Source organism: Streptomyces sp. NPDC001851, from assembly GCF_040297165.1.
In the GTDB taxonomy this organism is placed as follows: Bacteria; Actinomycetota; Actinomycetes; order Streptomycetales; family Streptomycetaceae; genus Streptomyces.
The window spans coordinates 1-57,671 of the sequence record NZ_JBEOYR010000041.1; the positions used below are offsets into that span (position 1 = coordinate 1).

The 57,671-nt window shown below is 71.0% G+C and carries 41 protein-coding genes (1 of these 41 running past the window's edge); 26 read left to right on the forward strand and 15 right to left on the reverse strand.

Annotation, left to right across the window (positions count from 1 at the left end):
* Positions 1 to 115: 115 nt before the first annotated feature.
* The gene (locus tag ABT171_RS38400; RefSeq protein WP_351251109.1) at positions 116 to 691 is read right to left on the reverse strand and encodes a flavoprotein; all 576 of its coding nucleotides are present in this window, start codon (positions 689 to 691) and stop codon (positions 116 to 118) included.
* 195 nt (positions 692 to 886) lie between these two features.
* On the opposite strand from ABT171_RS38400, the gene ABT171_RS38405 reads away from it, so the two are divergent.
* The 5 genes from ABT171_RS38405 to ABT171_RS38425 all read left to right on the forward strand — a co-directional run bounded on the left by ABT171_RS38405 (position 887) and on the right by ABT171_RS38425 (position 8,391).
* On the forward strand, positions 887 to 4,186 hold the full coding sequence (locus ABT171_RS38405; protein ID WP_351251111.1) for a non-ribosomal peptide synthetase: 3,300 nt from the start codon (positions 887 to 889) through the stop codon (positions 4,184 to 4,186).
* Entirely contained in the window at positions 4,183 to 5,823 is a 1,641-nt protein-coding gene (locus ABT171_RS38410) for a GMC family oxidoreductase (protein WP_351251113.1), read from the forward strand. Before ABT171_RS38405 ends, ABT171_RS38410 begins: the two co-directional genes overlap by 4 nt.
* Before the next feature lie 2 nt (positions 5,824 to 5,825).
* Entirely contained in the window at positions 5,826 to 6,575 is a 750-nt protein-coding gene (locus ABT171_RS38415) for a thioesterase II family protein (RefSeq protein WP_351251115.1), read from the forward strand.
* 4 nt (positions 6,576 to 6,579) lie between these two features.
* Positions 6,580 to 7,722, forward strand: coding sequence for an acyl-CoA dehydrogenase family protein (locus ABT171_RS38420; RefSeq protein ID WP_351251117.1), 1,143 nt, complete (start codon positions 6,580 to 6,582; stop codon positions 7,720 to 7,722).
* A 75-nt stretch (positions 7,723 to 7,797) separates the two neighbouring features.
* Positions 7,798 to 8,391, forward strand: coding sequence for a helix-turn-helix domain-containing protein (locus tag ABT171_RS38425; RefSeq protein WP_351251119.1), 594 nt, complete (start codon positions 7,798 to 7,800; stop codon positions 8,389 to 8,391).
* Between the two features lie 104 nt (positions 8,392 to 8,495).
* Here the strand turns inward: ABT171_RS38425 and ABT171_RS38430 are convergent, their stop codons facing one another.
* Both ABT171_RS38430 and ABT171_RS38435 read right to left on the reverse strand, forming a co-directional pair.
* Positions 8,496 to 9,476 (reverse strand): NAD(P)/FAD-dependent oxidoreductase, encoded by a 981-nt coding sequence (locus ABT171_RS38430; RefSeq protein ID WP_351251121.1) that lies wholly within the window; start codon positions 9,474 to 9,476, stop codon positions 8,496 to 8,498.
* 143 nt (positions 9,477 to 9,619) lie between these two features.
* Positions 9,620 to 11,149 carry a helix-turn-helix domain-containing protein gene (locus ABT171_RS38435; RefSeq protein ID WP_351251123.1) on the reverse strand — a complete coding sequence of 510 codons (1,530 nt, stop codon included), beginning with the start codon at positions 11,147 to 11,149 and terminating at the stop codon, positions 9,620 to 9,622.
* A gap of 207 nt (positions 11,150 to 11,356) precedes the next feature.
* Here ABT171_RS38435 and ABT171_RS38440 point away from each other — a divergent pair, with 207 nt between their 5' ends.
* Together ABT171_RS38440 and acnA are read left to right on the forward strand one after the other, a co-directional pair.
* Positions 11,357 to 12,052, forward strand: a complete 696-nt coding sequence (locus ABT171_RS38440) for a hypothetical protein (RefSeq protein WP_351251125.1) — start codon at positions 11,357 to 11,359, stop codon at positions 12,050 to 12,052.
* Positions 12,053 to 12,273: 221 nt separating this feature from the next.
* Positions 12,274 to 14,991: an aconitate hydratase AcnA gene (acnA, locus tag ABT171_RS38445; RefSeq protein ID WP_351251127.1), complete on the forward strand. Its 2,718-nt coding sequence runs from the start codon at positions 12,274 to 12,276 to the stop codon at positions 14,989 to 14,991.
* A gap of 66 nt (positions 14,992 to 15,057) precedes the next feature.
* Here acnA and ABT171_RS38450 read toward each other — a convergent pair whose 3' ends face one another.
* Positions 15,058 to 17,721 (reverse strand): SpoIIE family protein phosphatase, encoded by a 2,664-nt coding sequence (locus ABT171_RS38450; protein WP_351251129.1) that lies wholly within the window; start codon positions 17,719 to 17,721, stop codon positions 15,058 to 15,060.
* Between the two features lie 158 nt (positions 17,722 to 17,879).
* The gene (locus ABT171_RS38455) at positions 17,880 to 21,683 is read right to left on the reverse strand and encodes a GH92 family glycosyl hydrolase (protein ID WP_351251131.1); all 3,804 of its coding nucleotides are present in this window, start codon (positions 21,681 to 21,683) and stop codon (positions 17,880 to 17,882) included.
* A 352-nt stretch (positions 21,684 to 22,035) separates the two neighbouring features.
* On the opposite strand from ABT171_RS38455, the gene ngcE reads away from it, so the two are divergent.
* The 9 genes from ngcE (at position 22,036) to ABT171_RS38500 (ending at position 34,035) form a co-directional block, all read left to right on the forward strand.
* Positions 22,036 to 23,481, forward strand: coding sequence for an N-acetylglucosamine/diacetylchitobiose ABC transporter substrate-binding protein (gene ngcE, locus ABT171_RS38460; RefSeq protein ID WP_351251133.1), 1,446 nt, complete (start codon positions 22,036 to 22,038; stop codon positions 23,479 to 23,481).
* Positions 23,482 to 23,511: 30 nt separating this feature from the next.
* Positions 23,512 to 24,438, forward strand: coding sequence for a carbohydrate ABC transporter permease (locus ABT171_RS38465; RefSeq protein WP_351251135.1), 927 nt, complete (start codon positions 23,512 to 23,514; stop codon positions 24,436 to 24,438).
* 5 nt (positions 24,439 to 24,443) lie between these two features.
* Entirely contained in the window at positions 24,444 to 25,367 is a 924-nt protein-coding gene (locus tag ABT171_RS38470) for a carbohydrate ABC transporter permease (protein ID WP_351251137.1), read from the forward strand.
* 206 nt (positions 25,368 to 25,573) lie between these two features.
* Complete coding sequence (locus tag ABT171_RS38475; RefSeq protein WP_351251139.1) at positions 25,574 to 26,785, forward strand: ROK family transcriptional regulator; 1,212 nt, start codon at positions 25,574 to 25,576, stop codon at positions 26,783 to 26,785.
* A gap of 133 nt (positions 26,786 to 26,918) precedes the next feature.
* Positions 26,919 to 28,019 (forward strand): sugar ABC transporter substrate-binding protein, encoded by a 1,101-nt coding sequence (locus tag ABT171_RS38480; protein WP_351251191.1) that lies wholly within the window; start codon positions 26,919 to 26,921, stop codon positions 28,017 to 28,019.
* A 189-nt stretch (positions 28,020 to 28,208) separates the two neighbouring features.
* Complete coding sequence (locus tag ABT171_RS38485) at positions 28,209 to 29,009, forward strand: ATP-binding cassette domain-containing protein (protein ID WP_351251141.1); 801 nt, start codon at positions 28,209 to 28,211, stop codon at positions 29,007 to 29,009.
* A complete protein-coding gene (locus ABT171_RS38490; protein WP_351251143.1) occupies positions 29,006 to 30,316 on the forward strand; it encodes a sugar ABC transporter permease in 1,311 nt (436 codons plus the stop codon). Before ABT171_RS38485 ends, ABT171_RS38490 begins: the two co-directional genes overlap by 4 nt.
* Before the next feature lie 129 nt (positions 30,317 to 30,445).
* Positions 30,446 to 32,374: a 1-deoxy-D-xylulose-5-phosphate synthase gene (dxs, locus tag ABT171_RS38495; protein ID WP_351251145.1), complete on the forward strand. Its 1,929-nt coding sequence runs from the start codon at positions 30,446 to 30,448 to the stop codon at positions 32,372 to 32,374.
* Between the two features lie 152 nt (positions 32,375 to 32,526).
* Positions 32,527 to 34,035 (forward strand): amino acid permease, encoded by a 1,509-nt coding sequence (locus ABT171_RS38500; RefSeq protein WP_351251147.1) that lies wholly within the window; start codon positions 32,527 to 32,529, stop codon positions 34,033 to 34,035.
* A gap of 388 nt (positions 34,036 to 34,423) precedes the next feature.
* Here the strand turns inward: ABT171_RS38500 and ABT171_RS38505 are convergent, their stop codons facing one another.
* Together ABT171_RS38505 and ABT171_RS38510 are read right to left on the reverse strand one after the other, a co-directional pair.
* Positions 34,424 to 34,846 (reverse strand): PIN domain-containing protein, encoded by a 423-nt coding sequence (locus ABT171_RS38505; protein ID WP_351251193.1) that lies wholly within the window; start codon positions 34,844 to 34,846, stop codon positions 34,424 to 34,426.
* 38 nt (positions 34,847 to 34,884) lie between these two features.
* Entirely contained in the window at positions 34,885 to 35,859 is a 975-nt protein-coding gene (locus ABT171_RS38510) for a hypothetical protein (protein ID WP_351251149.1), read from the reverse strand.
* Between the two features lie 17 nt (positions 35,860 to 35,876).
* On the opposite strand from ABT171_RS38510, the gene ABT171_RS38515 reads away from it, so the two are divergent.
* The 6 genes from ABT171_RS38515 (at position 35,877) to ABT171_RS38540 (ending at position 43,994) form a co-directional block, all read left to right on the forward strand.
* A complete protein-coding gene (locus ABT171_RS38515) occupies positions 35,877 to 37,097 on the forward strand; it encodes a CapA family protein (RefSeq protein ID WP_503078596.1) in 1,221 nt (406 codons plus the stop codon).
* 203 nt (positions 37,098 to 37,300) lie between these two features.
* Positions 37,301 to 39,739: a HAMP domain-containing protein gene (locus tag ABT171_RS38520; protein ID WP_351251153.1), complete on the forward strand. Its 2,439-nt coding sequence runs from the start codon at positions 37,301 to 37,303 to the stop codon at positions 39,737 to 39,739.
* A gap of 6 nt (positions 39,740 to 39,745) precedes the next feature.
* Positions 39,746 to 41,362 carry a poly-gamma-glutamate synthase PgsB gene (gene pgsB / locus ABT171_RS38525; RefSeq protein WP_351251155.1) on the forward strand — a complete coding sequence of 539 codons (1,617 nt, stop codon included), beginning with the start codon at positions 39,746 to 39,748 and terminating at the stop codon, positions 41,360 to 41,362.
* Entirely contained in the window at positions 41,359 to 41,841 is a 483-nt protein-coding gene (locus tag ABT171_RS38530; RefSeq protein WP_351251157.1) for a poly-gamma-glutamate biosynthesis protein PgsC/CapC, read from the forward strand. The genes pgsB and ABT171_RS38530 overlap by 4 nt, the downstream gene beginning before the upstream one ends.
* A 37-nt stretch (positions 41,842 to 41,878) precedes the next feature.
* Positions 41,879 to 42,931: an NlpC/P60 family protein gene (locus ABT171_RS38535; RefSeq protein WP_351251159.1), complete on the forward strand. Its 1,053-nt coding sequence runs from the start codon at positions 41,879 to 41,881 to the stop codon at positions 42,929 to 42,931.
* Positions 42,932 to 42,977: 46 nt separating this feature from the next.
* Positions 42,978 to 43,994, forward strand: coding sequence for a DUF8189 domain-containing protein (locus ABT171_RS38540; RefSeq protein WP_351251161.1), 1,017 nt, complete (start codon positions 42,978 to 42,980; stop codon positions 43,992 to 43,994).
* A 53-nt stretch (positions 43,995 to 44,047) separates the two neighbouring features.
* Here ABT171_RS38540 and ABT171_RS38545 read toward each other — a convergent pair whose 3' ends face one another.
* The 5 genes from ABT171_RS38545 to ABT171_RS38565 all read right to left on the reverse strand — a co-directional run bounded on the left by ABT171_RS38545 (position 44,048) and on the right by ABT171_RS38565 (position 50,645).
* Entirely contained in the window at positions 44,048 to 46,177 is a 2,130-nt protein-coding gene (locus tag ABT171_RS38545; protein WP_351251163.1) for a 3-hydroxyacyl-CoA dehydrogenase NAD-binding domain-containing protein, read from the reverse strand.
* Positions 46,174 to 47,391, reverse strand: a complete 1,218-nt coding sequence (locus ABT171_RS38550) for a thiolase family protein (protein WP_055706319.1) — start codon at positions 47,389 to 47,391, stop codon at positions 46,174 to 46,176. The genes ABT171_RS38545 and ABT171_RS38550 overlap by 4 nt, the downstream gene beginning before the upstream one ends.
* 207 nt (positions 47,392 to 47,598) lie before the next feature.
* Positions 47,599 to 48,888, reverse strand: a complete 1,290-nt coding sequence (locus ABT171_RS38555; protein WP_351251165.1) for a ribonuclease D — start codon at positions 48,886 to 48,888, stop codon at positions 47,599 to 47,601.
* A 133-nt stretch (positions 48,889 to 49,021) separates the two neighbouring features.
* Entirely contained in the window at positions 49,022 to 49,678 is a 657-nt protein-coding gene (locus tag ABT171_RS38560; protein WP_351015673.1) for a LuxR C-terminal-related transcriptional regulator, read from the reverse strand.
* A 289-nt stretch (positions 49,679 to 49,967) separates the two neighbouring features.
* Positions 49,968 to 50,645, reverse strand: a complete 678-nt coding sequence (locus ABT171_RS38565; RefSeq protein ID WP_351251167.1) for a DUF3000 domain-containing protein — start codon at positions 50,643 to 50,645, stop codon at positions 49,968 to 49,970.
* Positions 50,646 to 50,749: 104 nt separating this feature from the next.
* On the opposite strand from ABT171_RS38565, the gene hemE reads away from it, so the two are divergent.
* Positions 50,750 to 51,790 carry a uroporphyrinogen decarboxylase gene (gene hemE, locus ABT171_RS38570; protein ID WP_503078597.1) on the forward strand — a complete coding sequence of 347 codons (1,041 nt, stop codon included), beginning with the start codon at positions 50,750 to 50,752 and terminating at the stop codon, positions 51,788 to 51,790.
* Between the two features lies 1 nt (position 51,791).
* Here the strand turns inward: hemE and ABT171_RS38575 are convergent, their stop codons facing one another.
* A complete protein-coding gene (locus ABT171_RS38575) occupies positions 51,792 to 52,616 on the reverse strand; it encodes a rhomboid family intramembrane serine protease (RefSeq protein WP_351251171.1) in 825 nt (274 codons plus the stop codon).
* A gap of 91 nt (positions 52,617 to 52,707) precedes the next feature.
* Here ABT171_RS38575 and ABT171_RS38580 point away from each other — a divergent pair, with 91 nt between their 5' ends.
* A complete protein-coding gene (locus ABT171_RS38580) occupies positions 52,708 to 52,971 on the forward strand; it encodes a hypothetical protein (protein ID WP_351251173.1) in 264 nt (87 codons plus the stop codon).
* A 19-nt stretch (positions 52,972 to 52,990) separates the two neighbouring features.
* Here ABT171_RS38580 and ABT171_RS38585 read toward each other — a convergent pair whose 3' ends face one another.
* On the reverse strand, positions 52,991 to 54,409 hold the full coding sequence (locus ABT171_RS38585; RefSeq protein WP_351251175.1) for an FAD-dependent oxidoreductase: 1,419 nt from the start codon (positions 54,407 to 54,409) through the stop codon (positions 52,991 to 52,993).
* Positions 54,410 to 54,504: 95 nt separating this feature from the next.
* On the opposite strand from ABT171_RS38585, the gene hemG reads away from it, so the two are divergent.
* Positions 54,505 to 55,980, forward strand: coding sequence for a protoporphyrinogen oxidase (hemG, locus tag ABT171_RS38590; protein WP_351251177.1), 1,476 nt, complete (start codon positions 54,505 to 54,507; stop codon positions 55,978 to 55,980).
* Between the two features lie 5 nt (positions 55,981 to 55,985).
* A complete protein-coding gene (gene hemQ / locus ABT171_RS38595; RefSeq protein WP_351251179.1) occupies positions 55,986 to 56,717 on the forward strand; it encodes a hydrogen peroxide-dependent heme synthase in 732 nt (243 codons plus the stop codon).
* 134 nt (positions 56,718 to 56,851) lie between these two features.
* On the opposite strand, the gene ABT171_RS38600 is transcribed toward hemQ, so the two are convergent.
* Positions 56,852 to 57,671: the 3' portion of an alpha/beta hydrolase gene (locus ABT171_RS38600; protein ID WP_351251181.1), read on the reverse strand. It continues 827 nt past the right edge of the window; 820 of the gene's 1,647 nt are visible here — the last part of the coding sequence; the start codon falls outside the window, past its right edge; the stop codon is at positions 56,852 to 56,854.

Consider the following 57,671-nt stretch of genomic DNA (forward strand, 5'->3'; position numbering starts at 1 on the left):
GCCCTCGGGCCAGGTGTGCCAGTCGGAGCCGTGGGCCTCGGCGAGGGCGTACCAGGTGGCCCCGCACCCCCGGAAGGGGTGCGGGGCACCGCGCACATCGGCCGGTCCGGCCGGGTCAGACGAGGAGATCACCGATCACCTTGGCCACCGACTCCGGCGACGGCAGCCCCGGGTGGTGGCTCGTGGTGCCCGTGCCCGGGTCGTAACCGTCGTGCCACTCCGGCTCGTTGACGAGGGCGCCGTCCTCCCGCAGCTGCGCGACGTTGCGCTGCACCGCGGGCTTGCGCCACATCTTGGCGCCCATCACCGGGAAGTAGACGACGGGACAGTCCACCGACAGCGCCACCGTCAGCAGACGGTTCGGCGCGGCGCCGGCCGCGGCCGCGGCCAGGGTGTGGGCGGTGGCCGGCAGCACGGCGAGCAGATCGTGGTCCGCCGCGAGCCGGGACGGCTTGTCGGTCGGCCAGTCGGCCGGGGACTCACCGCTCACCACCCGCTCGGCGAACAGGGCGAGGCTCTCGGGAGAAATGAACGAGGCCGCGGTGTGCGTCAGCAGAACCGTGAACGTACTGCCCTCGATGTGCCGCCGCAGCCCCTGGATATATGCCGGAAGTCCGGTCACCGCAATCGAACCGGTGGCCCCGATGAGTATGCGTTTCCCCGTTGTCCCCGGGGAGTTCTGAATTCCCATGCCCCGATGATGTCGCCGCCGTCCCGCCTTCGGTCAACGGCATGAACGGCAATGACAGACAGAATCCGGCGCGGGTCCAGCGGTGGTCCAGCACCGGCCAAATCCTTCGGCCGTCCCTACGGTCGGACCGTATTGAGACCGAATGCGGCCGCTGCCTAACGTCCCTTACGCACCACGCATGAGAAGGCCAACCAGTTGTCTGACGAAAAGGGGCGGACGTCGATGGAGGACCTCTTCGCGGAACTGAGCGCCCGGGCCGGCCACCGTGGCCCGGACCATGACCTGCCGGAACTCAAGCCGCAGCCCGAGCGGCGCCACGAACCCTTCCCGCTCACCGACATCCAGCAGGCGTATCTGATCGGCCGGCTGGGCGGCCTGGAACTCGGCGGCATCTCCAGCCAGTACTACCTGGAGTTCGACTGCCCCGCTCTCGACGTGGACCGGCTGACCGAGGCCCTGCGGAAGGTCGTCGCCCGGCACGACGCGCTGCGCACGGTCGCCGGGACCGGCCAGACGCAGCGGATCCTCGCCGCGGACGAGCCGGCGCCGTACCTCGTCCGCACCACGGACCTGCGCGGCCGGCCGGCCGGGGAACAGAGCGCCGCACTGGAGCGGATCCGCGCCGAACTGACCGAGCAGGTGCTGCCCGCCGACCGGGCTCCGCAGCTCGACGTCCGGGCCACCCTCCTCGACGACGGCCGGGTGCGGCTGCACCTCGCCGTCGACCTGCTCTTCCTCGACATGCGCAGCCTCTTCACGCTGATGCAGGAGTGGCGCCGCCACTATGACGACCCCGGCCTGCCCGTCCAGCCGCTGGAGCTGTCGTTCCGCGACTACGTGCTGGCACAGGAGGAACTGCGCGAGGACAGCGCGGGCCGGGCCGCCGCCGCGTACTGGGCCGAGCGCCTGGACACCTTTCCCCCGGCGCCCGAACTGCCGCTGGCCACGGCCCCCGAACAGCTCGGCACCCCGCGGTTCGTACGGCACCGCGCCGTGCTCGCCCCGCAGCGCTGGGAGGAGCTGCGGGCGGCGGCCCGCCGGCACGGGCTCACCCCCTCCGGCGTGCTGCTCGCCGCGTACGCGGAGGTGCTGCGGACCTGGTCGCGGCGGCAGGAGTTCACCCTGACCGTCACCCAGTTCCACCGGCTCCCCCTGCACCCGCAGACCGAGGAGATCATGGGCGACTTCCTCTCCCCGGGGCTGCTCGCCGTCGGCGGACGGCCCGAGGAGACGTTCGCGCAGCGGGCCGCGGACCTCCAGGAGCGGCTCCTAGCGGACCTGGCGCACGCCACGCACGGCGGCATCCGGGTGCTGCGCGACCTGGCCCGGCGCCGGGACGACGGCCGGGCGTCGATGCCGGTGGTCTTCTCCAGCACCCTCGGCGGCGAGGGCGTCCCCGGGGCGGGGGCCCTGGAGTCCTTCGGCGAGCTGGTGCACGACCACAGCCGGACCCCGCAGGTGTGGCTGGAGAACCAGATCCTGGAGCTCGACGGCCGGCTCAGCGTCAACTTCAACGCCGTCGAGGGCCTGTTCCCCGAGGGGACCCTGGAGGACATGTTCGAGGCGTACGTGACGCTGCTGCACCGGCTCGCGGACGACCCGTCGGTCTGGGACACCACCCGCGGGCTCGTACCGCTGCCGGCCGAGCAGGCCGAGGAGCGGGCGCTGGCCAACGCCACCGCCGCGGACATCCCGCCGGCCCTGCTGCACGAACTGGTCGCCGACGCGGCCCGGCGCAGCCCCGACGCGGTCGCGGTCCTCACCCCCGGCACGGAGACCACGTACCGCAAACTCACCGAGGACGCCCACCGGATCGCCCACCGGCTGCTGACCGGCCCCGCCACCGCACCGGGCGAGATCGTCGCCGTGTCCATGCGCCCGGGCGCCGCCCAGTACTCCGCGCTGCTCGGCGTGCTGCACGCAGGCGCCGCCTACGTGGCCATCGACCCGGAACTGCCCGAGGAACGGCGGCTGCGGCTGCTGGCGCGATGTTCGGTGCGCGCCGTGGTCACCGAGCCGGACCTGCGCGAGTCGCTGCGCTGGCCCGAGGGCGTGACGCTGGTGACTCCGCAGGACGCGGCCACCCTGGAGTGCTCCGCCGAGCGGCCCGCGCGCCGGAGGAGCCCCGACGACCTGGCGTACGTGATCTTCACCTCGGGATCCACCGGCGAACCCAAGGGCGTGATGATCACCCACCGGAGTGCCGCCAACACCGTGCAGGACATCAACCACCGCTTCGGCGTCGGCCCCGACGACCGGGTGCTGGCCCTCGCCCCGACCGGATTCGACCTGTCGGTGTACGACGTCTTCGGCGTCCTGGGCGCCGGCGGCACCGTCGTCGTCCCCGCCCCGGCCCGCGGCAACGACATCGCGCACTGGACCCAGCTGCTCGGCCGCTACGGCGTGACCATCTGGAACAGCGTGCCCGCCCCGATGCGCATGTGGATCGACTCGCTCGGCGACGGCGGCGCCCCGCGCGGATGCCGGCTGCGCCTCGCCCTGCTCAGCGGCGACTGGATACCCGTGGACCTGCCGGACCGGATCCGGGAGAAGATCCCCGCGATGCGGGTGATCAGCCTGGGTGGCGCCACCGAGGGCTCGATCTGGTCGATCCACCACCCGATCGAGACCGTACGGCCGGAGTGGTCGAGCATCCCCTACGGCAAGCCGCTCGCCAACCAGACCATGCATGTCCTCAACCAGTGGCTGGAGCCGTCGCCCGTCGGGGTCACCGGCGAGATCCACATCGGCGGCACCGGCGTGGCCCAGGGGTACCTGGGCGACCCCGAGCGCACCGCCGAACGCTTCCTCGTCCACCCCGTCACGGGGGAGCGCCTCTACCGCACCGGCGACCTCGGCCGCTACCTGCCCGGCGGCGACATCGAGATCCTGGGCCGCGAGGACTTCCAGGTGAAGATCAACGGCTACCGGGTCGAGCTGGGCGAGATCGAGGCCGCACTCGTCCGCCAGCCGGGCGTGCGCACCGCGCTGGTCACCGCGCCCGCCCACGCCCGCACCGGCCAGCGGCAGATCGCCGCCTACGTGGTGCCCGAGGCCGGCGCCGACCCGGACCCGGCCGCGCTGCGCGAGGCGCTGGCGGCCCTGCTGCCCGGCTACATGGTGCCCAGCCGCTTCCTGACGCTCGACTCCCTGCCGCTGACCGCCAACGGCAAGATCGACCACAAGGCGCTGCCCACGCCGTGGAACGACGACTCCGAGGCCGGCGACCGCAGGACCGCACCCCGCGGCCGGCTGGAGGAGCGGCTGTTCGAGCTGTGGTCGCAGCAGCTCGGCCACCGCGACTTCGGGGTGGAGGAGGGCTTCTTCGACATCGGCGGCGACTCCCTGCACGCCGTCGGCCTGCTCGCGCTGCTGCGCACCGAGTTCGGCATCGGCGCCGAGGCGGAGCAGGAGATGGTCGAGGGACTGTTCATGAACGCGTCGATCGCGTCCTTCGCCGAACTCATGGGATCCGTCGAGGAGCAGGCCGCGTGAGTGCCACCCGAGAACCCGCCGCGCAGGTCCGCGAGTGGGAGTACGTGATCGTCGGAGCGGGCTCGGCCGGTGCCGTCACCGCCGCCCGGCTCGCCGCCCGGGACTCCGGGAACGTCCTGCTGCTGGAGGCGGGCGCCGACCAGCCCCGTCCCCGGGACCGGTCCCATCCGCTGGCCGACGCCGGCCGGCTCGTGCTCGCCGGCTACAACTGGGACTACCGGGCCAACCTGCGCACCAGCAGCCGCCTGGAGGACCTGGTCCGGGGCGCCGGCACGCCGGCCGGCGCGCCCCCCGGCCGGGCCGGCGCCCGCGCACTGTGGGAACGCTTCCCCTACCAGCTCGGCAAGGTCGTCGGCGGCGGCTCCGCCGTCAACGGCGCCATCGCCCTGCGCGGCCTGCCCCGCGACTTCGCCGCCTGGGCGGCGCACGGCAACCCCGACTGGTCCTGGGAGCAGGTGCTCCCCTTCTACAAGGACATCGAGAACGACGCCGACTTCCCCGGCCCGCTGCACGGCGACAGCGGCCCGCTGCCCGTCCGCCGCACCCCGCGCGAGCAGGTGCACGAACTGGACGCGGCGTTCTGGGAGGAGTGCAACCGGCAGGGCGTCGCCACGCTGCCGGACCTCAACGCGGGCGCCGAGGCCGGGGTCGGCCCGATCCCCGGCAACGCGGTCGACGGCGAACGCGTGGACGCCGCCACCGCGTTCCTCTCCGCCGCGCGCAACCTGCCCCACCTGCGCCTGCGTACCGGGGTCCGGGTCACCCGGGTGCTGTTCGAGAAGAACCGGGCCGTCGGCGTGGAGACCGAGACGGACGGCCGGCCCGGCACCATCCGCGCCCGGCACGTCGTGCTGTGCGCCGGCGCCGTCGGCACCCCCGCCATCCTCCAGCGCTCCGGCGTCGGCGACGCGGCGCTGCTCCGCGCGCTCGGCATCACCCCGGTCGCCGACCTGCCCGGCGTGGGCAGGAACCTGGTGGACCACCCCTCGGTCGTCATCTGGTCCCGGCCGGCCGACGGGGTGTGCACGCCGGGCCTGCCCTGGCGGCAGGTCGCGGCCCGCATGAGCAGCGGCTTCGACGACGACGTGGACATCCAGGTCGGGCTGCTCAACAACGTGGAGAGCCACACCATCCCCGGCTTCGTGGACCGCCTCGGCTGGCCGCTGGTCGTGGGCGCCTCGGTGATGCTGATGCGCCCGCGCTCCCGCGGCCGGGTCTTCCTCGACAGCGCCGACCCCACCGCCGCGCCCGTCATCGAACTGGGCCTCGGCACCGACCCGGAGGACGTGGAACGCCTCTGCCACGGCGTGCGCCGGGCCTGGGGCTTCCTGCGTTCACCGGGCCTGGCCGGCCGGCTGGTGCAGACCCAGTTCTGGAGCGACCGGATGATCGCCAGCGACGGCGTCGTGCGCAGCGGCGTGCGCCACATCATGAACCCCGGCTGGCACGCGGCCGGTTCCTGCCGGATGGGGCCCGCCACCGACCCGTGGGCGGTCGCCGGCCAGGACGGCCGGGTGCACGGCACCGAACACCTGCGCATCGCCGACGCCTCGCTCTTCCCGGCGATCCCCGGCGTGCCCACCAACCTGACCACCCTGATGCTGGCCGAGAAGCTGGCCCGGAGCACGAAGGAGTGACCGTGCAGCCTCGATCCGGTTCCCCGGTACTGCTCTACTGCTTTCCGCACGCCGGGGCGACCTCCCTGGTCTACCGGGGCTGGCAGCCGCTGACGGGTCCGCACCTGTCGGTCCGGGGCGTGGACGCCCCGGGCCGCGGGACGCGCCGCCGCGAGCGCCGGGCCGCGGGCTTCCACGCCCTGGTGCGCGCCATGGCCGAGCAGGTGCTCGCCGACCTGCTGGCCGAGCGGGCCCGCACCCCCGGCGTGCGCTGGGCGACCTTCGGGCACAGCTTCGGCGCCACGACGAGCCTGGCGGTCGCCGCCGCCGTGGCCCGCCAGGCGGGCACAGCACCCGAACGCGCCGTGCTGTCCGGGGCCGTACCGCCCGCCCTCCAGCGGCCCGGGGAACTGCTCGCCGGCGTACCCGACGAGGAACTGCTCGCCCGGACCGCCGCCGACGGCGGCACCCCGCCCGCGGTGCTCGCCGACCCCACGATGAGCCGCATCCTGCTGCGGATGCTGCGCGAGGACGACGCCGTACGGGCCGAGTTCGCGCGGGAGGCCGCCGGGCTGCGGGTGGACTTCCCGCTCACCCTGATCGCCGCCCGCGAGGACGTGCACGCCCCGCCGGAGAAGGTCTGGCCGTGGTCCGCGCACAGCACGGCCCCGGTCCGCCGGGTGGAGATCGACGGCGGTCACTTCGCGGCCGTACAGAACCCCAAGGAAACCCTGACGACCGTCGCCGACCACACCGGCGCCGGGGAGAGGTGACCGCATGGCACGCAGGCGCTACGAGGCGGAGCACGAGCAGTTCCGCGACGCATGCCAGGAGTTCCTGACCCGGGAGGTCGTGCCGTACCACGACCGGTGGGAGCGCGACGGCATCGTCGACCGGGAGGTGTGGCGCAAGGCCGGGAAGGCGGGCCTGCTCGGCATCGGCGTGGCACCCGAGTACGGCGGGGGCGGCGAGCCCGACTTCCGCTACCCGGCCGTCTTCGCCCAGGAGATCATGTGGGCGCGGGCGACGGCACCGGGGTTCGTCGCGCACAACGACGTCATCGCCGGATACCTGGCCGAGCGCACCACCGAGGAGCAGCGCGCCCGGTGGCTGCCCGGACTCTGCGCCGGCGAGCTGATCGCGGCGATCGCGATGAGCGAGCCCGACGCCGGCTCCAACGTCGCCGACATCCGCACGACCGCCGTGCGCGACGGGGACGGCTATGTCCTGAACGGGCAGAAGACCTTCATCACCAACGGCGAGAACGCCGACGTCGTCGTGGTCGCCGCCAAGACCGCGCCCGAGCGCGGCGCCCAGGGCATCAGCCTGCTGGTGGTCGAACGCGGCACCCCCGGGTTCACCCGCGGCCGGCGCATGGAGAAACTCGGCTGGCACGCCAGCGACACCTGCGAGCTGTTCTTCGACGACTGCCGGGTGCCGGCCGAGAACCTCATCGGCAAGGAGAACGCCGGGCTCGCCTATCTGATGGCCGGGCTGCCCCGGGAGCGGCTGAGCATCGCGACCGTCGCGGTGGGCGCGGCCGAGCGGATGCTCGCCGACACCCTGGAGTACGCCCGCACCCGGGAGGCGTTCGGGCAGATCATCGGCGGCTTCCAGCACAACCGGTTCCAGCTCGCCACGATGGACACCGAACTCACCATCGCCCAGGTCTTCCTGGACCACTGCATCGGCGAACTCAACGCGGGACGGCTGTCGGTGACGGACGCGGCGAAGGCGAAGTGGTGGACGACCGAGCTGCAGGTGGACATGGCCAACCGGTGCCTGCAACTGCACGGCGGCTACGGCTACCTGAAGGAGAGCGCGATCTCCCGGGAGTGGGCCAACGCCCGGGTGCAGACGATCTACGGCGGAACCACGGAAGTGATGAAGGAGCTGATCGGGCGGTCCCTCGGCCTGTGACCAGCACGAGCGACGGGCGTCCGAAAACAGCACATCGCGTTGCGAGTTCGGGGACGTGGTCGATGTAATGACACCGTGGACCAGTCCCCGACCATCGCCCAGGCCCTGTCCGAGGTCGGCCCCCGGCTCAAGCGGCTGCGCACCGCCCGCGGTGTCACGCTGGCCGCGCTGTCGGAGGCCACCGGCATCTCCAAGAGCACGCTGTCACGGCTGGAGTCGGGCCAGCGCCGCCCCAGCCTGGAACTGCTGCTGCCCATCGCCCAGGCGCACCAGGTTCCGCTCGACGAACTGGTCGGCGCCCCGGAGGTGGGCGATCCGCGGGTCCGGCTCAAGCCGCACCGGGTGCACGGCAACACCGTGCTGCCGCTGACCCGCCAGCCCGGCCCGATCCAGAGCTACAAGATGGTCCTGCCGGCCGGCCGCACCACGCCGGAGCTGTGCACCCACGAGGGATACGAGTGGCTGTACGTGCTCTCCGGCCGGCTGCGGCTCGTCCTCGCCGACCACGACCTGGTCCTCGGCCCCGGCGAGGTGGCCGAGTTCGAGACCCGGCTGCCGCACTGGTTCGGCAGCACCGGCGAGGGCCCCGTCGAGGTCCTGAGCCTCTTCGGCCGCCAGGGCGAGCGGATGCATGTACGGGCCCGCCCGACCCACCGGGCGCACGCCTGAACGCCGCGCCGGCCGGGACGCCGACACGCCGACGCCGGGGGCACCCGCGGGCTCCCGCGGGTGCCCCCGGCGGTGAAGGGACGCCGGACGCCTGACGACAGGACCTAGTGGGCCGCGGCCGTGGTCGCGGACGTCGCGCGGTGTGCGGTGACGGCCCGCTCGATCTCCTCGTCCACCAGGTCGTGGTTGAGCGCGAACGCGGCGGCAGCCCCCATACCGGCCGCGGTGACGGCCTGGGCGCGACTGTCCACCACGTTGCCGACCGCCCACAGGCCCGGCCGGCTGGTCCGCCCGGTCCGGTCGGTGACGAGCCAGCCGGCCTCGTCCCGCGCACAGCCGAGACCGTCGAAGACCGCGTCGTTCGGGGTCATCTTCGGGAAGACGAACACCGCGGAGCACTCCAGGGTCCGCCCGTCGGCGAGCTCCACCCCGTACAGCCGCCCGTCCTTGGTGAGCACACCCGACACCGGCCCCTCGGCCACCCTGACCCCGCGCGCGTCCATGCGCTCCCGGTCCTCCTCGGTGACCGGCTGGGTGTGCGGGACGTACACGACGTCGTGCGACCACTGGCGCAGCAGCAGCGCCTGCCCGGCGGAGGCCGGGTGAACGCCCAGTACCACCAGCGGCTGGTCACGGACCTCGTAGCCGTGGCAGTACGGGCAGAAGATCACGTCCTTGCCCCACCGCGCGCGCAGCCCCGGGATGGCGGGCAGTTCGTCGCGCAGGCCCGTGGCGAGGACGACATGGCGGGCGTCCAGCGTCGCGCCGCCGGCCAGCCGGACCACGTACCCGCCCGGCTCGCCGGGCTCCACCTGGTCCACCTGGCCCTCCACCAGGACGGCGCCGTAGCGGGCTATCTCCGCGCGTCCGGTCTCCAGCACGCTGAGCGGGGGGACCCCGTCACGGGACAGGAAGCCGTGCATATGGGCCGAGGGTGCGTTGCGGGGCTCCCCGGAGTCGATGACGGCGACGGAGCGACGGGCCCGCGCGAGCACGAGCGCGGCGTTCAGCCCGCCCGCCCCGCCGCCTATCACGATGACGTCGTACGAGGTCCGGTTGGTCGTGTCGTTGAATGCGCCGGTCATGGCGACCACCTCCGCCGCAAGGGTGCGGCGGAGGCTCGGCCCGAGCAATTTTTGTTGCCGTTTCCGGAACGCCGCCAGGACGCGTTCCGTGGCCGGTGTCCCGGTCGACCGGCCGTCCGTGACGGCGCCTTTCCCGAAGGCCGTCAGATGTCCCGGAAGATCTCGATCTGGGCGCCGATCGAGTTCAGGCGCTCGGCGAGGTCCTCGTAGCCCCGGTTGATGACGTACACGTTGCGCAGCACCGAGGTGCCCTCGGCCGCCATCATCGCCAGCAGGACGACCACGGCGGGGCGCAGGGCGGGCGGGCACATCATCTCGGCCGCGCGCCAGCGGGTCGGCCCCTCCACCAGCACCCGGTGCGGGTCGAGGAGTTGCAGCCGGCCGCCGAGGCGGTTGAGGTCCGTGAGGTAGATGGCGCGGTTGTCGTAGACCCAGTCGTGGATGAGCGTCTGGCCCTGCGCGACCGCCGCGATGGCCGCGAAGAACGGGACGTTGTCGATGTTCAGGCCCGGGAACGGCATGGGGTGGATCTTGTCGATCGGCGCCTCCAGCTTGGAGGGCCGGACGGTCAGGTCCACCAGGCGGGTACGGCCGTTGTCCGCGACGTACTCGGGGCTGCGGTCGTGGTCGAGGCCCATCTCCTCCAGGACCGCCAGCTCGATCTCCAGGAACTCGATCGGCACCCGGCGCACCGTCAGCTCCGACTCGGTCACCACGGCTGCGGCCAGCAGGCTCATCGCCTCGACCGGGTCCTCGGAGGGGGAGTAGTCGACGTCGACGTCGATGTTCGGCACGCCGTGCACGGTGAGCGTGGTGGTGCCGATGCCCTCGACCTTGACGCCGAGGGCCTCCAGGAAGAAGCACAGGTCCTGGACCATGTAGTTGGAGGAGGCGTTGCGGATGACCGTCACGCCGTCGTGCCGGGCGGCGGCCAGCAGCGCGTTCTCGGTCACGGTGTCGCCGCGCTCGGTCAGCACGATCGGGCGGTCGGGGCGGACCGTGCGGTCGACCTGTGCGTGGTACTGCCCCTCGGTGGCCGCGATGTCCAGGCCGAACCGGCGCAGCGCGATCATGTGCGGCTCGATGGTCCGCGTACCGAGGTCGCAGCCGCCGGCGTACGGCAGTTTGAAGTGGTCCATGCGGTGCAGCAGCGGGCCGAGGAACATGATGATGGAGCGGGTGCGTACGGCAGCGTCCGCGTCGATCGCCGTCATCTCCAGCTCGGCGGGCGGCACCAGCTCCAGGTCCACGCCGTCGTTGATCCAGCGGGTGCGCACGCCGATGGAGTTCAGCACCTCCAGGAGGCGGTACACCTCCTCGATCCGCGCGACCCGGCGCAGCACCGTCCGGCCCTTGTTGAGCAGCGAGGCGCACAGCAGGGCCACGCAGGCGTTCTTGCTGGTCTTGACGTCGATGGCACCGGACAGCCGACGGCCGCCGACGACGCGCAGATGCATCGGACCCGCGTATCCCAGCGACACGATCTCGCTGTCCAGGGCTTCACCGATTCGGGCGATCATCTCAAGGCTGATGTTCTGGTTCCCGCGCTCGATGCGGTTGACCGCGCTCTGGCTGGTGCCGAGAGCCTCCGCCAGCTGCGTCTGTGTCCAGCCTCGGTGTTGCCGGGCGTCACGGATGAGCTTGCCGATGCGTACGAGGTAGTCGTCTGCCATGGGGTTGAGGTTATCTCAGATATGAGATGGCGCCTGTTGGGGGGTCCGTTCGGGTGACGTCCGTGACGGACCGTCAGTGCGCCCTGGCGCAATGGCAGGACGGCGGCTGGGAGGTTCCGGGCAAATCCACCGATGTCGCATGACACTCGGTTACCCAGGCAACCCCGGTCCACGCGCGCCCCTCTCTGTCCCCGAAGGGGGATACACATGAGGACCAAGATGCGCCGCCGCCTCGTCACCGCGTTGCTCGCAGGCTGCTGCGCGCTCGTCTCCTGCGGCGCGCGGCACGCGGACGCGGCGCGCGGCGGCCCGGGCTCACCGTCACCGCGGGCGACCGCGGCGACCGTGGCCGACAGGGCGTGCGATGTCGGGAACGTTCCGGAGGACACGAACGACGACCAGGAGCTCCCGGACACGACGACCGACGACCAGGGGCTTCCGGATGAGACGTCCGACGACCAGGACGACCGGGGCCTGCCGGACGAGACGTCGGACGATCAGGGTGGCCAGGAGCTTCCGGACACCACCACCGACGACCAGGGGCCGTCCGCGGGCGACACGGCGGACACGACCACCGACGACCAGGGGTCGCCCTCGGGGGCGCCGGGGACCGGGCCGCACCGCTGGTTCTCGATGAAACGGGAATTCCGTGCCTACCTGACGACGAGCGCCCCGAAGGGCGACGCCGCCATCGCCGCCCATGTCGACAGGGTCTGCATCCGCACGCCCGACGACAGCGGCCGTACGGAGGCCGATGTGTGGGTCGACTACGGCGTCTGGGACGACCAGAAGCTGGAGCACGCCGCCGACGCGTTCGTCCGCTGGCGGAAGTCCGTCTACGGCGACCACGGTCATGCGGAGGTCCTGGCTCCCGCCAAGATGACCGCCGAGCGGAGCTGGTAGCCGCCCCCGGCGCGGCCCGGAGTGCGCGCCGGGCCGGGTCGGGCATGACCATCCAGCGCCCATGTACTAGAGTTATCTCGACATCGAGATATCTGCCGAGGCGCACCGTAGCCGCCACTCCAGTAAGGCATGCCTAACTTAGCCTGCCCTCACTGGTTCGGCCAAGCCGGCGTGGCGGCACGATTGACGGTGGTACGCGCACATCAATGAAGGAGACTGTCGTGTCGGCGAACAGCTTCGACGCCCGCAGCACGCTGCAGGTGGGCGACGAGTCGTACGAGATCTTCCGGCTGGACAAGGTGGAGGGCTCGGCCCGCCTGCCGTACAGCCTCAAGGTCCTGCTGGAGAACCTGCTCCGCACGGAGGACGGCGCGAACATCACCGCCGACCACATCCGCGCCCTCGGCAGCTGGGACTCGCAGGCCCAGCCCAGCCAGGAGATCCAGTTCACGCCGGCCCGCGTGATCATGCAGGACTTCACCGGCGTGCCCTGTGTCGTGGACCTCGCGACCATGCGTGAGGCCGTGAAGGAGCTCGGCGGCGACCCCGCCAAGATCAACCCGCTGGCGCCGGCCGAGCTGGTCATCGACCACTCCGTCATCGCCGACAAGTTCGGCACCAACGACGCCTTCAAGCAGAACGTCGAGCTGGAGTACGGGCGCAACAAGGAGCGCTACCAGTTCCTGCGCTGGGGCCAGACCGCGTTCGACGAGTTCAAGGTCGTACCCCCGGGCACCGGCATCGTCCACCAGGTGAACATCGAGCACCTGGCCCGTGTCGTCATGGTCCGCGACGGCAAGGCCTACCCGGACACCCTGGTCGGCACCGACTCGCACACCACGATGGTCAACGGCCTCGGCGTCCTCGGCTGGGGCGTCGGCGGCATCGAGGCCGAGGCCGCCATGCTCGGCCAGCCGGTCTCCATGCTCATCCCGCGCGTCGTCGGCTTCAAGCTCACCGGTGAGCTGCCCACCGGCACCACCGCCACCGACCTCGTGCTCACCATCACCGAGATGCTCCGCAAGCACGGTGTGGTCGGCAAGTTCGTCGAGTTCTACGGCGAGGGTGTGGCGGCCACGAGCCTCGCCAACCGCGCCACCATCGGCAACATGTCCCCGGAGTTCGGCTCCACCGCCGCGATCTTCCCGATCGACGACGAGACCCTGAACTACCTGCGCCTGACCGGCCGCAGCGACCAGCAGGTCGCCCTCGTCGAGGCCTACGCCAAGCAGCAGGGCCTCTGGCTGGACCCGAAGGCCGAGCCGGACTTCTCCGAGAAGCTCGAACTGGACCTGTCCACGGTCGTCCCGTCCATCGCCGGCCCCAAGCGCCCGCAGGACCGCATCGTCCTCGCCAACGCCGCCGAGCAGTTCAAGCTGGACGTGCGCAACTACGTCGACGACGTCGACGAGGCGGGCAAGGAGTCCTTCCCGGCCTCCGACGCCCCGGCCGCCCACCCCAACGGCTTCCCGTCCAACCCGTGCCCGGTCACCGCCCCCGACGGCACGACCTACGAGCTGGACCACGGTGCGGTGACGGTCGCGGCCATCACCTCCTGCACCAACACCTCCAACCCGTACGTCATGATCGGCGCCGCCCTGGTCGCCAAGAAGGCGGTCGAGAAGGGCCTGACCCGCAAGCCGTGGGTCAAGTCCACCCTCGCCCCGGGCTCGAAGGTCGTCACCGACTACTTCGAGAAGGCCGGCCTCACCCCGTACCTGGACAAGCTCGGCTTCAACCTCGTCGGTTACGGCTGCACCACCTGCATCGGCAACTCCGGCCCGCTGCCGGAGGAGGTCTCCAAGGCCGTCAACGAGCACGACCTCGCGGTCACCTCGGTCCTGTCCGGCAACCGGAACTTCGAGGGCCGGATCAACCCCGACGTCAAGATGAACTACCTGGCGTCCCCGCCGCTGGTCGTCGCGTACGCCATCGCGGGCTCCATGAAGGTGGACATCACCCGTGACGCCCTGGGCACCGACCAGGACGGCAACCCGGTCTACCTGAAGGACATCTGGCCGACCGAGGCCGAGGTCAACGAGGTCGTCGCGAGCGCCATCGGCGAGGACATGTTCTCCAAGTCCTACCAGGACGTCTTCGCGGGCGACGCCCAGTGGCAGTCGCTGCCGGTCCCGACGGGCAACACCTTCGAGTGGGACCCGGAGTCCACCTACGTCCGCAAGCCCCCGTACTTCGAGGGCATGGGCATGGAGCCGGCCCCGGTCGAGGACATCGCCGGCGCCCGCGTCCTGGCCAAGCTCGGCGACTCGGTGACGACGGACCACATCTCGCCCGCCGGCGCCATCAAGGCCGACACCCCGGCCGGCAAGTACCTCACCGAGCACGGTGTGGAGCGCCGTGACTTCAACTCCTACGGCTCCCGCCGAGGCAACCACGAGGTCATGATCCGCGGCACGTTCGCCAACATCCGCCTGCGCAACCAGATCGCGCCGGGCACCGAGGGCGGCTACACCCGCGACTTCACCCAGGACGGCGGTCCGGTCTCCTTCATCTACGACGCCTCGCAGAACTACCAGGCCGCCGGCATCCCGCTGGTCGTCCTGGCCGGCAAGGAGTACGGCTCCGGCTCGTCCCGCGACTGGGCCGCCAAGGGCACCGCGCTCCTCGGCGTCAAGGCCGTCATCGCCGAGTCGTACGAGCGCATCCACCGCTCGAACCTCATCGGCATGGGCGTCCTGCCGCTGCAGTTCCCGGAGGGTGCCTCCGCCGCCTCCCTCGGCCTGACCGGCGAGGAGACCTTCTCCATCTCCGGCGTGACCGAGCTGAACGAGGGCACCACCCCGCGCACGGTCAAGGTCACCACCGACACCGGTGTCGAGTTCGACGCGGTCGTCCGCATCGACACCCCCGGTGAGGCCGACTACTACCGCAACGGCGGCATCATGCAGTACGTGCTGCGCAACCTGATCCGCAAGTAAGCGGCGGCGCCCAGCGGTTCAGGGCCGCGTCCCCGGTGTCCGGGGACGCGGCCCTTCGCCGTCCGCTCAGTCGCCCAGGAGTTCGCCGAGGTCCGGCACCGCCAGTTCGGCCCAGATCACCTTGCCCTGGTCCGTGTAGCGGGTACCCCAGCGCTCGGCCAGCTGCGAGACCAGGAAGAGACCTCGGCCGCCCTCGTCCGTCGTCGCCGCGTACCGCAGATGCGGTGAGGTGCTGCTGGCGTCGGCCACCTCGCAGATCAGCCTGCGGTCGTGGATCAGCCGCACATGGATCGGATCGGAGCCATAGCGGATGGCGTTGGTGATCAGCTCGCTCAGCACCAGCTCCATGCCGAAGCCCAGATCCGACAGACCCCAGGCGTCGAGCTGCGCGGAGACCGCGGCACGCATGCCCGACACGGCCGCCGGGTCGCGCGGCACGTCCCAGTCGGCGACGTTCCCGGCCGGCAGCACCCGGGTGCGCGCGATCAGCAGGGCCACGTCGTCCACCGGCCGCTCGGGCAGCAGCGCGTCCAGCACCGCCTGGCAGCTCTCCTCCGGCGCCCGGTCGGGATGACCCGCCAGCGCCCGGCGCAGCAGCTCCATGCCCACATCCAGATCCCGCGTACGGTCCTCGATGAGCCCGTCGGTGTACAGCACCAGCTGGCTGCCCTCGGGAAGCTCCAGCTCGGCCGTCTGGAACGGCATGCCGCCCAGGCCCAGCGGCGGCCCGGCCGGCACCTCGGGGAAGGTGACACCGCCGTTGGGGTGGACCAGCGCCGGCACCAGATGCCCGGCGCGGGCCATGGCACAGCGGCGCGTCACCGGGTCGTAGATCGCGTACAGGCAGGTGGCGCCCACGATCTCCCCGGACCTCTCCGGGCAGGCCTCGTGCTGGTCGATCCGGCCGACCAGATCGTCCAGATGACTGAGCAGCTCGTCGGGCGGCAGGTCGAGCGTGGAGAAGTTGTGCACCGCGGTCCGCAGCCGCCCCATCGTGGCGGCGGCGTGCAGCCCGTGCCCCACCACGTCGCCGACGGCCAGCGCCACCCGGCTGCCCGGCAGCGGGATCACGTCGAACCAGTCCCCGCTCACCCCCGACTGGGCGGGCAGATAGCGGTAGCCCACGTCGAGGGCGCTCTGCTCGGGCAGCGTGCGCGGCAGCAGACTGCGCTGGAGGGTGACCGCGAGGGCGTGCTCACGGGTGTACCGGCGGGCGTTGTCGATGCTGACCGCCGCCCGGGCCACCAGCTCCTCCGCCAGCGACAGCTCCTCCGCGTCGAAGGGCTCCCGCTTGGACCGCCAGAAGTTGACCATGCCGAGCACGACACCGCGGGCCTGGATGGGGGCGGTGACCAGCGAGTGGATGCCGAAGTCCACGATCTGCCGGGCCCGCTCCGGGTCCTGCTCCTGCCAGTCCCGCGCGGCCGACAGGTCGGTCACCAGCTCGGAGCGGCCGGCGTCGTAGCCGCGCGCCTGCGGGGTGGAGGGCAGGAAGTCGATCAGCCGGCCCTTCTCGTAGAGCGGGTGGTCGTCCCGGATGCCGCCCACGGCCACGCGCCGCATGTCCGTCGCCGTGGGCCCCGGCTCCTCACCGTGCAGCACGGCGTCGGCCACGTCCACGGTGACGAAGTCGGCGAAGCGGGGCACGGCGACCCGCACCAGCTCGTCGGCCGTGCGGACCACGTCAAGGCTGGTGCCGATGCCCAGCCCCGCGTCGTACAGCAGCTCCAGGCGTTCCCGGGCGACCTCCGCCCTGCCGGACACCGCCTGCAGTTCGGTGGAGTCGCGCAGCGTCACCACGGTGCCCTCGGGGCATCCCGCGCGGTCGGTGGGCCGCTGGTTGACCGCCAGCAGCCGGCCCCCGGCGAAGTGCACCTCGTCGCCGGCCTCACGCCCGGAGACCAGCAGCTCCGTCATCGCGGGATCGAGTCCCGGCAGCTCCCGCACGGTGCGCCCCTCGGCGTCGGGGGGCAGCTCCAGCAGCCGCCGGGCCTCGTCGTTGGCGAGCAGGATCCGCCGCTCGGCATCGACGATGAGCACGCCCTCCCGCACCGAGTGCAGCACCGTGTCGTGGTGCTCGTACATACGGGTCATCTCGTCCGGTGCCAGGCTGTGCGTCTGCCGCCGCAGCCGCCGGCCCACCAGCGCCGTACCGCCGGTCGTGACCACCAGCGCGCCCGCCCCGGCGGCCAGGATGATCGGCAGCTGCCGGTCCACCGCGCTGGTCACCCGCTTCACCTTCAGCCCGGCGGAGACCAGGGCCGTGACCCTGCCATGGGCGTCGTCGACGGGAACGGTGGCCTGCACCTCGTGGCCGAGCGGGCCGTGGACGCTCTCCGTGTAGACCTTCCCGGCCAGCGAGGGTCCGATCCGGCCCACGAACCGGTGACCGATCTTGCTGGGGATGGGGTGGGTGTAGCGGATGCCCTTGGTGTTCATCACCACGATGAAGTCGACGCCCGCGGCCTTGCGCCCCGCCTCGGTGAGCGGCTGCAGCACCTTCGACGGGTCCGGGGCGCGCAGCGCCTGGAGGATGCCGGGAGAGTGGGCGAAGGTCTGCGCCACGGCTATGGAACGGCGCCGGGCCTCCATACCGGTGTCGCGTTCCGACTGCATGACGAGGGCGAGGACGCCGCAGAGCACGAGCAGCACCACCAGCGCGATCTGGAGCAGGAAGACCTGTCCGGCAACGCTGCGCGGGCTCCGGCGGACCTTGGAACGCCATGTCATGCGCCCGAATCGGGCGGAAGGGTCCGACATGTGGCATTTCTAGCACCCGTCGCGGGTGTTGACTACGCCGGTCCATGAGATGGACGCCACATTTCGTCTCCTCGCAGGTCACAGGGCCGGCATCTGGTCACAGAGGCCCCACCCGTATCGCGCTCGCGTCAGGCCAGCAGCTCCACCTCCGCCAGCGTCGAGGCGCCGTCCAGGACGAGCCGGTACTTCGGGTACGTGCCCGGCGCGGCGATGGTGAACACCCGGGTCTGGCGGTCCCAGGGGAAGCTCTCGCCGGAGCGGCGGTCCAGGGTCTGCCAGGTGGTGCCGTCCGCGGAGCCCTGCAGGGTCCAGCCGGCCGGCGCCCTGGTGTGGTCGGCCGACGAGGTCAGCGTGTACTGGACGGGCCGTACCGCCTCGTCGACCGGCAGGTCCACCGAGGCGACCGTCGCGTCCGTCGCCGACGTGTTGTCGAAGAGCGGTCCGTTCCCCTTGAGGACGTCCGCCCGGGGCACCGGCACCTGGTCGTCCTGGGTGACGGAGACCGGAGCGGCGTTCTTGCCCGTGCCCCACGTCGACGGCCTGGCGCCCATGGAGAACTCCAGCACCCCGCCCCCGGTCAGCAGCGAGTGGGGGAGCGAGGTGGACGTCCAGGGACGGCCGTTGAACGTCACCCCCTGGATGTAGACGTTCTCGGCGCTGTTCCGCGGTGCCTTGACGACCAGGTCACGGCCGTTCTCCAGGTGCACGGTGACCTTCGTGAACAGCGGGGAGCCGATGGAGTACTCGCCGCTGCCCATCACCAGCGGATAGAAGCCGAGCGCCGAGAACAGGTACCAGCCCGACTGCTCGCCGTTGTCCTCGTCGCCGTGGTAGCCCTGCCCGATCTCGCTGCCGGTGTACAGCCGGGACAGCACCTCACGGACGTACGCCTGCGCCTTCCAGGGCTCGCCGGCCGCGTCGTACATGTAGATGACGTGGTGGGCGACCTGGTTGGAGTGGCCGTACATGCCCATCCGGACGTCGCGTGCCTCGGCCATCTCGTGGATGACACCGCCGTAGGACCCGACGTAGTCCGGCGAGGCGGTCTCCGGGGTCGCGAAGTACTCGTCCAGCTTCTCCGCGAGGCCCTGGCGGCCGCCGTACAGGTTGGCCAGGCCCCGGCTGTCCTGCGGGGCGGTGAAGGCATAGCCCCAGCCGTTGGTCTCCGTGTAGTCGTAGCCCCACACGCGCGGGTCGTACTTCGAGGAGTCCAGCCGCCAGTTCCCCTTGGCGTCGCGGCCCTGGAAGAAGCCCGCCTTGGTGTCGAACAGGTCCACATAGTCCCGGGCGCGGTTGAGGAAGTACGCGGACTCGTCCTGGTAGTGCCTCTCGCCGGTCTTCCGGTACAGGGCCTCGCCCATCTTCGCGATGCCGTAGTCGTTGACGTAGCCCTCCATCGCCCAGGACAGGCCCTCGGTGGTGGCGGTGCTGGTGTAGCCGAGGAACGGTGAGGTGCTCATGCCCTTGCGGCCCACGCCCGACATCGGCGGGACGACGGTCGCGTTCTTCAGGGCCGCGTCGTAGGCCGCCTTCGCGTCGAACTTCACCCCCTTCACATACGCGTCGGCGAACGCCACGTCCGAGGAGGTGCCGGTCATCAGGTCGGCGTAGCCGGGGGACGACCAGCGCGAGGTCCAGCCGCCGTCCTTGTACTGCTGCACGAACCCGTCGGCCATCTCGCCCGCCTGGGAGGGGGTCAGCAGGGAGTACGCCGGCCACGTGGTGCGGTAGGTGTCCCAGAATCCGTTGTTGACGTACACCTTCCCGGCGACGATCTTGGCGCCGGTGTGGGTCGGGGTGTCCTGGCTCTGCATCGGCGAGAAGGGCGAAGCGTACTGGTAGGAGTCCCCGGCCTTCTCGAAGCCGGAGTTCGGGTACAGGTACAGCCGGTACATGCTGGAGTACAGCGTGGTCAGCTGGTCCGGGGTCGCGCCCTCCACCTCGACCTTGCCGAGCAGCCGGTCCCAGGTGCGCTGCGCCCGCTCCTTCACCGTGTCGAAGGAGGTGCCGTCCGGGATCTCCTGGCGCAGGTTGTCCTTCGCCTGGTCGACGCTGATCAGCGAGGTCGCCAGGCGCAGCGTGACGGTGTGGTCCGCGCCCGCGCCGAACCGCAGGTAGCCCTTCACCCCGCTCGATCCGCCGCCGGTCACCGGCTTGTCGAACGTGCCGTACACGAACAACCGGGTGGCACCGGTCGACAGCCCCGACTTCACGTCCGAGTAGCCGGTGAAGCTCCCGTGCTCCTTGTCGAGGGTCAGCCCCGCCTGCTCGGTGACGTTGTCGAACAGCACGCTCGCGTCGTTGCCGGGGTAGGTGAAGCGCAGCACCGCCGCATGGTCGGTCGGGGTCATCTCGGCCCGGAGACCGTTCTCGAAACGCACTCCGTAGTAGTACGGCCGCGCGGTCTCGTTCTCGTGCCGGAACGGCAGCTCGCGTGCCGTCCGGCCGGTGTCCGGGGTGCCGGCGGCGGCCGACGGCATCACCTGGAAGGTCTGCCGGTCGCCCATCCACGGACTCGGCTCATGGCTCGCGCTGAACGCCTGGATCGTCGGAAGGTTGTCGGCGTTGTTCGCACGTGCGTACTCGTACAGCCAGCTCAGCGAGGACGCGTTGGTCACCGGCGTCCAGAAGTTGAAGCCGTGCGGCAGAGCCGTGGCGGGGAAGTTGTTGCCGCGCGAGAAGCTGCCGCTGGAGTTGGTGCCGCGCGTGGTGAGCGCGTAGTCCGACAGATGCGCCTTCGGCTTCTCCGGCGGTACGGCCTTCAGCGCCACGTCGTCGATCCAGCCGCGGAACTTCGCCGGCCCGGCGGGGGAGTCGTACCCGACCAGGATCCGGTCGACCGTCCTGCCGGCCGCCACCGAGCCGATCCGGGACACCACGTCGTTCCACTGGTTGGCGTACAGCGACTTCGACCTGCCCTGCCCGCGCGGGGACAGCGGGAAGCCGTGCTGGTCCAGCGCGCCCAGGTCACTCAGATAGGTGCCGTCCGTGAAGGCCAGGTCGACGGAGACGTTCGTGGCGTCGTAGTCCCGGTCGCCGTCGGCCATCTGCGGGAAGATGCGGTACGACAGCTGGGTGTCGCCGGCGACCTTCACGTTCACGTCGAAGACCTTGTTGTACGAGTACGCCCGGCCTTCCGCGGTGTGCCGGCCGGCGTAGCGCAGTGCCCTCGTTCCGGTGAACCCCGCCCGCGCCTTGGCCGTCGGGGAGCCGGTCGGGCCCTTGTCGACCAGGGTCAGCATGTCCTGCGGCACCGGGTCGCCCCCGCCGCCGGTGGAGAACTGGACGTCGGCGAGCTGCAGGATGTCCGAGGCACCGTTGTTCTGCGTGACCTCCAGCCGGAAGTGCTGGTACGCGGCGGGTTCGGCCAGGTCGTAGGACCTGGTCTGGAAGCGCTCGGAGAAACTCTCGCCCGACCGGGTGTCGAGGGTCTTCCAGTCCTTGCCGTCGGTGGAGCCGAACAGCGTCCAGTCCTTCGGGTCGCGCTCGGCGTAGTCGTTGGCCGAGGTCAGCGCGTAGGTCACCAGTCTGATGGGCTTGTCCAGGTCGAACTCGGCCCAGCCGGTGGGCTCGAAGGTCAGCCACTTGGTGCCGGGCTCGCCGTCGACCAGGTTCTCCTTCACCTCGCCGGCGCCCGTGTTCTCGCCGCTCGCCCGGACATCGGTGACATGGTCGGTGACGTTGCCCGGAATGCCAGTGCTGTAGCCGCCGTCGACACCGGAGGCGCGCCGGGTGCCGTCCGGCCCGGTGTCCACGGTGTTCAGCCAGTCCGGTGCCGGATCGCCCGCCTCGAACGAGGATGCGAACTCGTGGTCGGCCGGAGCCCCCGGTGCGGGCAGGGCGACCGCCGCGCCCTGTGCGCCGACGGCCATGACAAAGGCGGCCGTGAGGACGACCGCCGGACCGCATCTGTGCCGAGTTCTCCGCTGCATCTACGGATTCCCCTCCTGCGCCCCCTCCGGACAACGTTGTCAAGCTTCGGGACGCAGGAACCAGTAGGGCGTCAAGTGGCCCGTGCTGTCAAGGGCGTTGGGTGTGGCATTCAGGGACTTGTGTCGCGGGCTTTTCCCTCGGGCGCGCACAGGTCGCTCATATGTCCGTGAGGTCTCAACTCGGAAAAGACCCATCGCGAACCCTGCATTCGATCTTGCTCAGCCGACCGGAAGTGGACTATACCTGTCGGCGTTTCCAGCACGACCCCTGCACGACCCAGCACTACCCGACCGCGGTGCCGGGGAGGTTCCGGTTCACCGCCTGAGTCCTGGAGAAGGCGAGGACTTGAGCATGGGATCCACCTCTCACCACGGTGCCGAAGGTGTCGGCCGGCGGGATCTGATCAAGCGGTCCGCCGCGCTCGGTCTGGCCGCGGCCCCGGGCATGGGCCTGCTGTCGGCCTGCGCGAGTAGCGGCGGGGGCGGCCAGAAGAAGGACAAGGCGGGGAAGAAGACCGCCAAGAACCCGCTCGGGGTCAACGAGACCGCCACGATGGAATTCGTCCTCTTCGACGGCGGCTTCGGCAAGGAGTACGCCCAGGACGCGGTGAAGATCTACGAGAAGGACTTCCCCAAGGCCACGGTGAAGTTCTCCGCCACCCAGAAGATCCAGTCGACCCTGCAGCCCCGCTTCAACCAGGGCAACCCGCCGGACCTCATCGACAACTCCGGCGCCGAGCAGATGGACATGGGTGTCCTGGTCGGCAAGAACCAGCTGGCCGACCTCACCCCGCTGCTGGACGCGCCGTCGTACGACGACCCGGGCAAGAAGGTCCGCGACACGCTGCGCCCCGGCATCGTGGAGATGGGCCAGTTCGACGGCAAGCCGGTGTGGATCCTCTACTACGCCTACACGGTGTACGGCGTCTGGTACTCGCAGAAGGCCCTGGACTCGCTCGACGAGAAGTACCCCGAGACCTGGGACGAGATGCTCAAGGTCTGCGAGAAGGCCAAGAAGAAGGGCATGGCGGGCTGGACGTACGCGGGCAAGTACCCCTACTACATCCCCTTCTCGCTCTACCCGATGATCGGCAAGGTCGGCGGGCGTGAGGTGCTCGACGCCATCGACAACCTGGAGCCGAACGCCTGGAAGCACCCGGCCGTCAAGGCCTGCTTCGAGGCGTACTACGAGCTGTACAAGAAGGGGTACATCCTCCAGGGCACCCCGGGCCTGGACCACATCCAGTCGCAGACCGCCTGGGCCAAGGGCAAGGCGCTGTTCCTCCCGAACGGCTCCTGGGTGGAGAACGAGTCGGCCAACGTCATCCCGGCCGACTTCGGCCTCGCCGTCTCGGCGCCCTCCGGCATCGACAGCTCCGACAAGCTGCCGTTCGGCACCATCTGGGCCTCCGGCGGTGAGCCCTTCGTCGTGCCGGCCAAGGCCGCGAACGCCGAGGGCGGCATGGAGCAGCTGCGCATCATGCTCTCCGAGGCGTCCTCGAAGAACTTCACGGCCAAGGTGAAGTCGCTGACCGCCTACAACGGCGGCACCACCGGCATCACCCTCACTCCGGGCCTGAAGTCGGGTGTGGCGGCGCTCAAGCTGGCCGGATCCAACGTGGTGAATCCGCGGCTGCAGGACTGGTACGTGCAGCTGCAGAAGGAGAAGATCGGTGTCGCCGGGCTCGGCGAGATGATGGCCGGCCGGCTCACCCCGGCCGAGGCCATCAAGAAGATCCAGTCATTCGCCGACGAGGCGGCCAAGGACACCTCCATCAAGCACTACAAGCACCAGTAACCAGCACCCTTCCAACGCACCGGAGTGGCGATGCAGCACGGCAAGTACCGGTTCATCGTGGGGTTTCTGGTTCTGCCCCTGGGACTGTACGCGCTCTTCGTGGTGTGGCCGTTCATCCAGTCCATCTATTACTCGTTCACGGACTGGACCGGCCTGAGCCCCGAATTCAAGATGGTCGGCTTCGACAATTACCGGAGGATGCTCGACGACGACATCTTCTGGAAGTCGTTGCAGCACAGTCTGCTGTTCGCCCTGGTGCTGCCGCTGGTGACGATCAGCCTGGCGCTGTTCTTCGCCTTCATGATCAATGTGGGCGGACGCCGCAGAAGGGGCGGCCCCGTGATCTCGGGGGTCCGGGGCTCGTCCATCTACAAGATCGTCTACTTCTTCCCGCAGGTGCTGTCGATCGCGATCGTCGCGCTGCTGTTCCAGTTCGCGTACAACCCGGACAGCGGCGCGATCAACTCACTCCTGCGCGGGATCGGCCTCGATCACGTGCAGCCCCTGTGGCTGGGCGACCCGGACCTCGCGCTGTGGTGCGTGATGGCGGTGCTGGTGTGGTCCACGGTCGGCTTCTTCGTGGTCCTGTTCTCGGCGGGCATGGCCTCCATCCCGGCCGAGCTGTACGAGGCGGCGCTGCTGGACGGCGCGAGCCGCTTCACCACCTTCTTCCGCATCACCCTGCCGCTGCTGTGGGACACCGTGCAGTCCGGCTGGGTCTACATGGGCATCCTCGCGCTCGGCGCCGAGTCGTTCGCGGTCGTACAGATCATGACGACCGGACCGGGCGGGCCCGACTACTCGACCACGGTGATGGTCCTGTACGTGTACCAGAAGGCGTTCCGGGACGGTCAGGCCGCCTACGCCACCACCATCGGCGTCGCCCTGCTCGTGGTCACGCTCGCCTTCGCGGCGGTCGTGATGCGGCTGGGCCGTCGCGAGCGGCTGGAGTTCTAGAAGCGATGAAGACGACCGAGACCCCCGCCCCGCTGCCGGCCGAGTCGGGCGCCACCGTCTCCAAGACCGACGCACCGGCCGCGCGGCCCGCACGGCGGAAGAGGGAGGGCGGTGTCCTCAACGTCTTCTCCCACGGCGTGCTGGTGATCTGGGCGGTCATGGTGGTCATGCCGCTGCTGTGGGCGGTGATGACGTCCTTCAAGGACGACAGCTCGATCTTCGGCTCACCCTGGTCGCTGCCGGACAGGCTGCACTTCGACAACTGGTCGCGGGCCTGGACCCAGGCCAACATGAGCGACTACTTCCTGAACACCGTCCTGGTGGTCGGCGGCTCGCTCATCGGCACCCTGGTGCTCGGCTCCATGGCGGCCTATGTCCTCGCCCGCTTCGACTTCCCGGGCAACCGGTTCATCTACTACCTGTTCATCGGCGGCATGAGCTTCCCGATCATGCTCGCGCTGGTCCCGCTGTTCTACGTCGTGAACAACATGGGCCTGCTGAACACGATCCACGGCCTGATCCTGGTCTACATCGCGTACTCGCTGCCATTCACGGTCTTCTTCCTCACGGCCTTCTTCCGCACCCTGCCCACCTCGGTGGCGGAGGCGGCCTTCGTGGACGGCGCTTCGCACACGCGTACGTTCTTCCAGATCATGCTGCCCATGGCCAAGCCGGGCCTGATCAGCGTGGGCATCTTCAACTTCCTGGGCCAGTGGAACCAGTACATGCTGCCCACGGTCCTGAACACCGATCCGGACAAAAGGGTCCTCACCCAGGGCCTGGTCCAGCTGGCCGTCAGCCAGGGCTACAAGGGTGACTGGTCGGGCCTCTTCGCCGGCCTCGTGATGGCCATGCTGCCGGTGCTGGGGGCGTACATCGTCTTCCAGCGCCAGGTCGTCCAGGGCCTGACCGCGGGGGCGCTGAAGTAGCGCCGCGGCCCCGCCGGGGGTGACGCCCCGCCTCCGTCCGTGCGCACGCCGTCCCGGTGTCCGGGGCGGCGTGCCCGCGCTTGTACCGGGTACCCGGAAACGGTTCAACCTCTTGACGTGAGTCGCCCCGAACGGCTCAGCTTAGAGTTCACTAGTTGGACATACGCGGGGCCTCGCCGAAGCGGCCCCGCGCTCAGGAGGTCGTCGTGGAGACTCCAGGGTCGCAGTCGTCGCTGCACCGAGCCAACCTGGAGCGGGTCGTACGGGCCGTGCGCCTGGCCGGATCCCTCACGCAGGCGGAGATCGCGCGGACGACCGGTCTGTCCGCCGCGACCGTCTCCAACATCGTGCGGGAGCTGAAGGACGGAGGAACCGTCGAGGTCACGCCCACCTCGGCGGGCGGGCGCAGGGCGCGCAGCGTCAGTCTCAGCGGGGACGCCGGGATTGTGATCGGGGTCGACTTCGGGCACACCCATCTGCGCGTCGCGATCGGCAACCTCGCCCATCAGGTACTGGCCGAGGAGGCCGAGCCGCTGGACGTCGACGCCTCCGCCGCGCAGGGCTTCGACCGGGCGGAAGAGCTGGTCAGCCGCCTGATCGCGGCCACCGGCGTGAACCGGTCCAAGGTGGCCGGCGTGGGGCTCGGCGTGCCGGGTCCGATCGACGTGGAGTCGGGCACGCTGGGGTCCACCGCGATCCTGCCGGGCTGGGGCGGCACCAAGCCCGCCGAGGAGCTGCGCGAGCGGCTCGGCGTGCCGGTGCACGTGGACAACGACGCCAACCTCGGCGCCCTCGGCGAGCTGGTCTGGGGCGCCGGCAAGGGCGTCCGGGACCTCGCGTACATCAAGGTCGCGAGCGGTGTCGGCGCCGGTCTGGTGATCGACGGGAAGATCTACCGCGGCCCGGGCGGCACGGCCGGTGAAATCGGACATATTACACTCGATGAATCCGGCCCGGTCTGCCGTTGCGGAAACCGCGGCTGCCTGGAGACCTTCGCTGCCGCACGCTATGTGCTGCCGCTGCTCCAGCCCGGCCACGGCCCCGACCTGACCATGGAAGGCGTCGTACGGCTGGCCAGGGACGGTGACCCGGGCTGCCGTCGGGTGATCGCCGACGTCGGCCGCCACATCGGCAGTGGAGTGGCCAATCTCTGCAATCTTCTGAACCCGAGCCGGGTGGTCCTCGGCGGTGATCTCGCCGAGGCCGGTGAGCTGGTGCTCGGGCCGATCAGGGAGTCCGTCGGCCGCTACGCCATCCCCAGCGCGGCGCGTCAACTGTCCGTTCTCCCAGGGGCACTTGGTGGTCGTGCCGAGGTGCTCGGAGCGCTCGCCCTCGCCCTCAGCGAGATGGGCGATTCGACGCTCTTGGACGGGTCTGTCGCCGGTGGGCTGCCCACTGTGGCCCCCGCCTTCACTTAGAGAACGGATGGCACCGTTGCCATCTCGTTAAGGATTTACTTCTTGACGTCGCACGTGTGGCCGAGTTGACTTCCAGCCACCTCGGCCGCAACGACGCGGCCTCGTCAGGGAGGTTTCTGAAGTGAACGCACGTATGCGTCGTGCCGCCGTTGCCGTAGCCGCCGGGGCCATGGCGGTCTCGCTGGCCGCCTGTGGCAGTGCCAAGGAGGCCAAGGGCGGCAGCTCTTCCTCCACGTCGCCGAAGAAGGGCGACGACATCAAGGTCGGTCTCCTGCTTCCGGAGAACAAGACCGCCCGGTACGAGAAGTTCGACAAGCCGCTGATCGAGAAGAAGATCAAGGAGCTGACGAACGGCAAGGCCACCATCTCGTACAACAACGCCCACCAGGACGCGAACCTGCAGGCCCAGCAGGTCGACACCATGGTCACCAACAAGGTGGACGTCCTGATCGTGGACGCGGTGGACGCCAAGGCCATCCAGAACTCCGTGCAGAAGGCCGTGGACGCCGGCATCAAGGTCGTCGCCTACGACCGCCTCGCCGAGGGCCCGATCAGCGCCTACACCTCCTTCGACAACGAGAAGGTCGGCGAGACCCAGGGCCAGGCCCTGCTGAAGGCGCTGGGCGGCAAGGCCGACAAGTCCTCCAAGATCGTCATGGTCAACGGCTCGGTCACCGACCCGAACGCCGCCCAGTTCAAGGCGGGCGCCCACAAGGTCCTCAACGGCAAGGTGACCATCGCCAAGGAGTACGACACCAAGGAGTGGTCGCCGGACAACGCCAACTCCGAAATGGAGGCGGCGATCTCCGCGGTCGGCAAGGACAAGATCGCGGGCGTCTACTCCGCCAACGACGGCATGGCCGGCGGTATCATCACCGCCCTCCACGCCGCGGGCATCAACGTCCCGGTCACCGGCCAGGACGCCGAGCTCGCCGGTGTGCAGCGCATCGTCGCCGGTACCCAGTACATGAGCGTCTACAAGCCGTACGCCCCCGAGGCCGACGCCGCCGCCGAGATGGCCGTCGCGCTCGCCCAGGGCAAGCCGCTGGACTCCATCGCCAAGGACAAGGTCTCCAGCACCTCCCAGAAGAACGTCCCCTCGGTGCTCGTCCCGGTCACCTCGCTGACCAAGGACAACATCAAGGACACCGTGATCAAGGACGGCATCTACACCGTCAGCGACATCTGCACCGCCGACTACAAGGCGGCCTGCGACAAGCTCGGCCTCAAGTAAGCGGCGTCAAGTCCCTTCCCGCACCCGGGCGTTCGTCCCTGAACGCCCGCAGGGAAGCCGACTGACCGCCCCCGGCTCCTCCGGCGCCCCGCGCACTCATACAGCCCCGCAAGCTCGGCGCGGGGCGCCGGACGGAACACCCCCCAATTCTTTCTGCACAACCTCCCGCCGGGTCAGGCGGCGAAGGAGATGGTTCACGTGTCCGCTACGCCCGTGCTGGCGTTGCGCGGGGTCTCCAAGCGATTCGGTGCCGTCCAGGCGCTCACCGACGTAGAGCTTGAGGTCCACGCCGGTGAGGTGGTCGCCCTGGTCGGCGACAACGGCGCCGGAAAGTCCACGCTGGTCAAGACGATCGCCGGCGTGCACCCGATCGACGAGGGTGTCATCGAGTGGGACGGCAAGCCCGTCTCCATCAGCCGGCCCCACGACGCCCAGGCACTGGGCATCGCGACGGTCTACCAGGACCTCGCGCTGTGCGACAACATCGACGTCGTCGGCAACCTGTTCCTCGGCCGTGAGCTGAGGAAGTGGGGCGTCCTGGACGAGGTCGAGATGGAGCGCCGCTCCCGCGAGCTGCTCACCACGCTGTCGATCCGCATCCCCAGCGTCCGTATCCCGATCGCCTCGCTCTCCGGCGGTCAGCGCCAGACCGTGGCGATCGCCCGCTCCATGCTGGGCGAGCCCAAGCTGGTGATCCTCGACGAGCCCACCGCCGCCCTCGGCGTCGAGCAGACCGCCCAGGTCCTGGACCTGGTCGAGCGGCTGCGCGAGCGCGGCCACGCCGTCATCCTCATCAGCCACAACATGGCGGACGTGAAGGCGGTGGCCGACAAGGTCGCCGTGCTGCGCCTCGGCCGCAACAACGGCGTCTTCGAGGTCAAGACGACCTCCCAGGAGGAGATCATCTCCGCCATCACCGGCGCCACCGACAACGCCGTGACCCGCCGTGCGGCCCGCACCTCCGGCGCGAACGGGGAGGTTTCCAAGTGAGCATCGACAAGACCTCCGCGAACCTCGACAAGACGTCCTCGCAGGACGAGCACGTCGTCGAGAACCCCGAGGCCGCGGCCGCCGCGGTCACCGCGGTCGACCCGCGCCTGCTGGTGCAGGAAGAAGGCCTGCTCGGCTACTGGCACGAGTTCAAGCGCAAGATGAAGGCCGGTGAACTGGGCTCCCTCCCGGTCATCGTCGGCCTCGCCGTCATCTGCGTCATCTTCCAGCTGCTGAACTCCGAGTTCCTGTCCGCGCAGAACATCAGTGACATCACCGTCACGATGGTCGGCACGGGCATGATCTCCGTCGGTATCGTGTTCGTGCTGCTGCTCGGCGAGATCGACCTGTCCGTCGGCTCCGTCAGCGGTGCGGCCAGCGCCCTCGCGGCCGTCCTCGCCGTCAACCAGGGCTGGCCCGAGTGGGCGGCCGTGCTCCTCGCCGTCGTCGCCGGCATCGCGATCGGTGCCCTGCACGGCTTCTTCTTCGCGGTGCTCGGCGCCCCCGCCTTCGCCGTGACGCTGGCCGGCCTGCTGTTCTGGCTGGGCTTCATGCTGAAGGTGCTGGGCTCGGACGGCACGATCAACCTCGACTCCAACGGCCTGGTCGGCAAGCTGACCACGTACTTCTTCTCCGACGTGGCCGCCGCGTACGGGCTCGCCGTGGTCGTGGTCGCCGTGTTCTTCCTCACCTCGTTCCTGGGCAACCGGCGCCGGGAGGCCGCGGGCATCCCGTCCCGGCCGCTCAGCGACACGATCCTGCGGACCGTGCTGCTGGCCGTGGTCTCCTTCGCCGCCGCGTACATGTACAACCAGTACAAGGGCCTGCCGCTGGCCACGGTGATCTTCCTGGCGTTCCTGGTCGGCACGGACTTCGTGCTGCGGCGTACCTCCTACGGCCGCAAGATCTTCGCGCTCGGCGGCAGCGTGGAGGCGTCCCGGCGTGCCGGTATCAACGTCACCGCGGTGCGGATCTCCGTGTTCGCCATCTCCGGCGGCTTCGCGGCGATCGGTGGTCTGTTCCTGGCCTCGAAGATCGCGTCGGCGAACCAGAGCGCCGGCACGGGCGACCTGCTGATGAACGCGATCGCCGCCGCCGTCATCGGTGGTACGTCGCTGTTCGGCGGCCGGGGCCGTACGTGGAACGCGCTGCTCGGCGTGCTGGTGATCGTGTCGATCCAGTACGGGCTCCAGCTGGAGTCCATCGCCGAACCGGTCAAGTACATGATCACCGCGGCTGTGCTGTTGACCACGGTGGTGATCGACTCGATCACCCGTAAGACGCAGAAGACGGCGGGGCGTGCCTGACGCCCGGTCGTCGCAGCCAGTGCCCGGTGCCCGAAAGGTGCCGGGCGCTGTCGTGTCGGGGAAAGCCCGAAGATTAGACTCGGGCGGGCCCGGCGAAAGCTCGATCAGCTCTACTGCAAGGAGGCACGGGTGCCGCTGCTGACCCGCATCAGGGGACCGCGCGATCTGGACCGGCTCAGCCTGGAGGAGCTGGACCAGCTGGCACAGGAGATCCGGACCTTCCTCGTCCAGGAGGTCTCCAAGACCGGCGGGCACCTGGGCCCCAACCTCGGTGTGGTGGAGCTGACCATCGCCCTGCACCGGGTCTTCGAGTCCCCCAAGGACAAGGTCCTGTGGGACACCGGCCACCAGTCCTATGTGCACAAGCTGCTCACCGGCCGGCAGGACTTCTCGAAGCTGAAGATGAAGGGCGGCCTGTCCGGCTACCCCTCGCAGGCCGAGTCCGAGCACGACGTCATCGAGAACAGCCACGCCTCCACGGTGCTCGGCTGGGCCGACGGTATCGCCAAGGCCAACCAGCTGAAGAAGCGGGACAGCCATGTCGCCGCCGTCATCGGTGACGGTGCCCTCACCGGCGGTATGGCCTGGGAGGCGCTGAACAACATCGCCGACGCCAAGGACCGCCCCCTGGTCATCGTCGTCAACGACAACGAGCGGTCGTACGCCCCGACCATCGGCGGCCTCGCCAACCACCTGGCCACGCTGCGCACGACCGACGGGTACGAGCGGTTCCTCGCCCGCACCAAGGAGGTGCTGGAGAAGACCCCGGTCGTCGGCAGGCCGCTGTACGAGACGCTGCACGGCGCCAAGAAGGGCCTGAAGGACTTCATCGCCCCGCAGGGCATGTTCGAGGACCTGGGCCTGAAGTACGTCGGCCCGATCGACGGGCACGACATCGAGGCCCTGGAGTCCGCGCTGGCGCGGGCCAAGCGGTTCGGCGGGCCGGTCATCGTGCACTGCCTCACCGAGAAGGGGCGCGGCTACCAGCCGGCCCTGCAGGACGAGGCCGACCGCTTCCACGCCGTCGGCAAGATCCACCCGGACACCGGTCTGCCCATCGCCAGCTCCGGCGCCGACTGGACCTCCGTGTTCGGCGACGAGATGGTCAGGCTGGGCGATGAGCGCGAGGACATCGTCGCCATCACGGCGGCCATGCTGCAGCCGGTCGGCCTGGAGAAGTTCGCCAAGCGCTTCCCCGAACGCGTGTACGACGTCGGAATCGCCGAGCAGCACGCCGCCGTGTCGGCCGCCGGGCTCGCGCACGGAGGGGTGCACCCGGTCTTCGCCGTGTACGCCACCTTCCTCAACCGTGCCTTCGACCAGGTCCTCATGGACGTCGCCCTGCACAAGTGCGGGGTCACCTTCGTGCTGGACCGGGCCGGGATCACGGGCACGGACGGCGCCTCGCACAACGGCATGTGGGACATGTCGATCCTGCAGGTCGTCCCGGGCCTCAGGCTCGCCGCGCCGCGCGACGCCGAGCAGGTGCGGGCGCAGCTGCGGGAGGCCGTCGAGGTGACCGACGCGCCGACCGTGGTCCGCTTCTCCAAGGGCGCCGTCGGCCCCGCCGTACCCGCCGTGGGCCGCGTCGGCGGGATGGACGTGCTGCGCGAGCCCGGCACCGACCGGCCGGACGTGCTGCTGGTCTCCGTGGGCGCGCTCGCGCCGATGTGCCTGGAGGTCGCCGCCCTGCTCGACAAGCAGGGCATCTCCACCACCGTCGTCGACCCGCGCTGGGTCAAGCCCGTCGACGAGGCCATGGCCCCGCTGGCCGAGCGGCACCGGGTCGTCGTCACCGTCGAGGACAACAGCCGCGTCGGCGGTGTCGGCTCCGCGGTCGCCCAGGCCCTGCGCGACGCCGGCGTGGACGTGCCGCTGCGCGACTTCGGCATCCCGCCGCGCTTCCTCGACCACGCCTCGCGCGGCGAGGTCCTCGCCGAGATCGGTCTGACCGCCCCGGACATCGCCCGTCAGGTCACCGGACTGGTCGCCAAGCTGGACGGCCGGTTCGACCGTACGGCCGCCGAGGTCGACTCGGTGGAGCCCGCGCGCGACTGACGCGCGACGCGCCCCCACGGGCCGGTGACGCCACTCCCTGCGGTGGCGGAACCGGCCCGTTTGCGTGAACCTGCCTGTGCCAGGGCATACGCACCCCGGCCCTCTCGATCATGTCGGGCCGAGGCGAGGTCCCCAAGCGTGGGAGGCACTACGTGAGCAGCGCGCTGTTCAGGACGAAGAACGTCGAGCAGTCGATCCAGGACACCGAGGAACCCGAGCATTCGCTCAAGAAGACCCTCTCCGCGCTCGACCTGACCGTCTTCGGCGTCGGCGTCATCATCGGTACCGGCATCTTCGTCCTCACCGGGCAGGTCGCCAAGAACAACGCCGGTCCGGCGGTGTCCCTGGCCTTCGTGGTGGCCGGCGTGGTCTGCGCGCTCGCCGCCCTGTGCTACGCCGAGTTCGCGTCCACGGTCCCCGTGGCGGGCTCGGCGTACACGTTCAGCTACGCCTCCCTGGGGGAGCTGCCCGCCTGGATCATCGGCTGGGACCTGGTCCTGGAGTTCGCGCTCGGCACGGCGGTGGTGGCGGTCGGCTGGTCCGGCTACATCCGCTCGCTGCTGGACAACGCGGGCTGGCATCTGCCCGCCTACCTGGCCGGCCGGGACAACGCCACCGGCTTCGGCTTCGACATCCTCGCCGCCGCCCTGGTCCTGGTGCTCACCGGCATCCTCGTCCTCGGCATGAAGCTGTCGGCCCGGATCACCTCGCTCGTCGTCGCCATCAAGGTGGCCGTGGTCCTCATCGTGATCGTCGCCGGTGCCTTCTTCGTCAAGGGCGCCAACTACACGCCGTTCATCCCGCACGCCCAGCCGGTGCCGGCCGGCGGCAACCTCAAGGCGCCGCTCATCCAGCTGATGTTCGGCTGGGCGCCCGCCAACTTCGGCGTGATGGGCATCTTCACGGCCGCCTCGGTGGTGTTCTTCGCGTTCATCGGCTTCGACATCGTGGCCACGGCCGCCGAGGAGACCCGCAACCCGCAGCGGGACATGCCGCGCGGCATCCTCGGCTCCCTGCTCATCTGCACCGTGCTCTACGTCGCCGTGTCCATCGTCGTCACCGGCATGGAGAAGTACACCGAGCTGTCCGTGGCCGCGCCGCTCGCCGACGCCTTCAAGGCCATCGGACACCCCTGGTACGCGGGCGTGATCAGCTTCGGCGCCGCCGTCGGTCTGACCACGGTCTGCATGATCCTCCTCCTCGGCCAGACCCGGGTGTTCTTCGCGATGAGCCGGGACGGACTGCTGCCGCGCTTCTTCTCCCGCGTCCACCCGCGCTTCAAGACCCCGCACCGGCCGACCATCCTGCTCGGCGTGATCATCGCGGTCGTCGCCGGTTTCACCAGCCTGAGCGAGCTGGCGGAACTGGTGAACATCGGCACGCTCTTCGCGTTCGTGGTCGTCGCGATCAGCGTGATCATCCTGCGCCGGACCCGCCCCGACCTGCCGCGCGCCTTCCGCACCCCCTGGGTCCCGTTCGTCCCCGTCCTGTCCGTGTGCGCCACGCTGTGGCTGATGCTCAACCTGCCCGCCGAGACCTGGATCCGGTTCGCCATCTGGATGGTGATCGGCTTCGTCGTCTACTTCCTCTACGGCCGCACACACAGCCGCCTGGCCCTACGCGAGAGGGCCGCTCAGCAGACCGCGGGCGACACTCCGTAACCCACCCGTACGACACCGTCAGGTGCTGTTCGGCACTGTGGCGGCGGCCTGTGTCACCCGGTTGCCGTCCTTGGTCCGGGCGTCGTGGAAGGTGCCGCTGCCGGGCCGGCTGCGCGGGGCGCGTTCGCGGTCCGGGGGTGCTCTCGGTCCTCGAACCAGCTGTTCGGCATCGTGGCGGCGGGGTGTGCGGCGTGGCGTGGGCCGCGGGCCGCCGCTCGTGCGCCGGCTGTGCGGGGGGGCGCGGTCTGGGACTCCCTGACTCCGCTGCGGGTGCTCGCGGTCCTCGGCCGGCTGTTCGGCACCGTGGTGGCGGTCCCGGCCGCCCGGCGCCGTTGGGCAGGGCCGGACGAGCGAGTCGTAGGGTTCGTTCGGGGGAGTGGGCGCGGGTTCAGTTCAGGAGGGTGCGCGGGCCGGTGACCTCGGCGCCGTGGGCGCGGACGCGGCGGCGCAGCTCGCGGTCGGCCGTGACGACCAGGCACCGGCGGTCGCCGGCCGCCGCCGCCAGGTCCACGATGCGGTCGTCCCCGCTGCCGGACGCCTCCTCGATGCGCACCCCGGGCACCGGGGTCACGCCCCGGGCCGCGCCCTCGACCACCAGGACCAGCTCCAGCGGGCCGGGCAGGCCGGCCACGCCGGACCGCGCGAAGGGCACCAGACGGTCGCGCAGGCGCTCCGCGGCCCCGCGGCGGTCGCGCCACCAGCCGTCGGGCACCGATCCGACGACGTTCGCGCCGTCGACGATGAGCAGCGGCAGGCGCGGGGGCTCGCCGGTTCCGTCCGTCCCGTTCGCCGTGCCCGAGGTGTCCGTCATGTCGCTGACAGCCTTGCTGTGTCGCATCCGTGGCAGGCTCAGTGTGTCACGGGCGTACCGGCCCACCGGCGTGTGATCTCGCCGACCGCGGCAGCCGCCCGCTCGGCGGGCCGTCCGCCCGCGCGTACCCCGGGGGAGAACTCGACGTGCAGGAAGGGCACGTGGTCGTCGTCGGCCGTCTGGCCCTGCACGTTCGTGCGGCCCTCCAGCGGACAGGACCGCACCCAGGCCCGGCACACCGCGAAGCCGTGACCGCGCAGGGCGTCGGCCAGGTCGCGGCCCTCCTGCCGGCCCGCCGACCCGGCGCCGGTGGAGGCGATCACGTCGTAGCCGGGCGCGGCGGAGGCGGCGAAACCGTGCAGCTGGATCCCGGGCATCCCGCGGCGGGCCAGCTCGGCGCAGATGGCGTGGAAGACGGTGTCCTCGCGGTGCGCCACGTCCGCGGAATTGCCGACTCCGGCTTTGCGGTGTGCACCTGCGATCACCAGGACCCCGCCCGGTGAGCCGCGCAGCACCCGGACGCCCAACTGCTCGGTACCCAGATCGAAGCCGGGGTGCGGGACCTGGACCGACCAGCTCGGGCGGTGGTCCAGATCGAGGTAGACCCGGCCCCAGCCGCGCGGTGTCACGGCGGAGTCGGTGCGGTCCGCCACCTCCGTGTAACGGTGCCCGGAGGGCCGGTCGACGACCGTGCGTACCGTGAAGTCCCTTTGCGATAGCCGCTGTTCCGCTTGGTCGCGATGGCCGTCCAGCAGCAGGCCGACCGCCGCGGCGATGTCCTCGCGGTCGGCCCGGCCGGGATGCAGATACCCGTGGTCGGGCCCGAAGCGGCTCGTGTAGTCCGCCACCTCGCGCGCCAGGTCGATCTGTTCGGCGCCCTTCGGGGCGGGCCGGCCGGCATGGCCGGCACCGCCGCCCGTGGTGCGGAGCAGGACGGTGAGACCGCCGGCGAGACCGGCGATGACGAGCAGAAGTGTTGCGATCGTTATGGCGCGTGAGCGATGGGCTCTCATGGTTGTATCAAGATATCTTGGTGAACAGACGCCGTAGCCGGACCCTGCTGTCCCTGCTGACCCCGCTCTCCCTCCTCGCCGCCACCACCGGCTGTGGCCTCCTCTCGGACGACGCCGGCGCCCAGGGCGGCGGGCGCTCCTTCACCGTCGCCGCCGCCGGGGACATCCTGATGCACCCCGATCTGGTCGACCAGGCGCGCAAGGACGCCAAGCACACCGGCAAAGGGGTGGACGGCCTGGACTTCGGGCCGATGATGGCGGGCGTCAAACCGCTGATCAGCAAGGCGGACCTGGCGATCTGCCACTTCGAGCCGGTGATGGGCCCGGCGAAGGGCCCCTTCGAGGGCTTCCCGGACTTCCAGGTGCCGCCGCAGCAGGCGAAGACGATCAAGGACATCGGCTACGACACCTGCTCCACCGCCTCCAACCACACCCTCGACCACGGTTACGCGGGCGTGAAGCGCACCCTGGACGCGCTGGACGCCGCCGGTGTGAAGCACACCGGCTCCGCCCGCACCGCGAAGGAGGCGAACACCCCGCTGATCATGGACGTCAAGGGCGTCAAGGTCGCGCAGATCTCCTTCGCCTACGGCTTCAACGAGCCGCACACGCTGCCGAAGGGCAAGCCGTGGCTGGCCAACGAGCAGGACCTGGGCCGGATCAAGGCCGCCGAGCGGCGGGCCCGCAAGGCCGGCGCCGAGGTGGTGATCCTGTCCCTGCACTGGGGCCGCGAGCACCATCCGGAACCGTCCGCCGGGCAGATCTCCTTCGCCCGGCAGATCGCCCGGCACACAGGCATCAACCTGGTGATCGGCCACCACGCGCACGTCGTGGAGCCGATGGAGAAGGTCGACGGCACCTGGATCACCTACGGCCTCGGCAACCAGATCGCCCGGCACGAGGTGCCGACGGGGCTGACCGAGGAGGGCGTGATCGCCTGGTTCACGTTCACCGAGCGGGGCAAGGGCCACTGGGACGTCCAGCCGCGCTTCGAGCCGACGCTGCTGACGATCCCGCCGGACGCCGAGAACGTCCGGGACGGCGGCACCGCCGACTACTCCGGCGACGATGTGCGGGACTACCGCCTGCTGGACGTGCCGGCCGCGCTCCGCGACGGCCACGGCCTGACGGACACCCAGAAGGCGCGGCTACGGCTGGCCTTCGAGCGCACCGAGGGCACCCTGCTCAACCGCGGCGCGGCCGCGGACGGACTGAAGCCGCTGACGCCACTGCCCTAGCCTCATTTGTCCATTCTTGTCCGAAGGTTGAGTGATGTTGCCTAGATCACGTCCGACTTACTGCAACTTAACCCGCCGCTTACATGTCTGAGTTTTCCGGGCGCGGTCTTACCATCCACGCGCCCGGACCGTATTTCCTGAGAGGACGTTCTGTGGCGTCACCGCCCCCGGCGCGGCAGCACCGAGCCCGCCGCCGAGCCGACATGTCGCTGATCGGAGGCATCCGCCCGCCGATCGCGGTCCTTTCGGCCCTCCTGCTGACGCTCGCCGCCATCACGGCACTCGTGCTGGGCCGCGTCGACGACAGCGGAGTGCCGAAGGCGGTACTGACGTCCCAGCAGCACTTCGCCGAGGACGGCGCCATCGCTCTGCGCGCCTCCATCGACGAGTCCGTCACCGATGTCACCCGCTCCGCCGCGCTGTTCAGCGCCGGGCAGCCGGTCTCCGGCGACGCCGTCCTCGACAAGCTCGGCAGCACCTACCAGAAGTGGATGGGCACCGCCGTCGTCGAGATCCGCACCGGCAAACTGGTCGCGGCCCGCGGCGAGACGGTGCCGCTGACCGACGTGGACCTCTCCAGCCTCAGCGGCGACGACGGACTGGCCCCGCGCATGGTCCGGCTGAAGAACGGCGAGGTGCGCCTGCTCTCCTTCGGCCTGCTGACCTGGCCGGGCAGGCCGCAGCTGCTGCTGGTGGCCTCCAGGAACCTGAAGTTCCCCGGCATCAGCCTCGGCCAGTTCCGCTCGATCGCCGTGGTCGACGCCGGCGGCGCGATCCTCAGCAGCGACGGCATCGCCGACCCCGCGTCGGCCCGCAACAGCATCGACCGCAAGGACCTCACGGCCTCCCGCAAGCAGCTGAAGGACTTCGCCCAGGCGGCGGCCCAACGGGCGCAGCAGGACCCGCGCAGCAGCAAGGAACCCGGCAGCGGCGGCTACCAGGGCGTCAGCGGCAGCCTGCTCGGCGGCAAGCTGCTCGGCGACCGGTCCGTCGCCGGATACGCCACCCTCGCCGCGGCCGAGCCCGGCGAGCGGACCACCGCCTCCGGGCTCGGCCTGTCGGTGGTCTCCATGGTCAAGGTGACCGAGGAGTCCGCCCCGGCCGGCTCCCCGGTGTTCGGAGTGCTGGCGGCCGGCGCGCTGCTCGTCGTCGGTGCCCTGGCCGTGGCGGTGCTGCTGGGCACCGTGCAGCGCCCGCTCATCCGGCTGTTCCTGGAGTCCCGCCGGCTCACCCGCGGCGATCTGACCCGCCCGGTCACGGTCCCCGGCTACGGCGAGGCGCACCGCATCGGGGGCGCCCTGGAACGGCTGCGCCGCCAGCTGCTCGGCGAGAGCGCCGAAGCCACCGGCCCGGCCGAGAGCCAGCGCGGGCTGCGCCGGGTGGACACCCGCGCCTTCCTCGCGGTCTGCGCGGTGCTGCTGCTGGCCTGGTCGGCACCGCTGATGCTGCTGTTCAACCGCGCGGACAACACCGCCGACGTCCCCCGGCAGCTCGTCAACGACCAGCGCGAGCGCACCGACACGCTCAGCGACCGGGTGCGCCGCGCGGTCAACGAGGGCGACGCCGACCTGCAGTCGGTCGCCTCGCTGATCGGCGACAAGACCTCGCCCGAGGCCATGGAGACGGTGCTGGAGCGCACCTACAACGAGAACAGGCGCTACCGCTCCCTCTACGTCGTCGACTCCCACGGCGAGATCCAGGCCCGCGAGGGGAAGACGCCCAAGGTGGACCAGTCCGACCGGGTCTCCGGCAAGCCCATCCGGCTGCTGGGCCGTGGCGGCAAGGAGCCCGTGGTCGTCGCCGCCGCCGAGATACCCGGCCGGGGCGGCGCCCAGTTGGTCGGCGAGTTCCGGGTGGAGTTCTTCAACGCGCTGCTGACCCGGCCGGGCCTCGGCGCGGTCCGGCTCGTGGACGACCAGCACAAGATCATCGCCGGTAACACCGGCTTCCTCGCCTTCCAGTCGCTGCCCGACGACCACCTGAAGGACCTCGTCGCGGCCAGCGCCCAGCGGCTGGGCAAGAAGCCGCAGCCGAGCGGCGTGCTCTACCGCGAGCACGGGGTGCGGATCGCCGCCGCCGCGCCGTTCTCCGGCAGCGGCACGGCCGAGTCGCTGCACTGGAGCGTGGTCAGCTGGCAGCCCGTCGACCGGCTCGCCATCCCGCAGTACGACGCCCAGAACCGCACCGTCCTCGCCGGTCTGCTCGGTGCCGCCGCGGCCGTCGCCTGCCTGGGCTGGCTGCACATCGTGGTGGCCCGGCCGCTGCGCAGCCTGGCCGACCGGGCCGAGGCGCTGGCCGGAGGCGACCGCAAGACGGTGCTCTTCCCGCAGCACCACGACGAGGTCGGCGCCGTGACCCGCTCCCTGGAACTCATCCGGCAGCAGCTGCAGGACCAGCGCCGCCAGCAGCCCCGCCGCACCCCGCCCCCGCCGTCCGATCGGCAGCGGTCCGCGCCGCAGCAGCCCACACCGCGCCAGGACCCGCCCGAGCCGGACGACCCGCGCCAGGACCCGCCCCAGCAGCCGACGCCCCGGCAGAACCTGCCCGAGCAGTACGGCCCGCGCCGGGACCCGGCCCAGCACCCCGCGCCCGAGCCGTACCCGCCGCAGCAGTACCCGCCCCAGCAGTACACAAGGAACTGATCACCCGTGCTCTTCCTCTACACCGTGTTGCTGGTCTGCTGCGCGATTCTGCTCGCCGCGGGCGTCGTGGAGCAGCGGCGGCACTTCGCCAACCTGGAGAACATCCCCACCCGGGTGCTGGTCAACGGCATCCGCGGCAAGTCCTCCATCACCCGGCTGTGCGCGGGCGCGCTGCGCGGCGGCGACCTGGTCACCGTCGCCAAGACCACCGGCACCGCGGCCCGGTTCATCCACCCGGACGCCACCGAGGAGCCGGTCTACCGCAAGTTCGGCATCGCCAACGTGGTCGAGCAGATCGGCATCGTGCGGCGGGCCGCCGCGTACAAGCCGGACGCGCTGGTCATCGAGTGCATGGCCGTCATGCCGGCCCTGCAGGAGATCAACCAGTCCAAGCTGATCCGCTCCACCATCGGCGTGCTGTGCAACGTCCGCGAGGACCACCTCGCCGAGATGGGCCCCACCCTGGACGACGTGGCGCGCTCGCTGTGCCGCTCGATGCCCGAGGACGGCATCTGCGTCACCGCCGAGAAGGATCGTTTCCACATCCTCCAGGAGGAGGCGGACGCCCGTAACTGCAAGCTGGTCTACGCCGACCCGGAGACCGTCACCGACGAGGAGCTGCGCGGCTTCAGCTGGTTCACCTTCAAGGAGAACGTGGCCATCGCCCTCACGGTGGCCGAGCTCCTCGGTGTGGACCGCGAGACGGCCCTGCAGGGCATGTACGACGCCCCGCCGGACCCCGGTGTCCTCTCCGTCGAGCGCTATCGGACGCACGAGGGCAAGAAGCTGCGCTTCGCCAACGTCTTCGCGGCCAACGACCCCGAGTCGACGCTGATGAACATCAACCAGCTGCTCGACCTCGGCGCCATCCACCGCCCGCTCAACGTGGTCATCAACTGCCGCCCCGACCGCGTCGAACGCAACGGTCAGATGGGCGAGATCATCCCCGACCTCGACCCCGAGCGCGTCTTCGTCATCGGCCACCCGGCCAAGTCCGCCATCGACGCCATCCCCGCCGAGTTCCGCTCGCGCGCCGTCGACCTCGGCGGCGACAAGCGCGACCCCGAGGAGTTCATGGCCAGGATGCTGGACATGCTCGGCCAGGACTCGTCGATGGTCGCGATCGGCAACATCCACGGTCAGGGCGAGATCCTGCTGGAGCACCTCGCCGAACTGCCGCCGGACGACAGCGCCGACGAACCGGTGGCCGCCGCGGCCCCGGCCGGCCGGACCGGGACGGCACCCGCCGCAGCCGACCCCTCCGAGACCATGCAGCTGTACGCGCCCCGCCTCGACCCGTACCAGGGCTACTCGGAGGCGTACGAGTCCCGCTACGCCCAGCAGCCGTACATTCAGCCGCTCCCCGCCCAGCGGGCGGCAGCCGACCCGTACCCGCCGGGGGAGCGGACGAGCGGGGCGCCGTACGACCACACGTACGCCCACGACACGCGGCCGCAGCCGCACGACGGCGACCGGCCCGCCCCCGCCGCCCCGCGGGAACCCGCGGACAGCGGCCGGACGCCCGGACAGGCCCCGTCCCGCGGGCTGTTCGAACCCCGCGTCCCGCCCCAGACCTCCGCCGACGACAGCCAGCAGTGGCACAGCCCAGGAGAACAGCGTTGATCCCCTCCGTCCTCACCCCCGAGATCGCCGCGATCGGCATCGGCCTGGGTCTGATGTTCTCGCTCATGTGCTACCTGACGACCAATCTGTCGCCGGGCGGCATGATCACCCCGGGCTGGCTCGCGCTCACCCTCATCGAGGACCTCCAGCGCGCCGCCCTGGTCATCGGCGTGACCGTGCTGACGTACCTCGCCACGCTGCTCATGCAGAAGTTCGTGATCCTGTACGGCAAGCGGCTGTTCGCGGCCGTCGTGCTGAGCGGCGTGCTGATCCAGGCCACCGTGATCATCGTGCTGCAGATGGAGTTCCCGCTGCTGTACGCGAACCAGACGCTCGGCTTCATCGTCCCCGGCCTGATCGGCTACCAGCTGGTCCGTCAGCCCAAGGGCGCGACCCTGCTGTCCGTCGCGTCGGTCTCGCTGGCCACCTATGTGGTGCTGACCGCCGGCATCCTGCTGGGCGCCATGCCGACCGCCTGAACCCTTCCGTACCTCACGTACCCCTGGAGCCTCCACCATGCCGAAGCGCAAAGGCCGCCCCGTCCTCCACGCGGCGACGGTCCTGGCGCTGCTCGCGGGCAGCGCGTACTTCACCTACGAACTGCGCAAGGACGAGCAGGCGAAGCTCCCGGCCGCCCAGTCGATCACCGAGAACCTGCAGAGCTCGGGCAAGGCGACCGGCAAGCAGACCTGGGAACGGCTGAACAACCCGGCGCGCTCGGTGCTGCGCGACGGCAAGGGCGCCGTCATAGCCACCTTCACGGACGGCGCCCGTACGGCCACCCTCAAGGGCCCCACGCGGACCTTCACCGAACCGGCCAACACCACCACCAAGGTGGTCACCGACGACTGGGTCCGCCTCATGCCGGACACCTGGGCCAAGGGCGCCGAGAAGCAGCAGTGGTTCAAGGACTGGTTCAAGCAGTACTACGGCAGCGAGGAGGACGACATCTTCGCCTTCGCCTTCTCGTACATCCAGGGCGCGCCGGTCAAGAAGGACGACCAGGGTGTCCAGTACGCGGGCCACGCCACCTACGGCCCCCTCAAGGCCGACGGCGTCGACCGCTACGAACAGACCGACTTCTACGACTACCTGGGCATCCCGTACACCTTCCGGGACGGCGTCACCATGTACCCGCAGAAGGACCGCCTGCGCGCCGTGGACTGCTCCGGCTATCTGCGTCTGGTCTACGGCTACCGGGCCCGCTACCCGCTGATGTCGGACAACACCCACGGCGACGGGCTGCCGCGCACCGCCGACGGCATGGCCCGCGGCAAGGAGGGCGTCGACATCATCAAGCTCCAGGGGCCGAGCCCCTGGTACGTGCAGCCGAAGAACATCGACGTCCTGCAACCCGGCGACCTGCTGTTCTTCAAGATGGACCACCGCACCGCCAACCACATGGACCACTCCGCGATCTACCTCGGCCCGGACACCGAGGGCCACAAGGTCTTCATCTCCAGCCGCAAGGAGCAGAACGGACCCACGATCGGCGACCAGGGCGGTGTCTCGCGCCTCGACGGCGACGGCTTCTACGCCAAGCTGTTCCGCAGCGCGAAGCGGCTGTGAGCAGGCGGGCGAGGGCCGCCGCCGGCCCACGGCTTAGAGTGAACCGGTGAACGGCAACTGGCTCCTGCGCGGCCGCGACGGCCGGCTCAGTGTCTACCAGCTGTCGGGTGACGCCGTCCTGGTGCGGGCGGAACGCGCTCCCGGCGGCCCCTGGACCGAACCGCGGAGGGTGGGCGGCGATCAGCGGCTGCACCTCTCGGCCGGCGTCGGCCAGGGCACGGACGGCTACGCCCACCTGGTGGCCTGGCGGCCCACGGCCGAGGGCGAGTCGGGCCTGGTGCACTCCACGCACTTCCGCCCGCTGCTCGCGCCCCTGGACTGGAACCCGATCGGTCACCCGAAGAAGAAGGGCGACCGTACGGGCACACCGGCCGTCACCGTCGACGCCCAGGGCCGCGCCCATGTGTTCGTCCGCAACAACGGTGCGGGGGTGCACCACGTCGTCCAGAGGGAGAAGGGCGGCTGGGAGCCCTGGCGGGACCTGCGGGGCAGCAAGGTCCAGGACGGCCTGGCGGCGGTGACCGGGGAGTCCGGCAGGGTCGAGGTGTACGCGGCCGTTCCCGACGGCATCCTGCACTGGCGGCAGGAGGAGCCGGACGCCCGGCCGGTCATGCAGGAACCGCTGAAGGCCCCGGTCCGCCCCGGCACACTGCGCGCCCTCGCGACCTCGTCCGAGAGCACGACGGTCTTCTTCACGGACACCTCGGGGGACCTGTGCGCCTGGCGCCCCGGCGGCAAGCCGGCGGTCCTGCTGCCCGCGGCGGGCCCCGGCCCGGTCGCGGCGATCCGCTGCGAACTCGACGGCCACGACTGCACCCTGCTCGCCCAGCGCGCGGAGAGCGGCCGCGTCGCCTTCGCCGCCTACCCCACGGAGCTGGAGTCGGCCGGGGCCTGGTGGACGGAGTCGGGTCCGCAGCTGCCCGTCGACGCCCTGGTGGCCCTGACGAAGGACGCCGACGACCGCGTGGCGGCGGCGACACTGTCCCCCTCCACCGGCCAGCTCCTCCTCACCCGGCGCAAGGACGAACCGGGGCTGGCGCTGGAGGCATGGCGGCAGGTCTGAGCACGCGAAGGGGGCCCCCGCCCAGCGGGGGCCCCCTTCTGACGTACCCGGTGTTACGCCGGGACGCTCGCGACGCCCGGGGCCAGGAACTTCTTGCCGTTCACGCGCTCCGAAACGCCCTCGCGGTCCAGGTACGGCGTGATGCCGCCCAGGTGGAAGGGCCAGCCGGCGCCCGTGATCAGGCAGAGGTCGATGTCCTGGGCCTCGGCGACGACGCCCTCGTCGAGCATGAGCCCGATCTCCTGCGCCACCGCGTCGAGCACCCGCGCCCGCACCTGCTCCTCGGTCAGGACGACATCGCCCTGCTTCAGCAGCGCGGCGACCTCCGGGTCCAGCTCCGGCTTGCCGCTGTCGTAGACGTAGAAGCCGCGCTTGCCCGCCTCGACGACCGCCTTGAGGTTCGGGGAGACCTTGAAGCGGTCCGGGAAGGCGCCGTGCAGCGTCTCGGAGACGTGCAGGCCGATCGCCGGGCCGACCAGCTCCAGCAGCACCAGCGGGGACATCGGCAGACCGAGCGGCTCGATCGCCTTCTCGGCGACCTCGACCGGGGTGCCCTCGTCGATGACGTTCTGGATCTCGCCCATGAAGCGGGTCAGGATGCGGTTCACGACGAACGCCGGGGCGTCCTTGGTGAGGACCGCGGTCTTCTTCAGCTTCTTGGCGACGGCGAACGCGGTGGCCAGGGAGGCGTCGTCGGTCTTCTCGCCGCGGACGATCTCCAGCAGCGGCAGCACCGCGACCGGGTTGAAGAAGTGGAAGCCGACGACCCGCTCGGGGTGCTTCAGCTTCGACGCCATCTCCGACACGGAGAGCGAGGAGGTGTTGGTCGCGAGGATCGCGTGCGCCGGGGCGACCGCCTCGACCTCCGCGAACACCTGCTGCTTGACGCCGATCTCCTCGAACACGGCCTCGATGACGAAGTCGGCGTCGGAGAAGCCCTCGGCCTTGTCCAGGACACCGGTGACCAGCGCCTTGAGGCGGTTGGCCTTGTCCTGGTCGATCCGGCCCTTGCCGAGCAGCTTGTCGATCTCGGCGTGGACGTAGCCCACACCCTTGTCGACGCGCTCCTGGTCGATGTCGGTCAGCACGACCGGCACCTCCAGGCGGCGCAGGAAGAGCAGCGCGAGCTGGCTGGCCATCAGACCGGCGCCGACCACACCGACCTTGGTGACCGGGCGGGCCAGGTTCTTGTCCGGGGCGCCGGCGGGACGCTTGCCGCGCTTCTGGACGAGGTTGAACGAGTAGATCCCGGCGCGCAGTTCGCCACCCATGATCAGGTCGGCGAGGGCCTGGTCCTCGGCGTCGTACCCCTGCTGCAGGTCACCGTTCTTGGCGGCGGCGATGATGTCGAGGGCGCGGTAGGCGGCCGGAGCGGCGCCGTGCACCTTGGAGTCCGCGATGAAACGGCCCTTGGCGACGGCCTGGTCCCAGGCCTCGCCGCGGTCGATCACCGGGCGCTCGACCTCGATGTCGCCCTTGATCACCTGGGCGGTCCAGATCAGCGACTGCTCCAGGAAGTCGGCGCCCTCGAAGATCGCGTCGGCGATGCCGAGCTCGAAGACCTGCTTGCCCTTGAGCTGCTTGTTCTGGTTCAGCGAGTTCTCGATGATGACCGAGACGGCCTTGTCGGCGCCGATCAGGTTCGGCAGCAGTGCGCAGCCGCCCCAGCCGGGCACCAGGCCGAGGAAGACCTCGGGCAGCGAGAACGCCGGGATCGCCTTGGAGACGGTCCGGTAGGTGCAGTGCAGGCCGACCTCGACGCCGCCGCCCATCGCCGCGCCGTTGTAGTAGGCGAAGGTGGGCACGGCCAGCTTGGACAGGCGCTTGAAGACCTCGTGGCCGCCCTTGCCGATGGCGAGCGCGTGCTCGTGCTCCTTCAGCAGTTCGACGCCCTTGAGGTCGGCGCCGACCGCGAAGATGAACGGCTTGCCGGTGATGCCGACACCGACGATGTCGCCGTCGGCCGCCTCCTTCTCGACCTGGTCGATGGCGGTGTTGAGGTTCGCCAGCGACGCCGGGCCGAAGGTGGTCGGCTTGGTGTGGTCCAGGCCGTTGTCCAGCGTGATCAGCGCGAAGCGGCCGGCGCCGGACGGCAGGTCGAAGTGGCGTACGTGCGCACTGGTGACGACCTCGTCGGGGAACAGCTCGGAAGCCTGCTTCAGAAGCTCGGCGGTGGTGCTCACTTGTCCCCCTCGAAGTGCGGGTTCTCCCAGATGACCGTCGCGCCCATGCCGAAGCCGACGCACATGGTGGTCAGGCCGTAGCGGACGTGCGGCTGCTCCTCGAACTGGCGGGCCAGCTGCGTCATCAGCCGGACGCCGGAGGAGGCCAGCGGGTGACCGAAGGCGATGGCGCCGCCGTACTGGTTGACGCGCTCGTCGTCGTCCGCGATGCCGTAGTGGTCGAGGAAGGCCAGCACCTGCACGGCGAAGGCCTCGTTGATCTCGAACAGACCGATGTCGGAGATGGACAGACCCGCCTTGGCGAGGGCCTTCTCCGTCGCCGGGATCGGGCCGTAGCCCATGACCTCCGGCTCGACGCCCGCGAAGGCGTACGACACGAGGCGCATCTTGACCGGCAGGCCGTTCTCGCGGGCGAAGTCCTCGCTCGCGATGATCGACGCGGTGGCACCGTCGTTGAGACCGGCCGCGTTACCGGCGGTGACCCGGCCGTGCACACGGAACGGGGTCTTGAGACCGGAGAGGTTCTCCAGCGTCGTACCCGGGCGCATCGGCTCGTCGGCGGTGACCAGGCCCCAGCCCGTCTCGCCGGCCTCCGCGTTGGTCCGGCGCACCGAGATCGGCACCAGGTCCTGCTGGATCTTGCCGTTGGCGTAGGCCTTGGCGGCCTTCTCCTGCGAGCGCACCGCGTACTCGTCGGCGCGCAGCTTGGTGATCTGCGGGTACCGGTCGTGCAGGTTCTCCGCGGTCATGCCCATGAACAGGGCGGACTCGTCGACCAGCTTCTCGGAGACGAACCGCGGGTTCGGGTCCACGCCCTCGCCCATCGGGTGGCGGCCCATGTGCTCCACGCCACCGGCGATGACGGCGTCGTAGGCACCGAAGGCGATCGAACCGGCGGTGGTCGTCACGGCGGTCAGGGCGCCGGCGCACATGCGGTCGATCGAGTAGCCGGGCACGGACTGCGGCAGACCGGCGAGGATGCCGGCCGTACGGCCCAGGGTCAGACCCTGGTCACCGATCTGCGTGGTCGCGGCGATGGCGACCTCGTCGATCTTCTTCGGGTCGAGACCCGGGTTGCGGCGCAGCAGCTCCCGGATCGCCTTCACGACGAGGTCGTCGGCGCGGGTCTCGTGGTAGATGCCCTTCGGGCCCGCCTTGCCGAACGGGGTGCGGACGCCGTCGACGAAGACGACGTCCCTGACGGTACGAGGCACGATGGCTCTCCTCCAGGGTGCGGGACACTGAGCGCTTGCTTACGGCCCATGCTACTTATGAGTAACGTAGCTGCCCAGTCCCGGGGGCGGGAGCGGCGAAGGTCACACCCGCCCGGTCGCGGTGGACCGGTGATCAAGAAAGGGACGTCCCAGGATCTTGGCGTGATCTCGACGTCCCTGTTCCGTGTCCGCGGCCCCTGCGGAGCCTCAGGCCCCCTTGGCCGACAGCGCCGACACCAGCACCGGCGTCACCAGCTCCACCTGCCACGCCCGAGCGCCGTACCCCGCCAGCGCGGCCCCCACCGAGTCGGCGTCCACCACCTTCGGCGGTTCCCAGCAGATGCGCCGCACCGTGTCCGGCGACACCAGGTTCTCCTGCGGCAGGTTGAGCCGCTCGGCAAGAGCGCTCACCCCGGCCCGGGCCGCCGACAACCGCGTCGCGGCGGCGGGGTCCTTGTCGGCCCAGGCCCGCGGCGGCGGAGGCCCGGTCACCGGCTGACCGGGCTGCGGCAGCGCGGCGTCCGGCAGGGCCTTGGCGCGATCCACCGCCGCCTGCCACTGCTCCAGCTGCCGCCGCCCCATCCGGTGCCCGAACCCGTTCAGCGCGGCCAGCGCGTGCACACTGCCGGGCAGAGCGAGCGCGGCCTCCACGATGGCCGCGTCACTGAGTACCTTGCCGGGGGACACGTCCCGCCGCTGCGCGATACGGTCCCGCGTCTCCCACAGCTCCCGTACGACACCGAGCTGCCGCCTGCGCCGCACCTTGTGCATCCCGGAGGTGCGCCGCCACGGATCCTTCCTCGGCTCGGCCGGCGGCGCGGCCGCGATCGCGTCGAACTCCTGCAGGGCCCACTCCAGCTTGCCCTGCCGGTCCAGCTCCTTCTCCAGGGCGTCGCGCAGGTCGACGAGGAGTTCCACGTCGAGCGCGGCGTACCTCAGCCATGGCTCGGGCAGCGGCCGGGTCGACCAGTCGACGGCGGAGTGGCCCTTCTCCAGGACGAAGCCGAGGACCCCCTCGACCATCGCGCCGAGGCCGACCCGGGGGAACCCGGCCAGCCGGCCGGCCAGCTCGGTGTCGAAGAGCCGGGTCGGGACCATGCCTATCTCCCGCAGGCAGGGCAGGTCCTGGGTGGCCGCGTGCAGCACCCACTCGACGCCGGACAGCGCCTCGCCGAGCCCGGACAGGTCGGGGCAGGCCACGGGGTCGATCAGCGCGCTCCCGGCGCCCTCGCGGCGCAGCTGCACCAGATAGGCCCGCTGGCCGTAGCGGTAGCCGGAGGCGCGCTCGGCGTCGACGGCGACCGGACCGGAGCCCGCGGCGAAGGCGGCGACCACCTCGGCGAGCCCGGCCTCGTCGGTGACCACGGGCGGAATGCCCTCGCGGGGTTCGAGCAGCGGTGTCGGCGCCCCTGTCACAGAAGATCCGGCGTTGTCCGGAGGAGTGCCCCCGGTGATGCGCAGGGAGCTGTCTGCTGCGGTGTTTTGGGCGTCGGTCACCTGTCAAGGGTATCCGTGCGCGGACGTCGCCCGTCGCCGGAACGTTCCGGCGACGGGCGCAGGAGGGGCGTAAACCAGTCAGGCCGGTGAACGGTGCGGCTCACGTGAGTGGACCGGCCGCGCTCCGCACGGCTCAGTGGATGATCCCGGTGCGCAGGGCCACGGCCACCATGCCGGCCCGGTCGCCCGTGCCCAGCTTGCGGGCGATGCGGGCGAGGTGGCTCTTGACGGTCAGCGCGGACAGGCCCATCGAGACGCCGATCGCCTTGTTGGACTGGCCCTCCGCGACCAGCCGCAGCACCTCGACCTCGCGTCCGGACAGCTCGCGGTAGCCGCCCGGGTGGCTCGGGGCACCCGGGGGGCGGCGGTGCATCCGGGCGGCGCCGAGGGGAGCGGTGCCGGGCCGGGCGGGCAGGCCGATGTTGGTACGGGTGCCGGTGACGACGTACCCCTTGACCCCGCCGGCCAGGGCGTTGCGCACGGCGCCGATGTCGTCGGCGGCGGACAGGGCCAGTCCGTTGGGCCAGCCCGCCGCGCGGGTCTCGGACAGCAGGGTCAGGCCGGAGCCGTCGGGCAGGTGGACGTCGGCGACGCAGATGTCGCGCGGGTTGCCGATGCGGGGGCGGGCCTCCGCGATGGACGAGGCCTCGATGACATCGCGCACGCCGAGAGCCCACAGATGACGGGTGACGGTGGAGCGGACGCGCGGGTCGGCCACGACCACCATGGCGGTCGGTTTGTTCGGGCGGTAGGCGACCAGGCTTGCGGGCTGCTCGAGGAGAACGGACACCAGGCCTCCTGGGTGGGGGGACGGGGCCGGCTTGGGGGATGAAGCCGGGACGAACCGTGCTTTCAAGGTCACAGTCGTCTTCGGCAGCAAACTCGTCCGCCTTTAGAGAATGATCACGATCTAGTGAGTAACAATCTGCGCAATTCGGACGCACGATCGATCATCCGAAGATCGAGTCGGCCCGAGCGGATGCGATTCCGGGTCGGAAAGTGGCCGTATCGACAAAGGGATGGTCAATAAGGCGCCCATGCGGATGAAGCCGCCGGCACCCGCCGGGCGGCTCACCTGATCATCGTGGCTGCGGGCCCCTGCGCTGCGGCAGCGTGACCACCGAGGCGTCCCCCGGACCGGCCGGCGGCAGGCCCGCGACCTGCGCCAGCAGATCGCACCAGGAGGCCAGGTGGGAGGCCGTGTCGGGCACCCCGCCGAGCCCCTCGCGGGGCGTCCAGGACGCCCTGATCTCGATCTGCGAGGCCGACGGACGGTCGGCGAGTCCCCCGAAGTAGTGGGAACTCGCGCGCGTGATCGTCCCGCTCGGCTCGCCGTAGCCGAGCCCCCGCGCCTGCAGCGCACCCGTCAGCCACGACCAGCACACCTCGGGCAGCAGCGGATCGGCCGCCATCTCCGGCTCCAGCTCCGCGCGTACCAGCGTCACCAGCCGGAACGTTCCGCGCCAGGCGTCATGGCCCGCCGGGTCGTGCAGCAGCACCAGCCGCCCGTCGGCCAGCTCCTCCTCGCCGTCGATCACCACGGCCTCCAGCGCGTACGCGTACGGGGCGAGCCGCTGCGGGGCGGGCGTGGGCTCCACCTCGACCTGCGCCCGCAGCCGGCTGCTGCGCAGGGCATCGACCGCGGCCCGGAAAGCCGGCGGACCCGAGGTGCTCGCGCGCCGGTCCGCCTCCTCGGTGTCCTTCACGTCGTCCATTCCGTCAGCGCTGTCCGACATTCGTCCGTGAGCCGCAGCCATGCGGGGAAGAGTAAGGGGAAGCGAGGGCTTGTGCAGGGCAAGACACCCCGCGCCGTCGCCCGCCGCCGTCGTGCGAGACTTGCCCCGTGACCGCCAACGACAGCATGCAGCCGACAGCGACGTACGACAGCGCCTTCCTCAAGGCGTGCAGGCGCGAACCCGTGCCGCACACCCCGGTGTGGTTCATGCGCCAGGCCGGCCGCTCCCTGCCCGAGTACCTCAAGGTGCGCGAGGGCATCCCCATGCTGGAGTCCTGCACGCGGCCCGAGCTGGTCACCGAGATCACGCTGCAGCCGGTACGGCGGCACAACGTGGACGCGGCGATCTACTACAGCGACATCGTCGTCCCGCTCAAGGCCATCGGCGTCGGCCTGGACATCAAGCCCGGCGTCGGCCCGGTCGTCGACGAGCCCATCCGCACCCGCGCCGACCTGGCCCGGCTGCGCGACCTCACCCCCGAGGACGTCCACTACGTCACCGAGGCGATCGGCCTGCTCACCAAGGAGCTGGGCGCGACCCCGCTGATCGGTTTCGCCGGCGCGCCTTTCACCCTCGCGAGCTACCTGGTCGAGGGCGGCCCCTCGCGCACGTTCGAGAACGCCAAGGCGATGATGTACGGCGACCCCGAGCTGTGGGCCGACCTGCTGGACCGCCTCGCCGACATCACGGCCGCCTTCCTGAAGGTGCAGATCGAGGCGGGCGCGAGCGCGGTCCAGCTGTTCGACTCCTGGGTCGGCGCCCTCGCCCCGGCGGACTACCGGCGCTCGGTCATGCCCGCCTCCGCGAAGGTCTTCGAGGCCGTCTCCGGCTACGGCGTCCCGCGCATCCACTTCGGTGTCGGCTCCGGTGAGCTGCTCCAGCTCATGGGCGAGGCCGGCGCGGACGTCGTCGGTGTCGACTGGCGCGTCCCGCTGGACGAGGCGCAGCGCCGCGTCGGCCCCGGCAAGGCGCTCCAGGGCAACCTCGACCCGACGGTCCTGTTCACCGACAAGGACACCGTGGAGACCAAGGCCCGCGAGGTGCTGGACGCGGCCGCCGGTCTGGAGGGCCATGTCTTCAACCTCGGCCACGGCGTCATGCCGAACACCGACCCGGACGCGCTGACCCGCCTCGTGGACTACGTCCACACCGCGACCGCGCGCTGACTCACCACGTGTAACGGGGCCGCGCCCGCCTGCCGAACAGCAGGCCGGACGGCTCCGGCGGGGGCGGTGTGCCGGGTCTGAGCGGCCAGGCGAGCAGCATGCCGGCCACGAAACCGACCACGTGCGCCGCGTACGCCACCGTGCCGGCCCCGGACACGCCGTGTCCCGACGAGTACACCGCCTGCAGCACGAACCAGAAGCCCAGCACCAGCCACGCGGGCAGCCTGAGCGGCAGGAAGATCAGGAACGGGACGAGGACCCAGACCCTCGCCCCCGGCCACAGCACGATGTAGGCGCCGAGGACCCCGGCGATCGCGCCCGAGGCGCCGATCAGCGGGTCCCCCGACGTGGCGTTGAGCAGCGCGAAGCCGTAGCCGGCGGCGTAACCGCAGACGACGTAGAAGAGGAGGAAGCGGATGTGGCCCATCCGGTCCTCGACGTTGTTGCCGAAGATCGGCAGGAAGAGCATGTTCCCGAGCAGGTGCAGCCAGCTGCCGTGCAGGAACATCGCCGTGAAGACCGACAGCGGCGGCGACTTGTCGTAGGACGGCGGGGCCACCACGCAGCCCAAGCCGTGCGGGCCCACGCCGACGTCACCCGTCGGGACCAGCCGGGGTATCTGATCGTGGATCAGCTCTCGGGGGACCGCCGCGTAGCGGTCCATGAAGGCCTGCAGATGGCACAGCTGCGCCAGGTCGCTGCCGCCGGCCACGGAACCGGCCAGGCCGGGCGTGGTGACGAACACGAGGACGTTCGCGGCGATCAGCGCGTACGTCACCCATGGGGTGCGGCGCACCGGGTTCACGTCATGGACGGGGATGACCACACAGAAGTAGTGCCCGGGACGGGGCGGGCGAATCGGTGAACGCCGTCGGGCGGGCGTGCGTATCTTCCGTCAACCGACGTGAGGACAGGCGATGAGCGAACGAGTTACTCCCATGCATGCTCTGCCCGACGGTGAGGCGGAGCTCTCCCTGGTCGTACGGCTCCCGTGGGAGGACGTCGCGCGGCTCGGTCAGGAAGCGGGACGGCTCGCTTCGCAGATGCAGCGGCCGGTGACGCTGGACGAGGCGGTGAGCTACCGGCTGCGGTCCGCCCGGCCGACGGCGACGCATGCGAAGCCCTCCGGGGAGCAGCCGGCCGCGGTTTCCGCTCTGCCGCGGATCAGCGGGACGGCCTAGGGGGATCCAAGCGAAGCCCTTAGGGCACGCGAACCTTCGCCGCCGCCTTTCTCGCCGCCACCAGTACCGGGTCCCACACCGGTGAGAAGGGCGGGGCGTAGCCCAGGTCCAGCGCCGTCATCTGGTCCGCCGTCAGCCGCGCGGTCAGCGCCACCGCGGCGATGTCGACCCGTTTCGCCGCGCCCTCCCTGCCGACGATCTGGACGCCCAGCACCCGGCCCGTGCGGCGTTCGGCGAGCATCTTGACCGTCATCGGGGAGGCGCCGGGGTAGTAGCCGGCACGGCTGGTGGACTCGACGGTGACCGTCTCGTACGCCAGGCCCACCCGGTCGGCGTCCTTCTCGCGCAGGCCCGTGCGGGCGATCTCCAGGTCGCAGACCTTGCTGACCGCCGTGCCGACCACGCCCGGGAAGGTGGCGTAACCGCCGCCGACGTTGCTGCCGATGACCTGCCCGTGCTTGTTGGCGTGGGTGCCGAGGGGGACGTACTGCTCCTGGCCGGAGACCAGGTTCAGCACCTCCACGCAGTCGCCGCCCGCCCAGATGTTCTCGTGGCCGCGCACCCGCATCGCGAGGTCGGTGAGCAGGCCGCCGTGGGCGCCGAGCGGGAGGCCCGCGGCCCCGGCGAGCGCGGTTTCCGGGCGGACACCGATGCCGAGGATCACCACGTCCGCGGGATACTCGGCGTTCTGCGTGGCGACCGCGCGGGCCCGGCCGTCCTCCCCGGTGAGGATCTTGGTGACCTCGGCGTCGTTCACCATGGTGATGCCGAGGCCCTCCATGGCCCGGTGGACCAGTCGGCCCATGTCCGGGTCGAGCGTCGACATGGGCTCCCTGCCGCGGTTGACGACGGTCACCTGGAAGCCGCGGTGGAGCAGTGCCTCCGCCATCTCCACACCGATGTAGCCCGCCCCCACGACCACCGCTCTGCGGCCACGCGTGCGTGCCAGCGTGTCCAGCAGGGCCTGGCCGTCGTCCAGGGTCTGCACGCCGTGCACGCCGGGGGCGTCCGCGCCGGGCAGGTCGGGGCGGACCGGGCGCGCGCCGGTCGCGATGACGAGCTTGTCGTACGGCGTCCAGGACTCGGCGCCGGAATCGACGTCACGCGCGCGTACCCGCTGTCCGGCCACGTCGATCTCCGTGACCTCCGTGCGCAGCCGCAGATCGATGCCCCGCGCGCGGTGTTCCCCGGGCGTGCGGGCGATCAGGGCGTCCCTCTCGGGGACGTCTCCGCCCACCCAGTACGGGATGCCGCACGCCGAGAAGGAGGTGAAGTGGCCGCGTTCGAAGGCCACGACCTCCAGTTCGCCGGGCCCCTTCAGCCGGCGCGCCTGCGATGCCGCGGACATGCCCGCGGCGTCGCCGCCGATGACGACCAGCCGTTCCCTGCCGCTGCCGCTGCCGCTGCCGCTGCCGCCCCGCCCACCGCTCATGGTCATGGGAACACGCTACGGGGCGGGGGCGGCGGGAGTGCCGGGTACGGAGGATCCCGGGCCCTGGCGGGAGTGTCAGGGGGGTCTGAGAGAGTGGGGGCATGAGCGCAACGGGTACGCGTACGGGGCATGTCGTCGTCATCGGAGCCGGTATCGCCGGGCTGGCCGCCGCCCACCGGCTGCTCGGGCACGGCATGCGCGTGACCGTACTGGAGGCCTCCGGCCGGGTCGGCGGCAAGCTGCTGCCCGGCGAGATCGCGGGCGTCCGGGTCGACCTGGGCGCCGAGTCGATGCTCGCCCGCCGCCCCGAGGCGGTGACCCTCGCGCGGGAGGTGGGCCTCGCCGGCCGGCTCCGGCCGCCGGCCACCGCGACCGCCTCGATCTGGACCCGCGGCGCCCTGCGCCCCATGCCCAAGGGCCATGTCATGGGCGTGCCCGGCACCGCCGCCGCCCTCTCCGGGGTGCTGTCCGACGCGGGCCTCGCCCGCATCGGGCGCGACGCCGAGCTGCCGCGCACGGAGGTCGGCGACGACGTGGCCGTGGGGGAGTACGTGGCCGCCCGGCTCGGCCGCGAGGTCGTCGACCGCCTGGTCGAGCCCCTGCTCGGCGGGGTGTACGCGGGCGACGCGTACCGCATCTCGATGCGCTCGGCCGTCCCGCAGCTCTTCCAGGCGGCCCGCACGCACGCGTCCCTGACGGAGGGAGTGCGGGAGATCCAGGCCAGGGCCGCCGCCGCCCAGCAGACCGGACCGGTGTTCATGGGCATCGAGGGCGGGGTGGGAAGCCTCCCGCTCGCCGTCGCGGAGTCGGTACGGGCGCGTGGCGGAGAGATCCTGACCGGGGCACCGGTGCGCGAGCTGCGCCGGGCCGGGTCCACGGAGCCGGGCGCCGTGGACGCGGCGTGGCGCGTCGTCGCCGGTGACCGGGTGCTGCACGCGGACGCGGTCGTCCTCGCCGTCCCCGCGAGCGCGGCCGCCGGCCTCCTGCGAGCCGAGGCCCCGGCCGCGGCGACCGAACTCGCCGCCGTCGAGTACGCCTCGATGGCCCTGGTCACCCTCGCCTACCGGCGGGCGGACCTGAGACTCCCCGAGGGCAGCGGCTTCCTCGTGCCGCCCGTCGACGGACGCACCATCAAGGCCTCGACCTTCGCCTCGCAGAAGTGGGGCTGGATCGCCGAGGAGGACCCCGGCGTGGTCGTCCTGCGCACGTCCGTCGGACGGTACGGCGAGACGGAGATCCTCCAGCGTGACGACGCCGCCCTGGCCGAGGTGTCCCGGCACGACCTGCGGGAGGCCACCGGCCTGGACGCCGTACCCCTGCAGACCCGGGTCACCCGCTGGACCGACGGCCTGCCGCAGTACCCGGTCGGGCATCACGCGCGCGTGGCCCGCATCCGCGAGCACGTCGCCAAGCTGCCGGGCCTCGCGGTGTGCGGCGCTCAGTACGACGGCGTGGGCATCCCGGCGTGCATCGCGAGCGCCTACGCGGCGGTGGATCAGCTGGGCGGTGACCTGAGCGGAATCCGGGAGCTCACGGCCAACCCGGTGCAGAGCCTCCACGGCGGGGCGGGAGAATAGGGACCATGAGTGACGACGCCCCCACCACCGAGTCCGGCAGGATCCCGAACAAGGGCAAGCTGGCCAAGGACCTCAACGAGGTCATCCGCTACACCCTGTGGTCGGTCTTCAAGCTGAAGGACGTGCTGCCCCAGGACCGCGCCGGTTACGCCGACGAGGTCCGGGAGCTGTTCGACCAGCTCGCCGCCAAGGACGTGACGATCCGCGGCACCTACGACGTCTCCGGCCTGCGCGCCGACGCCGACCTCATGATCTGGTGGCACGCCGAGACCAGCGACCAGCTGCAGGAGGCGTACAACCTCTTCCGCCGCACCAAGCTGGGCCGCGCCCTGGAGCCGGTCTGGTCCAACATGGCGCTGCACCGGCCGGCCGAGTTCAACCGCTCGCACATCCCCGCGTTCCTCGCCGACGAGACGCCCCGCAACTACGTGAGCGTCTACCCGTTCGTGCGTTCCTACGACTGGTACCTGCTGCCCGACGAGGACCGCCGCCGCATGCTCGCCGACCACGGCAAGATGGCCCGCGGCTACCCCGACGTGCGCGCCAACACGGTCGCCTCCTTCTCCCTCGGCGACTACGAGTGGATCCTGGCCTTCGAGGCCGACGAGCTGTACCGCATCGTCGACCTCATGCGCCACCTGCGCGCCTCCGAGGCCCGCATGCACGTCCGCGAGGAGGTCCCGTTCTACACGGGCCGCAGGAAGGACATCGGGGACCTGGTGGCGGGCCTGGCCTGACCAACGCCCCGAGGGGCAGCGCCCCGTGAGGGGCGCGGGGCTGTCTCGATGTGCGGCTCCGCCGCGTGGGCGCGACCAGCCACGATGACGCCGCGGCCGCCCGACGGCAGACCGGGGCACCCCGGCAGGGCCCCCTAACGCCGGCCACCCCGGAGAGCGCCCCGCGGGGACTCTTTCGCCGCCCCCACCGCCGGAGGCAACCGGTGCGGCGCGCACGAAGCGCGCCGCCCGGGCACCCGCCCCTCCAGCAGGTAGGTGTCGAGATACGCGTTGACGCACTGGTTGGCGCCGCCCCCGATGCCGTGCGTGCCCGCGTCCCGCTCCGTCACCAGCACCGAGTCGGCCAGCCGCCGGTTCATCTCCAGCGCACCCGGATACGGTGCCGCCGCGTCCCGCTCGGCCGCCAGGATCAGCACCGGCGGCAGCTCACCCAGCCCGGTCCGCACGTCCAGCGGCTGCTGGCGGGGTGCCGGCCAGAAGGCGCACGGCAGATTCATCCACGCGTTGTCCCAGGTCTCGAAGGGCGCCATGCGGGCGAGCCGGGTGTTGTCCCGGTCCCACACCTGCCAGTCCGTCGGCCAGGGCGCGTCGTTGCACTCCACGGCCGTGTAGACCGCGTTGCCGTTCTCCGCCTCCGCGGCCGTCTTCGGATCCGGCGCCGCCAGCCGCACCAGCGGCTTCGGGTCACCGTGCAGATACGCCGACAGGGCCTGGGCCTGGCCCGGCCAGAAGTCGTCGTAGTACCCGGCCCGCAGGAACGCGCTCTGCAGCTGGCCGGGACCGACCTTCCCGCCGGCCGCCCTGACCGCCAGCCGCTCCCGCGCGGTGTCATAGCTGCGCTGGACCTTCCCGGCGGTGTCACCGAGCCGGTAGACGTCGTCGTGACGGGCGATCCAGTCCCGGAAGTCCGCCCAGCGCCCCTCGAACGCGGCCGACTGGTCGAGGTTGTTCCGG

Bases quoted from the DNA above. Each gene is read 5' to 3' on its own strand.
- ABT171_RS38535 (WP_351251159.1), top strand. From the start codon at position 41,879: ATGCCGAAGCGCAAAGGCCGCCCCGTCCTCCACGCGGCGACGGTCCTG.
- ABT171_RS38565 (WP_351251167.1), bottom strand. From the start codon at position 50,645: ATGGCTGCGGCTCACGGACGAATGTCGGACAGCGCTGACGGAATGGAC.
- hemQ (WP_351251179.1), top strand. From the start codon at position 55,986: ATGAGTGACGACGCCCCCACCACCGAGTCCGGCAGGATCCCGAACAAG.
- hemE (WP_503078597.1), top strand. From the start codon at position 50,750: ATGCAGCCGACAGCGACGTACGACAGCGCCTTCCTCAAGGCGTGCAGG.
- hemG (WP_351251177.1), top strand. From the start codon at position 54,505: ATGAGCGCAACGGGTACGCGTACGGGGCATGTCGTCGTCATCGGAGCC.
- ABT171_RS38510 (WP_351251149.1), bottom strand. From the start codon at position 35,859: ATGAGAGCCCATCGCTCACGCGCCATAACGATCGCAACACTTCTGCTC.
- ABT171_RS38520 (WP_351251153.1), top strand. From the start codon at position 37,301: ATGTCGCTGATCGGAGGCATCCGCCCGCCGATCGCGGTCCTTTCGGCC.
- ABT171_RS38420 (WP_351251117.1), top strand. From the start codon at position 6,580: ATGGCACGCAGGCGCTACGAGGCGGAGCACGAGCAGTTCCGCGACGCA.
- ABT171_RS38580 (WP_351251173.1), top strand. From the start codon at position 52,708: ATGAGCGAACGAGTTACTCCCATGCATGCTCTGCCCGACGGTGAGGCG.
- ABT171_RS38465 (WP_351251135.1), top strand. From the start codon at position 23,512: ATGCAGCACGGCAAGTACCGGTTCATCGTGGGGTTTCTGGTTCTGCCC.
- ABT171_RS38470 (WP_351251137.1), top strand. From the start codon at position 24,444: ATGAAGACGACCGAGACCCCCGCCCCGCTGCCGGCCGAGTCGGGCGCC.
- ABT171_RS38450 (WP_351251129.1), bottom strand. From the start codon at position 17,721: ATGACATGGCGTTCCAAGGTCCGCCGGAGCCCGCGCAGCGTTGCCGGA.
- ABT171_RS38485 (WP_351251141.1), top strand. From the start codon at position 28,209: ATGGTTCACGTGTCCGCTACGCCCGTGCTGGCGTTGCGCGGGGTCTCC.
- ABT171_RS38455 (WP_351251131.1), bottom strand. From the start codon at position 21,683: ATGCAGCGGAGAACTCGGCACAGATGCGGTCCGGCGGTCGTCCTCACG.
- ABT171_RS38505 (WP_351251193.1), bottom strand. From the start codon at position 34,846: ATGACGGACACCTCGGGCACGGCGAACGGGACGGACGGAACCGGCGAG.
- ABT171_RS38440 (WP_351251125.1), top strand. From the start codon at position 11,357: ATGAGGACCAAGATGCGCCGCCGCCTCGTCACCGCGTTGCTCGCAGGC.
- ABT171_RS38400 (WP_351251109.1), bottom strand. From the start codon at position 691: ATGGGAATTCAGAACTCCCCGGGGACAACGGGGAAACGCATACTCATC.
- ABT171_RS38480 (WP_351251191.1), top strand. From the start codon at position 26,919: ATGCGTCGTGCCGCCGTTGCCGTAGCCGCCGGGGCCATGGCGGTCTCG.
- ABT171_RS38585 (WP_351251175.1), bottom strand. From the start codon at position 54,409: ATGACCATGAGCGGTGGGCGGGGCGGCAGCGGCAGCGGCAGCGGCAGC.
- ABT171_RS38430 (WP_351251121.1), bottom strand. From the start codon at position 9,476: ATGACCGGCGCATTCAACGACACGACCAACCGGACCTCGTACGACGTC.
- ngcE (WP_351251133.1), top strand. From the start codon at position 22,036: ATGGGATCCACCTCTCACCACGGTGCCGAAGGTGTCGGCCGGCGGGAT.
- ABT171_RS38435 (WP_351251123.1), bottom strand. From the start codon at position 11,149: ATGGCAGACGACTACCTCGTACGCATCGGCAAGCTCATCCGTGACGCC.